46 protein-coding genes and 1 pseudogene (1 of these 47 running past the window's edge) are annotated in these 57,671 nt (G+C 73.0%); 23 read left to right on the top strand and 24 right to left on the bottom strand.

Going from position 1 to position 57,671, the window contains the following annotated elements; all coding sequences use genetic code 11:
• Window positions 1-36: the start of a hypothetical protein gene (locus AB0F11_RS25870; RefSeq protein WP_362178193.1), read on the bottom strand. Its footprint begins 747 nt before the window's first position; only the first 36 of its 783 coding nucleotides appear in the window; it begins with the start codon at window positions 34-36; its stop codon lies off the left edge, out of view.
• A gap of 199 nt (window positions 37-235) precedes the next feature.
• Between AB0F11_RS25870 and AB0F11_RS25865 the strand changes: the two genes are divergently transcribed.
• Entirely contained in the window at window positions 236-1,993 is a 1,758-nt protein-coding gene (locus tag AB0F11_RS25865; protein ID WP_362178191.1) for a DUF262 domain-containing protein, read from the top strand.
• Window positions 1,994-2,120: 127 nt separating this feature from the next.
• Here AB0F11_RS25865 and AB0F11_RS25860 read toward each other — a convergent pair whose 3' ends face one another.
• Entirely contained in the window at window positions 2,121-4,217 is a 2,097-nt protein-coding gene (locus tag AB0F11_RS25860; RefSeq protein ID WP_362178188.1) for a PIG-L family deacetylase, read from the bottom strand.
• Window positions 4,218-4,456: 239 nt separating this feature from the next.
• The gene (locus tag AB0F11_RS25855; RefSeq protein ID WP_362178185.1) at window positions 4,457-7,660 is read right to left on the bottom strand and encodes a PIG-L family deacetylase; all 3,204 of its coding nucleotides are present in this window, start codon (window positions 7,658-7,660) and stop codon (window positions 4,457-4,459) included.
• 280 nt (window positions 7,661-7,940) lie between these two features.
• Here AB0F11_RS25855 and AB0F11_RS25850 point away from each other — a divergent pair, with 280 nt between their 5' ends.
• The gene (locus tag AB0F11_RS25850) at window positions 7,941-10,928 is read left to right on the top strand and encodes a bifunctional [glutamine synthetase] adenylyltransferase/[glutamine synthetase]-adenylyl-L-tyrosine phosphorylase (RefSeq protein WP_362178182.1); all 2,988 of its coding nucleotides are present in this window, start codon (window positions 7,941-7,943) and stop codon (window positions 10,926-10,928) included.
• A 66-nt stretch (window positions 10,929-10,994) separates the two neighbouring features.
• Here the strand turns inward: AB0F11_RS25850 and AB0F11_RS25845 are convergent, their stop codons facing one another.
• Window positions 10,995-11,318, bottom strand: coding sequence for an antibiotic biosynthesis monooxygenase (locus AB0F11_RS25845; protein ID WP_362178179.1), 324 nt, complete (start codon window positions 11,316-11,318; stop codon window positions 10,995-10,997).
• A gap of 112 nt (window positions 11,319-11,430) precedes the next feature.
• On the opposite strand from AB0F11_RS25845, the gene AB0F11_RS25840 reads away from it, so the two are divergent.
• Complete coding sequence (locus tag AB0F11_RS25840; RefSeq protein WP_362178176.1) at window positions 11,431-12,429, top strand: helix-turn-helix domain-containing protein; 999 nt, start codon at window positions 11,431-11,433, stop codon at window positions 12,427-12,429.
• Window positions 12,430-12,599: 170 nt separating this feature from the next.
• On the top strand, window positions 12,600-13,238 hold the full coding sequence (locus AB0F11_RS25835) for a flavin reductase family protein (RefSeq protein ID WP_362178173.1): 639 nt from the start codon (window positions 12,600-12,602) through the stop codon (window positions 13,236-13,238).
• A 23-nt stretch (window positions 13,239-13,261) separates the two neighbouring features.
• Here the strand turns inward: AB0F11_RS25835 and AB0F11_RS25830 are convergent, their stop codons facing one another.
• The 3 genes from AB0F11_RS25830 to AB0F11_RS25820 form a co-directional block, all read right to left on the bottom strand.
• Entirely contained in the window at window positions 13,262-14,446 is a 1,185-nt protein-coding gene (locus AB0F11_RS25830; RefSeq protein ID WP_362178170.1) for a hypothetical protein, read from the bottom strand.
• 80 nt (window positions 14,447-14,526) lie between these two features.
• Window positions 14,527-15,381: a helix-turn-helix domain-containing protein gene (locus AB0F11_RS25825; RefSeq protein ID WP_362178167.1), complete on the bottom strand. Its 855-nt coding sequence runs from the start codon at window positions 15,379-15,381 to the stop codon at window positions 14,527-14,529.
• A gap of 198 nt (window positions 15,382-15,579) precedes the next feature.
• Window positions 15,580-15,969 (bottom strand): ATP-binding protein, encoded by a 390-nt coding sequence (locus AB0F11_RS25820; RefSeq protein ID WP_362178218.1) that lies wholly within the window; start codon window positions 15,967-15,969, stop codon window positions 15,580-15,582.
• A 277-nt stretch (window positions 15,970-16,246) separates the two neighbouring features.
• Between AB0F11_RS25820 and AB0F11_RS25815 the strand changes: the two are divergent.
• The 4 genes and pseudogenes from AB0F11_RS25815 (at window position 16,247) to AB0F11_RS25800 (ending at window position 18,331) form a co-directional block, all read left to right on the top strand.
• Window positions 16,247-17,001, top strand: a pseudogene (locus AB0F11_RS25815) (helix-turn-helix transcriptional regulator).
• The gene (locus tag AB0F11_RS25810) at window positions 16,998-17,201 is read left to right on the top strand and encodes a DUF397 domain-containing protein (protein ID WP_362178164.1); all 204 of its coding nucleotides are present in this window, start codon (window positions 16,998-17,000) and stop codon (window positions 17,199-17,201) included. Before AB0F11_RS25815 ends, AB0F11_RS25810 begins: the two are co-directional and overlap by 4 nt.
• A gap of 18 nt (window positions 17,202-17,219) precedes the next feature.
• Window positions 17,220-17,891: a hypothetical protein gene (locus AB0F11_RS25805; protein WP_362178162.1), complete on the top strand. Its 672-nt coding sequence runs from the start codon at window positions 17,220-17,222 to the stop codon at window positions 17,889-17,891.
• Window positions 17,892-17,899: 8 nt separating this feature from the next.
• A complete protein-coding gene (locus AB0F11_RS25800; protein ID WP_362178159.1) occupies window positions 17,900-18,331 on the top strand; it encodes a GNAT family N-acetyltransferase in 432 nt (143 codons plus the stop codon).
• A 13-nt stretch (window positions 18,332-18,344) separates the two neighbouring features.
• Here AB0F11_RS25800 and AB0F11_RS25795 read toward each other — a convergent pair whose 3' ends face one another.
• The 3 genes from AB0F11_RS25795 to AB0F11_RS25785 all read right to left on the bottom strand — a co-directional run bounded on the left by AB0F11_RS25795 (window position 18,345) and on the right by AB0F11_RS25785 (window position 22,007).
• Complete coding sequence (locus AB0F11_RS25795) at window positions 18,345-19,238, bottom strand: phosphatase PAP2 family protein (protein ID WP_362178156.1); 894 nt, start codon at window positions 19,236-19,238, stop codon at window positions 18,345-18,347.
• A gap of 68 nt (window positions 19,239-19,306) precedes the next feature.
• The gene (locus AB0F11_RS25790; protein WP_361906551.1) at window positions 19,307-20,353 is read right to left on the bottom strand and encodes a LacI family DNA-binding transcriptional regulator; all 1,047 of its coding nucleotides are present in this window, start codon (window positions 20,351-20,353) and stop codon (window positions 19,307-19,309) included.
• Window positions 20,354-20,378: 25 nt separating this feature from the next.
• Complete coding sequence (locus AB0F11_RS25785; protein ID WP_362178153.1) at window positions 20,379-22,007, bottom strand: glycoside hydrolase family 13 protein; 1,629 nt, start codon at window positions 22,005-22,007, stop codon at window positions 20,379-20,381.
• Between the two features lie 222 nt (window positions 22,008-22,229).
• Between AB0F11_RS25785 and AB0F11_RS25780 the strand changes: the two genes are divergently transcribed.
• From AB0F11_RS25780 to pulA, 7 genes are all read left to right on the top strand, one after another.
• Window positions 22,230-23,501: an extracellular solute-binding protein gene (locus tag AB0F11_RS25780; protein WP_362178150.1), complete on the top strand. Its 1,272-nt coding sequence runs from the start codon at window positions 22,230-22,232 to the stop codon at window positions 23,499-23,501.
• Between the two features lie 8 nt (window positions 23,502-23,509).
• On the top strand, window positions 23,510-24,541 hold the full coding sequence (locus AB0F11_RS25775) for a sugar ABC transporter permease (protein ID WP_362178147.1): 1,032 nt from the start codon (window positions 23,510-23,512) through the stop codon (window positions 24,539-24,541).
• Between the two features lie 2 nt (window positions 24,542-24,543).
• A complete protein-coding gene (locus AB0F11_RS25770) occupies window positions 24,544-25,395 on the top strand; it encodes a carbohydrate ABC transporter permease (RefSeq protein ID WP_362178144.1) in 852 nt (283 codons plus the stop codon).
• Window positions 25,396-25,446: 51 nt separating this feature from the next.
• Complete coding sequence (locus AB0F11_RS25765; protein WP_362178142.1) at window positions 25,447-27,060, top strand: glycoside hydrolase family 13 protein; 1,614 nt, start codon at window positions 25,447-25,449, stop codon at window positions 27,058-27,060.
• Window positions 27,057-28,079 carry a LacI family DNA-binding transcriptional regulator gene (locus tag AB0F11_RS25760; protein WP_362178139.1) on the top strand — a complete coding sequence of 341 codons (1,023 nt, stop codon included), beginning with the start codon at window positions 27,057-27,059 and terminating at the stop codon, window positions 28,077-28,079. The genes AB0F11_RS25765 and AB0F11_RS25760 overlap by 4 nt, the downstream gene beginning before the upstream one ends.
• 355 nt (window positions 28,080-28,434) lie before the next feature.
• The gene (locus AB0F11_RS25755) at window positions 28,435-30,141 is read left to right on the top strand and encodes a carbohydrate-binding module family 20 domain-containing protein (protein ID WP_362178136.1); all 1,707 of its coding nucleotides are present in this window, start codon (window positions 28,435-28,437) and stop codon (window positions 30,139-30,141) included.
• A 127-nt stretch (window positions 30,142-30,268) separates the two neighbouring features.
• Window positions 30,269-35,659, top strand: a complete 5,391-nt coding sequence (gene pulA, locus AB0F11_RS25750; RefSeq protein WP_362178133.1) for a pullulanase-type alpha-1,6-glucosidase — start codon at window positions 30,269-30,271, stop codon at window positions 35,657-35,659.
• Here pulA and AB0F11_RS25745 read toward each other — a convergent pair.
• Genes AB0F11_RS25745 through AB0F11_RS25730 form a run of 4 tightly spaced genes read right to left on the bottom strand, consistent with a single transcriptional unit; the run spans window position 35,646 to window position 39,047 of the window.
• Window positions 35,646-36,182, bottom strand: a complete 537-nt coding sequence (locus AB0F11_RS25745) for a GNAT family N-acetyltransferase (protein WP_362178130.1) — start codon at window positions 36,180-36,182, stop codon at window positions 35,646-35,648. The genes pulA and AB0F11_RS25745 overlap by 14 nt on opposite strands.
• A gap of 21 nt (window positions 36,183-36,203) precedes the next feature.
• The gene (locus tag AB0F11_RS25740) at window positions 36,204-36,992 is read right to left on the bottom strand and encodes a TetR family transcriptional regulator (RefSeq protein ID WP_362178127.1); all 789 of its coding nucleotides are present in this window, start codon (window positions 36,990-36,992) and stop codon (window positions 36,204-36,206) included.
• A gap of 40 nt (window positions 36,993-37,032) precedes the next feature.
• On the bottom strand, window positions 37,033-38,106 hold the full coding sequence (locus tag AB0F11_RS25735; protein WP_362178124.1) for a PDR/VanB family oxidoreductase: 1,074 nt from the start codon (window positions 38,104-38,106) through the stop codon (window positions 37,033-37,035).
• The gene (locus AB0F11_RS25730; protein WP_362178121.1) at window positions 38,103-39,047 is read right to left on the bottom strand and encodes a metal-dependent hydrolase; all 945 of its coding nucleotides are present in this window, start codon (window positions 39,045-39,047) and stop codon (window positions 38,103-38,105) included. The genes AB0F11_RS25735 and AB0F11_RS25730 overlap by 4 nt, the downstream gene beginning before the upstream one ends.
• Before the next feature lie 126 nt (window positions 39,048-39,173).
• Between AB0F11_RS25730 and AB0F11_RS25725 the strand changes: the two genes are divergently transcribed.
• The 3 genes from AB0F11_RS25725 (at window position 39,174) to AB0F11_RS25715 (ending at window position 41,823) form a co-directional block, all read left to right on the top strand.
• Window positions 39,174-40,340: a serine hydrolase domain-containing protein gene (locus AB0F11_RS25725; RefSeq protein WP_362178118.1), complete on the top strand. Its 1,167-nt coding sequence runs from the start codon at window positions 39,174-39,176 to the stop codon at window positions 40,338-40,340.
• Window positions 40,341-40,483: 143 nt separating this feature from the next.
• The gene (locus AB0F11_RS25720) at window positions 40,484-41,371 is read left to right on the top strand and encodes an NmrA/HSCARG family protein (protein WP_362178116.1); all 888 of its coding nucleotides are present in this window, start codon (window positions 40,484-40,486) and stop codon (window positions 41,369-41,371) included.
• 11 nt (window positions 41,372-41,382) lie between these two features.
• On the top strand, window positions 41,383-41,823 hold the full coding sequence (locus AB0F11_RS25715; protein WP_362178113.1) for a MarR family transcriptional regulator: 441 nt from the start codon (window positions 41,383-41,385) through the stop codon (window positions 41,821-41,823).
• Here the strand turns inward: AB0F11_RS25715 and AB0F11_RS25710 are convergent.
• The 3 genes from AB0F11_RS25710 to AB0F11_RS25700 form a co-directional block, all read right to left on the bottom strand.
• Complete coding sequence (locus AB0F11_RS25710) at window positions 41,783-43,723, bottom strand: hypothetical protein (protein ID WP_362178215.1); 1,941 nt, start codon at window positions 43,721-43,723, stop codon at window positions 41,783-41,785. The two genes, AB0F11_RS25715 and AB0F11_RS25710, sit on opposite strands and share 41 nt — an antisense overlap.
• A 160-nt stretch (window positions 43,724-43,883) precedes the next feature.
• Window positions 43,884-44,684 (bottom strand): tyrosine-protein phosphatase, encoded by an 801-nt coding sequence (locus AB0F11_RS25705; RefSeq protein ID WP_362178110.1) that lies wholly within the window; start codon window positions 44,682-44,684, stop codon window positions 43,884-43,886.
• 32 nt (window positions 44,685-44,716) lie between these two features.
• On the bottom strand, window positions 44,717-45,319 hold the full coding sequence (locus AB0F11_RS25700; RefSeq protein ID WP_362178108.1) for a rhomboid-like protein: 603 nt from the start codon (window positions 45,317-45,319) through the stop codon (window positions 44,717-44,719).
• A 69-nt stretch (window positions 45,320-45,388) separates the two neighbouring features.
• Between AB0F11_RS25700 and AB0F11_RS25695 the strand changes: the two genes are divergently transcribed.
• A complete protein-coding gene (locus AB0F11_RS25695) occupies window positions 45,389-46,156 on the top strand; it encodes a hypothetical protein (protein ID WP_362178105.1) in 768 nt (255 codons plus the stop codon).
• Between the two features lie 85 nt (window positions 46,157-46,241).
• The gene (locus AB0F11_RS25690) at window positions 46,242-47,747 is read left to right on the top strand and encodes a PepSY domain-containing protein (RefSeq protein WP_362178102.1); all 1,506 of its coding nucleotides are present in this window, start codon (window positions 46,242-46,244) and stop codon (window positions 47,745-47,747) included.
• 209 nt (window positions 47,748-47,956) lie between these two features.
• On the opposite strand, the gene AB0F11_RS25685 is transcribed toward AB0F11_RS25690, so the two are convergent.
• Both AB0F11_RS25685 and glnII read right to left on the bottom strand, forming a co-directional pair.
• Entirely contained in the window at window positions 47,957-48,535 is a 579-nt protein-coding gene (locus AB0F11_RS25685) for a winged helix-turn-helix domain-containing protein (RefSeq protein WP_362178099.1), read from the bottom strand.
• Between the two features lie 374 nt (window positions 48,536-48,909).
• The gene (glnII, locus tag AB0F11_RS25680) at window positions 48,910-49,929 is read right to left on the bottom strand and encodes a glutamine synthetase (RefSeq protein ID WP_362178096.1); all 1,020 of its coding nucleotides are present in this window, start codon (window positions 49,927-49,929) and stop codon (window positions 48,910-48,912) included.
• 218 nt (window positions 49,930-50,147) lie between these two features.
• On the opposite strand from glnII, the gene AB0F11_RS25675 reads away from it, so the two are divergent.
• Window positions 50,148-51,089, top strand: a complete 942-nt coding sequence (locus AB0F11_RS25675) for a Gfo/Idh/MocA family oxidoreductase (RefSeq protein WP_362178212.1) — start codon at window positions 50,148-50,150, stop codon at window positions 51,087-51,089.
• A 34-nt stretch (window positions 51,090-51,123) separates the two neighbouring features.
• Here AB0F11_RS25675 and AB0F11_RS25670 read toward each other — a convergent pair whose 3' ends face one another.
• From AB0F11_RS25670 to AB0F11_RS25655, 4 genes are all read right to left on the bottom strand, one after another.
• Complete coding sequence (locus AB0F11_RS25670; RefSeq protein ID WP_362178095.1) at window positions 51,124-52,110, bottom strand: hypothetical protein; 987 nt, start codon at window positions 52,108-52,110, stop codon at window positions 51,124-51,126.
• Window positions 52,111-52,225: 115 nt separating this feature from the next.
• Complete coding sequence (locus tag AB0F11_RS25665) at window positions 52,226-52,762, bottom strand: hypothetical protein (RefSeq protein WP_362178093.1); 537 nt, start codon at window positions 52,760-52,762, stop codon at window positions 52,226-52,228.
• A gap of 45 nt (window positions 52,763-52,807) precedes the next feature.
• A complete protein-coding gene (locus AB0F11_RS25660) occupies window positions 52,808-54,415 on the bottom strand; it encodes a PLP-dependent aminotransferase family protein (RefSeq protein WP_362178091.1) in 1,608 nt (535 codons plus the stop codon).
• A gap of 65 nt (window positions 54,416-54,480) precedes the next feature.
• Window positions 54,481-54,852, bottom strand: coding sequence for an ArsC/Spx/MgsR family protein (locus AB0F11_RS25655; RefSeq protein WP_362178089.1), 372 nt, complete (start codon window positions 54,850-54,852; stop codon window positions 54,481-54,483).
• Between the two features lie 106 nt (window positions 54,853-54,958).
• Here AB0F11_RS25655 and AB0F11_RS25650 point away from each other — a divergent pair, with 106 nt between their 5' ends.
• Window positions 54,959-55,216, top strand: coding sequence for a hypothetical protein (locus AB0F11_RS25650; RefSeq protein WP_362178086.1), 258 nt, complete (start codon window positions 54,959-54,961; stop codon window positions 55,214-55,216).
• Window positions 55,217-55,296: 80 nt separating this feature from the next.
• Here AB0F11_RS25650 and AB0F11_RS25645 read toward each other — a convergent pair whose 3' ends face one another.
• Window positions 55,297-56,418, bottom strand: a complete 1,122-nt coding sequence (locus tag AB0F11_RS25645) for a PP2C family protein-serine/threonine phosphatase (protein ID WP_362178083.1) — start codon at window positions 56,416-56,418, stop codon at window positions 55,297-55,299.
• A gap of 141 nt (window positions 56,419-56,559) precedes the next feature.
• Here AB0F11_RS25645 and AB0F11_RS25640 point away from each other — a divergent pair, with 141 nt between their 5' ends.
• Complete coding sequence (locus tag AB0F11_RS25640; protein WP_362178209.1) at window positions 56,560-57,225, top strand: VIT family protein; 666 nt, start codon at window positions 56,560-56,562, stop codon at window positions 57,223-57,225.
• Window positions 57,226-57,671 lie beyond the last annotated feature (446 nt).

Below are 57,671 nucleotides of genomic sequence, written 5' to 3'. Positions count from 1 at the left end.
GTGATGTGCGGCGGTGTTCTCGTTCGAGTAAGTCATGTCCCCCTGCTCGGCTTTCGGCACCCGAGCGCGGTGCTCGGCCCCCGAAATGTACCAGTCGACTTCCGGCCCTCCCGGGGTCCGGTGCCGCCGGGTGGCATCAGCGGGGTCGCACCTCGTCGTTCGTCCGCTTTCCCCCGCGTGTCTCGCGCCGCCAGGGGTACGCTCGTGCTTCCCGAGTCGACTGGAGGTTCTCTACGTGGCCATCATCAAGCAGGCCCAGCGGCAAACTCTCGGCCAGCTGATCGGTGCCAATAATCCGGTGGTCACCGTCCCCGACGACAGTCAACGGCAGTACGCCTGGACGAAAAAGGAGGTGGACGTCTACTGGGCCGACATCGAGAAGTTCATGGAGGCCCGCCAGAGCGGCAGCGAGTCGGCCTCCGAGTACTTCATCGGGCCCGTCGTCACCATCACCGCCGAAACCAAGCAGGGGCGTTCGCTGCTCGACGGACAGCAGCGGCTGACGACGTCCACCCTGCTGATCGCGGCCATCAGGGACGTCCTGTGGGGCATGAAGTCGCCGGAGGGCGTGTCCAGCGCCAACAACATCCAGCGCGACTACATCGCGAGGAAGTCGGGACGCAAGGAGCCGATGGAGTACTTCCTGGTGCTTTCGCTCTTCGACCGTGATTTCTTCCGTGATTACATCCAGGACTGGAGCGAGATCACCGGCGAGTGCCCGAGGATCGAGGAGCCGAGTCGTCCTTCGCATCGCCTCATCCTGGATGCCTACAACAACTTCCGCACCAAGATCGGAACGCGCCTCCAGGTATATGTCGACGACGAATCCAGATTGGACTACCTCGACTCGCTCCGCGAATGCCTGATCAACGGGTTGGTTTTCGTCGAGATCCAGACCCCCTCGTCGAGCGATGCGAACGAGGTGTTCGAGACGATCAATTCTCGAGGCAAGGACCTATCCACCGTGGACCTGGTGCGAAACTTCCTCATGGAGAAGAGTAGGAGCGAGTTCGAGAAATCGCGCGTCAATGATGCGTGGAGGTCCCTCCTGGACGGATTCGATCGGCGTGAGGAAATCGAGAAGTTCCTGCGCCACTTCTGGGTATCCACCCATGGGGACGTGAAGTCGCACAGCCTGTACGCGACGATACGCAAGGACCTGAGTGCGCATTTCGACAAGCGCCCTCAGGAATACACGGTCGGAGCCTTCGCGGCTGAACTCGAAGGGGCCGCCGGAAGGTACGCAGAACTGATCACCGGCAACACCGGTTACAGTGAATTCGATGCAACTTTGGGTGAGATCAAGGCGATGGGTGCCGATGCACTTTATCCTCTCCTCCTCTCTGCATCGGGCCGCTACCCTTATTCCGCCCTGCAGGACCTCGTGGAGGCCTGTGTCAGTTACTACGTCCGCTGGACGGTGGTGGGGAGGCGTGAATCCACCCTGCTCGAAGAGAACATATTCAGCGTGGCGAAGGAAATATCCAAAGGTGTCAAGCTCGACGCCGTGATGCAGAAGATCATCGGGTGGATTCCGGACGACGAGACGTTCGGTGCGGACTTCCTGGGTGCCTCGATCCCCAAGCAGTCCCAGGCGCGCTACCTGCTCGCGAAGGTCGAGCATCACCTGCGCTTCAAGAACGACGTCCACGAAGAGGTCGTGCTCGGAGACGGCAAGGTGCACGTCGACAACATCTACCCCCAGAAGCCCGAAGGCGAACTGAGACTGGAGGACCACGAGGACTGGGTCAGCCGCCTCGGGAACCTGACTCTCCTCGCCGGCAAGAGGAACCAGGCGGTCGCCAACCTCAGCTACCCGGAGAAGGCCCACCTCTACAGCAGTTCCGCGCTCCTCATCTCCACGCGGACCGGCATCGACCGCCTCTGGGATGGTGAGGGCTGGCGGTGGCGCGTGGACGGGATCATGGCCCGGCAGGCCAAGTTGGCGGAGTATGCCCTCGAGGTGTGGCCGAACGGGAGCCGCTGGGCCTGATGCCCTTGGGATGCCCCGGTGGTCTGGCGGGGGTTCGCGGCGCTCGGCCGCGAACCCCACGGTCCGAGCGCGCGGGCCCATGGCCATCTGCGCCCGCGCCGCCGCACTGCCGCCGCGCCAGCGCCCCCTAGATCCCCGGAACCACCGCGCGGCGCCAGGTGGTTCGGGGGGGTTGGGTGGGGTCTGGGGTGGTTGGGGGGGTGGTGGTGATGTGGAGTTCTGCGTCCAGGCCCAGGACGGCCGTCGTGGTGGCGCCTGCCTGTTCCAGGATGCCGGCCGGGGCGCCTGCGTAGAGCATCTTCGATTCCGTCCAGGCCGGGGGGCCGCCCAGGTTCGTCGTGCCGACCGCGCCCGTGTCCGCGCGGCCCGACAGGAGGCGGCCCGCGACGCCGACCGCGCCGTAGCCGGCCCGGCCGCCCGCCTCGGAGATGCTGGAGAGTTGGGGTTTGCCGCCGGGGCCTGCCGTGACCAGGGCCGTGCGGACCACGCCCGAGTCGGGGCGGCGGAAGTACAGGCGGATGCCCGCGCCCTCCGGGACCGCGGTGAGCGGGACCGTCGTCGCGGGCAGGCCCGTCGGGAAGGGGCCCTCCAGCGGGGCGCCCGGGGCGGGCTGGATCCAGGCCACGGCCGTCTTGCTGGTGGTGGCGTACACGTGGCGCCGCCCGGCGGCGTCGGTGGCCGTCACCGGGTCGCTCTGCAGGTCCTCGCCGCCCAGCCGCTGCCAGGGGCCGAAGGTGCCGTCGGGCTGCTGGAGGCGGGCGCGCAGGGTGCGGTGGGAGTCGCGTACGTACACCGTCAGGAGCCCGTTGGGTGAGATTGCTGCCGACGGGGTGCTGATCGCGGAGGTGCCGTCCTCGTCGGCCGTCTCCGGGGTGCCGAGCACCTGCCACGGCCCGAACGGGCCGTCGGGGGCGGCCTGGACGGCGTACACCGCCTCGCGCCGGTAGTCGGCGGGCCCGGGGCCGAGCGTGGTGCGGGTGGCCAGGACCGCGATGCGGCCGTCCGGGAAGCGGGCGGTGCTCGCGCCCGGGTCGATGCCGGTGCCGGGCAGCAGGGCGGGGCCGGTCCAGCGGTCCGGGTGGCCCTGGCGGGTCCAGACGGCCATCTGCCCGTCGAGGGCGGCGAAGGCCCACAGCCGGCCGGGCGTGCCGGAGGTCAGCCAGGAGGCGGAGTCGCCGCGGGCGTAGCGCAGGGACTGGGCCCAGTTGCGGCCGGTGGGGCTGCCGGCCACCTTGCGGTCGCCGCAGCCGGAGGGGCTGCCGCAGTAGTTCTCGTGGTCGAGCCAGGCGTACGTCTTGAGGTAGCCGATCTTCGTCTCGGCGGTCTGCGGGTCCAGGGCGTGGGGGAGGGTGCCGTTGTGGTAGCCGAGGTAGTTCTGCACCGCGAACCGCGGCCGGTCGGCGACCCGCTCGGCGTACGCGGCGGTGGCGGCCTGCACGAAGCGGGCGCCGTACATGTGGTCCTGGTGGTCGGTGTACTTGCCGGTGTCCTGGTAGCGGCCCGGGGTCGGGTCCTGCATGCGTATCGTCGTCGGCCGGTACCGGGCCAGGATCCCGGCTATCGCCTGTATGACCTGGTCCTTGGTGTACGTGGGCGGCTGCTTGACCGGGCTGCCGGAGGACAGCTGGGCGCCGAGCGCGGGTATCTTCCCGTTCCACAGGCCGCGCAGGCTGTCCGGGTTCTCCGCGGTCGGGTTGCGGGCCTCGCGCAGCTGGAGCCAGACCAGGTGGACCTCGGGCCGGGCGACCAGCACGTCGAGCTCGGCGGACCCGCCGCCGTCGGTGGGTATGACGGAGCGCTTCCACGGGCTGGTGCGGTCGCCGGTGGCCATCTGGGCGTACGCGGAGCGGATGCCGTTCTGCCGGGCCTCCGCGTAGTGGGCGCGGTCGGCAGGCTGCTCCGGATCGCGGGCGCCGGCGCCGTTGGCCTCGTTGCGGCCGTCGGCCTCGCCGGAGGTGAGGTAGACGGTGGTGAGCGAGGTGCCGGCCGAGAGGGTGCGGCTGAGGTCGGGGTTCATGAAGAACAGGTCGTCGTCGGGGTGGGCGACGACCTGGACGACGGTTCCGGAGGTGACGCTCGCCGGGATGGCCGCGGCCGGGTTCCTGTCCTGGGTGGCCTCGGCCGACGTCTGCTCGCCGGTGGCGACGGCGAGCACGCCGGTGGCTCCGACGGTGAGTACGGGCAGCAGGGCCGCGAGGAGGAAGCGGCGGCGGGCAATCGGCATCGGGTCACGCCTTGGGGTCGTTCCGGGCGGAAAAACCGCTGAGCAGTCAGTGAGAGGCCAAATCGGGGGACTTGGTTCACCGATTTCCTCGATGACTCGTGCTTTCCGAAAGAGACCGGATGTGATTGTGCCGTGTGGGGCTGCGATCGACGGATGCGGGTCGGCATGTGGACGCCCGGCATGTGGACGCCCGGCACGTGGGCGCCCGGCACGTGGACGCCCCCCCGCCGGGCCTCCGCCTACCGTCCCGCGTTGCGCGGGCCCACCGGCTGCCACGGCGCCAGGTACGCGTCCCCCTCGTCCGTCGACGAGGTCACGTACAGCCGCGCGTCGAGCCCCACCACCGCCAGGCTGACCGTGTTCCGGCCGGTCATCGTCGCCGACGGCGCCCCGACGAACATCAGCCCCGACCGCTCCCACGCCCGGCCCTGCCCCAGGTCCGAGCCCAGCTGCCCGCCGGCCGAGCGGCCCGCCAGTACGTGCCCGCTCGCCGCGACCGCGCCGAAGCCCTGGAGCCCGCCCAGGTCGGTCAGGTTGTTCACCTTCGGCCCGCCGTCGCCGCCGGTCACCAGGGCCGTACGGACGTTGCCCGAGCCCGGCTTGCGGAACCACAGCCGCACCCCGCCCTCGCGGCCCTCCGCGGTGATCGGCAGCGTCGTGTCCGGCAGGCCGGTCGGCGCGGCCGGGCCCAGCGGGGCTCCGGGCTTCGGCTGCGCCCAGGCCGTGACCGACTTCGTCGTCGCCGCGAACACCATGCGCCGTCCGGCCCCGTCGGTGGCGGTCGCCGGGGTGCCGTGCAGGTCGCTGCCGCCGTACCGCTCCCACGGGCCCCAACTGCCGTCGGCGCCCGTGCCCGTGCCCGTGCCCGCGCCCTGGACCCGCCCGCGCAGCGTGCCCGCGCCGTCGCGCACGTACGCCGCGAGCCGGCCGGTGCCGTCGGCCGAGACCGCGGGGGCGCTGATGTCGGAGGTCCAGGTGTCGTCCGCCGTCTCCGGCGTGCCCAGGGACTGCCAGTCCCCGAACTCCTTCGCGCCCGGCGCCTTCTGGACCGCGTACACGACCTCGCGCCGGTATTCCGCGGGCCGCGCCCCGAAGGACGTGCGGGTGCCGAAGGCGGCGATCCGGCCGTCGGGGAGGGCGACGGTGGAGATGCCGGGGTCCATGCCGGTGCCGGGGAGCAGATCGGGGCCGCTCCACGGGCCGATCGGGCCTGCGCGGTGCCACAGGGCGACCTGGCCGTCGAGCACCTTGAAGGCCCACAGGCCGTGGTCCTTGTCGGAGGCCAGCCAGGAGGTACCGGTCCCGCGGGCGTAGTTGATGGAGGAGGTCCAGTTGTTGCCGGCCGGGTGGTCGGCGACCTTCAGGTCGCCGCAGCCGGCGCCGCTGCCGCAGTGGTTCTGCTTGTCGCGCCAGGCGTAGATCTCCATGATGTCCAGCTTCCGCTTGGCCTCGTCGGGGTCCAGGGCGCTGGGCAGGGAGCCGTTGAAGTAGCCGACGTAGTTCTGCACGGCGAAGTGCGGGCGGTCCTTGACGTCCTTGGCGTACGCGGCGAGGGCGGCCTGCACGAAGCGGGCGCCGTAGAAGTGGTCCTGGTGGTCGGTGTACCGCTTGGTGTCGGTGAAGCGGCCGGGGGTCGGGTCCTGCGCGCGGACGGTGGTGGGCCGGTACTGCTCCAGGACGCCGACGAGGGTCCGGACGACCTGGTCCTTGGAGTACGAGAACCGCTGCTTGACCGGGCTGCCGGAGGCGAGCGCCGACTCCAGCCGGGCCGTCCGCTCGTTCCACAGGCCGCGCAGGCTGTCGGGCACGTCGTCGTAGACGTTGCCCGCCTCGCGCAGCTGGAGCCAGACGAGGTTGACCTCGGGCTTGGCGGCGAGGACGTCGACCTCGGCCTGGCCGCCGCCCTGGGTGGGGACCGTGGTGCGCTTCCAGGCGCTGGTGCGGTCGCCCGTGGCCATGGCGGCGTAGGCGGCGCGGATGCCGTTCTGGCGGGCCTCGGCGTAGGCGGGCTTGTTGGCCGGGGTGGAGGCCTGCTTGGCCTCGCCCGCGTTGATGCCGTCGGCTTCGCCGGAGGTGAGGTACACGGTGGTGACGGGGTGGCCGGCGGCTATGGAGTACCGCAGGTCCGGGTTCATGAAGTACAGGTCGTCGTCCGGGTGGGCGACGATCTGCAGCACGCGTCCGGGGTCGGGCGCCTCGGCCGGACCGGCGGGACCGGCCGCCGCCGGTTTGGCGGGGGGCTCGGGGCGGGCGGAGAGGCCGCCGAGCACCTCGTTGCCCCGGAGGACGAGCATGCTGCCGGCGGCCACCGCCGCGACGAACCCCACGGCCTTGACGAGCCGCCGCCCGACCCGGCCGCCGGATGCCCGGCGCCCGCCGGAGGCCCGGCGCGCGGCGCGCGGGGCCGCCCCGGCGCCGTCGCCGGCTCCGGCAGCGGTGGTTTCGGGTGCGGTGGCGTTGCCGACGGCCGCCCGACCGCGCGTGCCGCGCCGCCGGCCCGGGGCCGTCTCGACGCCGTCGCCACGGCCCCGCCGCGCGGCGCGGCGGCCGGTGGCGGCCTCCTCGGCCGCGGCTCCGGTTTCGCCCGTACGGCCACGGCGAGCGGTGCGGCGGCCGGCTGCGGACTCCGCTTCGGCCGTACGGGAGTTGGTGCCGACCGGGGGCCGGGCGGCCGGTGCCTCGGTCCGGCCGGTCCGGTCCGCTGCGGCGGTGTCGGTCGTACCCGTACGGGCGCGGCGGGCCGCGGCGCGGCCGGAGCCCGGCCGGTCGGCCGGGGCGGCTGCCGGGTCGGCCGCGCCGGGGTGGCCGGTGTTGCCGTAGCCCTGGTCGTACGGCGCGTCGACGGGAGCGCCGGCCCGGCGCTCCTCCTCGTACGCGGCACCGGCAGGTCCGTGGGCCTCGGACGGGTGGCCCTGCCAGGCGGGTTCGGGCGGGGCGGTGGCGAAGTCGTGGGCGGGGTGCAGGGACTCCGGGTGGCCGTGGGCCGGGTACCGGTGGTCCGGCCACGCGCCGGCGCCCGCGGCCTCCCCACCCGCAGACGGGGTCGGCTGCTGCGTGTGGGGCGGTATGCCCGCGATGCCGAGGACGGGGTGCCCGTACGCCGGCGGGCCGCCCGGACCGGGCGCGGCAACGCCCGGCAGCCCGGGGTACGGGTACGGGTGCGCGGCCTGGGGCGCGTACCCCGGGTCGGGGTGGCCGATCGGGGACGGGGCCGGCTGCTGTGCGTGCGGCGGCATGCCCCCGACCGCCGGCGACATGACCGGACCGGGGTGCCCCGTCGGCGCCGGGTACGCGTGCGCGTCCGGGGGCAAGTCCGGGTACGGGTAGGGGTCCGGGCCCGGTTGCGGGGCCTGGGGCGCGTACCCGGCGTCGGGGTGCCCGTACCACCCCGCGGCCTGCGGATCGGCATGCCAGGGCCCCGTGCCGGGGTGTCCGTCGGGCATGTGGGTCCTCGTGGCCGGGTCAGCAGGCAGGGCGGGCAGGGCGGGCAGGCAGGCGCGGCCCCCGGTGTCGGAGGGCGGCCGAAGGGGGTCAGGCTTCAGGCAAGCAAGTAGATAATCCGACAATCCGCCTCATGGTACGTGCAGGGACACACCGTGAGTCGAACGCCTGCTCCGGCTAGGCTCGACACCAGCAACGGCATCAACAGCGGCATCAACAGCGGCAACGACAGCGGCAACGACAGCGGCAACAGCGCAGACGTACGTACGCAGGAGGCGGCGGGTGACCACCCCGGGACGCAGGAGCAGTACCTTCATGAGGCTGCTGCGCAGCGGCTTCACCGACCCCTCGGCCGCCGCCCGGCTGCTCGACTCCGCTGCGCTGGCCGGCGTCCGCACCGACCCCGTCCTCCTCGACGCCCTCGGCGCCACCGCCGACCCCGACCTGGCCCTGCGCGGCTTGGTCCGCCTCGCCGAGGCCCAGTCGGCCGAGGAGCGCCCCGTCCTCCTCGACACCCTCGTCAGCGCCAAACCCCTGCGCGACCGCCTCCTCGGCGTGCTCGGCGCCTCCGAGGCCCTCGCCGACCACCTCGCCCGCCACCCCCGCGACTGGCACGCCCTCGTCACCTACGAGGCCGCCGACCTGCACCCCGGCCTCGCCGAGTTCGAGCAGGGCCTCGCCCAGGCCCACGACCCCGTCGCGCTGCGCGTGGCGTACCGCCGCTGCCTGCTCTCCATCGCCGCCCGCGACGTCTGCGGCACCATCGACGTCGCTCAGACCGCCGCCGAGCTCGCCGACCTCGCCACCGCCACCCTGCGCGCCGCCCTGCGCATCGCGGGCTCCGCCGCCCCCGAGGACGCGGCGCAGTGCCGCCTCGCCGTCATCGCCATGGGCAAGTGCGGCGGCAACGAACTGAATTACGTCTCCGACGTCGACGTCATCTTCGTCGGGGACGCCGCCAACGGCGCCGACGAGTCCAAGGCCCTGCAGGCCGCCACCCGCCTCGCCAGCCACCTCATGCGGATCTGCTCCGAGACCACTGTCGAGGGCACCATCTGGCCCGTCGACGCCAACCTCCGCCCCGAGGGCCGCAACGGCCCCTTGGTCCGCACCCTCGCCTCCCATCTCGCGTACTACCAACGCTGGGCCAAGACCTGGGAGTTCCAGGCCCTGCTCAAGGCCCGCGCTGTGGCCGGCGATCCGGAGCTCGGCGCCCAGTACATCGACGCCATAACTCCGCTCGTCTGGCAGGCCGCCGAGCGCGAGAACTTCGTCGCCGACGTCCAGCAGATGCGCCGCCGCGTCGTCGACAACATCCCCGCCTCCCAGGTCGACCGCGAGCTGAAGCTCGGCCCCGGCGGCCTGCGCGACGTCGAGTTCGCCGTGCAGCTGCTCCAGCTCGTCCACGGCCGCAGCGACCCCGCCCTGCACTCCGGCACCACCCTCGACGCCCTGCACGCCCTCGCCGCCGGCGGCTACGTCGGGCGCGCCGACGCCGCCCAGCTGAACGACGCGTACCGCTTCCTGCGCGCCATGGAGCACCGCATCCAGCTCTACCGGCTCCGGCGCACCCACCTCGTCCCCGAGGACGAGGCCGACCTGCGCCGCCTCGGCCGCTCCCTCGGCCTGCGCACCGAGCCCGTCGCCGAGCTCAACAAGGCCTGGCGCCGCCACGCCACCGTGGTCCGCCGCCTCCACGAGAAGCTCTTCTACCGGCCGCTCCTCGACGCCGTCGCCCAGCTCGCCCCCGGCGAGACCCGGCTCTCGCCGCAGGCCGCCGGCCAGCGCCTCGAAGCCCTCGGGTACGCCGACCCGGCCTCCGCCCTGCGCCACCTGGAGGCCCTCGCCTCCGGCGTCACCCGCAAGGCCGCCATCCAGCGCACCCTCCTGCCCGTGATGCTGGGCTGGTTCGCCGACTCCGCCGACCCGGACGCCGGCCTGCTGAACTTCCGCAAGGTCTCCGACGCCCTCGGCAAGACCCCGTGGTACCTGCGACTCCTGCGCGACGAGGGCGCCGCCGCCGAGAACCTGGCCCGCGTCCTGTCCGCCGGCCGCCTCGCCCCCGACCTGCTGATGCGCGCCCCCGAGGCCGTCGCCCTCCTCGGCGACCCCGAGGGCCTGCAGTCCCGTACGCACGAGGCCCTCGAACAGGAGGTGCTGGCCGCCGTCGGCCGCGCCGACAGCGCCGAGGCCGCGGTCGCCGCCGCCCGCGGGGTCCGCCGGCGCGAGCTCTTCCGCACCGCCGCCGCCGACATCATCGCCTCGTACGGTACGGAGGACAGCCCCGCCGAGGAGGACCGCGGCGCCCTCGTCGACCGCGTCGGCAACGCCGTCTCCGACCTGACCGCCGCCACCGTCGCCGGCGCCCTGCGCGCCGCCGTCGGCGCCGAGTGGGGCGAGACCCTGCCCACCCGCTTCGCGATCATCGGCGTCGGCCGCTTCGGCGGGCACGAGCTCGGCTACGGCTCCGACGCCGACGTCCTGTTCGTCCACGAGCCCCGCGAGGGCGTCGACGAGCAGGAGGCCGCGAAGGCCGCCCAGGCCGTCATCGCCGAGATGCGCCGCCTGCTCCAGCTCCCCACCGCCGACCCGCCGCTGCTCATCGACGCCGACCTGCGCCCCGAGGGCCGCTCAGGCCCCCTGGTGCGCACCCTCTCCTCCTACGCCGCCTACTACCGCCGCTGGTCCCTGACCTGGGAGAGCCAGGCCCTGCTGCGCGCCGAGCCCGTCGCCGGCGACCCGGACCTCGGCCGCCGCTTCATCGAGCTGGTCGACCCCCTGCGCTACCCGTCCGAGGGCCTCGGCGACGACGCGGTCCGCGAGATCCGCCGCCTGAAGGCGCGCATGGAGTCGGAGCGGCTGCCGCGCGGCGCCGACCCGACCCTGCACACCAAGCTGGGCCGCGGCGGACTCAGCGACGTCGAGTGGACCGTCCAGCTGATCCAGATGCGCCACGCCTGGGCCGAGCCGGGCCTGCGCACCACCCGCACCCGCGAGGCCCTGGCCGCCGCCCACGCCGCCGGTCTGATCCCCACCGAGGAGGCCCAGATCCTCGACGAGGCCTGGGTCCTGGCGACCCGGGTCCGCAACGCGGTCATGCTGGTCCGCGGCCGGGCCGGCGACACCTTCCCCTCGGAGGCCCGCGAACTGGGCGCCGTGGGCCGCTACCTCGGCTACGCGGAGGGCACGGTCGGCGAACTCCTGGACGACTACCGCCGCACCACCCGCCGCGCCCGAGCCGTCGTCGACGACCTCTTCTACGCCGGCTAGCGCTCTGACCGGGAAGGTTCGCCGGGCTCCTCGTGTGCTGGTCGGCCGTGCTTTGCGGTCAGAGCGCTAGGGGAGCTTGGCCGCCAGGATGTCGACCGGGAGGATCTCGGGGGACTCGGCGAGGAGCTTCGGGGCGTTCTCCATGAGGGCCGCGGCGATCCGGCCCTGGAGGTGGGCGGTGCGGGCCTCGTCGCCGCCGAAGGCGTCGAAGATGCCGAAGGTGGTCGGGCCGAGGCGCAGGGCGAACCAGACGGTGGTCCCGGTCTCCTGCTGGGCCAGGGTGAGGGCGCCGGTGAGGAGCTCCTCGACGTCTCCGGCGTGCTCCGGCTTGGCCTCGATGCGGGCGAGCAGGCCGACGCGGGTGGTCTGGGGGACGAAAGCGCTGGTCATGTGAGGTTCTCCTTCTGCGGTGAGATACCGCGCTGGGTGATGTCCTCACCGTATGGGCGCCTCCGTGGCCGCCGTCAGAGGCGGATCCGCCGGATGTTTTACCGTTTCCGACATGCGGATATCGGTGCTGGTGATGGATGGACTCTTCGACTCCGGGCTGGCGGCGGTCCTCGACGTCCTCCAGATGGCCAACGAGCTGCGGGAAGAGCTGCCCCATCCCCCGCCGCGCTGGGAAGCGACCCGGGTCAGCGGGCGCGGGGCGGTGCGTACCGCCTCCGGGCATGTGATCGAAGCCGTCGCCGTCGAGGACGCCCCGCGGCCCGACCTCCTCCTCGTACCGGGCGCCGGACCCAAGCAGCCCGAGCCGCTGCTGGACTGGGTGGCCGCACCGGAACGCCAGCCGGAACGGGAGGCCTTGCGCCAGGCCCGCGCCGACGGCGTGCCGCTGGCCGCGGCCTGCACGAGCACGTTCCTGCTCGCCGAGGCCGGGGTCCTGGACGGTCTCCGCGCCACCACCAGCTGGTGGCTGGCGCCGGCCTTCCGGCAGGCCTACCCCGAAGTGGCCCTGGACGAGAGCAACATGCTGGCCCACGCCGAGGGGGTCACCACCGCCGGAGCGGCCATGGCACACCTCGACCTCGCACTCGCCCTCGTACGGGAGGCGAGCCCCGTCCTCGCGGAACTCACGGCCCGCTACCTGGTGGTCGACGACCGTCCCACGCAGGCCGGTTACGCGATCCCGAGCCACCTCGCCCGCACGGACCCCACGGTCGGCGCCTTCGAGCGCTGGGTGCGGGAGCACATCGACCGGCCGCTGCGGATGGCCGATGCGGTCCGGGCGGTCGGCGTGAGCGAGCGGACCCTCCAGCGGGCCGTGGACAAGGTGCTGGGCGTCTCACCCCTGCGGTTCGCCCAGACCATCCGCCTGGAACAGGCCGCCCACCTGCTGCGCACCACCGACCTCCCCACCGAGGCCGTCGCCTCCCGCGTCGGCTACGAGAACGCCTCCACCCTCAGCAGCCTCCTGCGCGAACGCCTCGGCACCACGCCGGGCCGGCTCCGCAGCCAGTCGGCCCGACCGGTGGAGCCGCCCAGTGACGTTTCCCGGTGAATCGCGCTGCACCGTGCGGATGAGTGCGGACGATCGTCCCCCCCCCCGTCCGAAGCGCGACGTCGTATTACCGCCAGCGTTGGCGTCCCGCTCACGAGAGAGTCGGCGGCGGTCCGTGTTCTTCCTGATCGCGGACCTGTCCGTCCGGCACTCCGCGAAAGGCACCGCGCATGCACGTCGTCCCCGGCCTCAAGGTCTTGTACTTCGGAACTCCGGTGGTGCTGATCAGCTCACTGAACGAGGACGGCAGGGCGAACCTCGCGCCGATGTCCTCGGCATGGTGGCTCGGCCAGTCCTGCATGCTCGGTCTCGGCAACAACGCCCAGACCACCGCGAACCTGCTCCGGGAAGGCGAGTGCGTGCTCAACCTGCCCTCGTCCGCGATGGTCGACACCGTCGACCGGATCGCGCTCACCACCGGAAAGCCGGCCATGCCGCCCTACAAGGCGAAGCAGGGCTACCGGTACGAGCCGGACAAGTTCGCGACCGCGCAGCTGACCGAGCAGGCATCGGACCTGGTCCGGGCCCCCAGGGTTGCGGAATGCCCGGTCCAGCTGGAATGCAGGGTCGTCTCGGCCCATCCCTTCGGCGGTCCCGAACCGCACGCCACCGCCTTCGAGGTCGAGGTCCTCCGCGCTCATGTCGAGGAAGACCTGGTCATCCCGGGGACGCACCACGTGGACCCGCTCGGCTGGGACCCGCTGATCATGAAGTTCTGCGAGTTCTTCGGCGGGGGACGCAACGTGCACCCGTCGAGACTCGCCGAGGGCTGGAACATGCCTCACCAGCTCCCGTCGGCGAACGTCTGAGCAGGCCTCCGGCGGCCCCGCCGTCAGGTGCGGGAGACCGTGCCGCAGCCTTCGTCGTCCTGGCGGCTGATGTCCTTGCTGCGGTCGTACGGGTCCGTCGTCGGGCCGCTCGGGGCTTCTCCCGCGGGCCGGGCGTCGCTGGGGAAGGACGGGTGCAGGAATCCGTCGTGGACGCCGCACGCCGAGTTGCCTATGTCGTTCGGGTAGTCGACCACCGCCAGGGTGCCCGCGGTCACCGCGTACCGCTGCGGGTCGTCCAGGGCCACGGTGAGCTGGCGGCGGACCACGGTGCGGGCGACCTCGTCCGACCCCGCCTTCGCCCGCACCAGCGGGTACACGAAGGTGTAGTCGGCCTTGACCAGCACCTCACCGGGCCGCTGCCCGGCCTCGAAGGTCATCCGTCCGCGCGTCTTGACGACGCTGCCCGCCAGCCGGACCTCCGCCGGGTTGAAGCGGGTGAACATCCATACGGGGTCCTGGTCCTTGCCGGGCGCCTCCAGGCCCTTCACCAGCATCCCGTACACGCTCTCCTGGCGCGGTTCCAGCAGCTTCACCGCCGCGTCGGGCCGGCCGCCGCCCAGCGTGGCGGGGTCCAGGTTGGACAGCACCAGCAGCTGCTTGGTCCGCTTCAGCCCCTCCGCGACCTGCTCGGCCGTGAGCCCGCCGACGGCCTTCGCCTCGGGCAGCTCGATGGCGGCCTCGCCTTCCGCCCACTGGACGGCGGGGGAGCCCCGGAACGGCTCCTTCAGCGTGGGACGGTCGGGGTACTGCCCGGTCGGCGGCGCTGTCGGGCGTACCGACTCCGCCGCCAGCGGCTGCCGGCTCTTCGCGTCCTGGTCGGCCTTGCCCGTCAGCCGGTCGATGAGCAGCGACGGCCGCAGGACCACGAGGGCCAGTCCGGCGATCAGCACGACGGCGAGGGCCGGCTTGAGCCGACCGCGCCTTCTGCGGCCCTGCATGTCCTGCCAGGCCGGACCGGTCCGCCACCCGGGCGGCTCGTTCCGCTCGGGCTGGGCCTTCCGCCGGAACCACTTCCCGCGCCCGGCGGCCGCGGCCCGCTCGGCATCCTCCTGCCGCAGCCGCTCGGTCACCATCCGCGCCCGCGCGGACGGCTCCTTGGGCCCTTGCCCGGGCTCCTCCTCGGCCCGCCGCACGAACTCGGCCCACTCCTCGTCGCTGACGGACGGCCGCTCGCCACTCGCTCCCACTGCTACTGCCTGCCCTCAACCCTTGTCTGTCATGATCATGCGCCCAGAGCATCTCACGCCGCCTGCGTCGACTGATCGGCTCAGGCGACTGCGGGGGTGGAGCAGGCTGCGCAGTTGCCCGGCGTGGGGGAGCGGAAGGCCACGCGGTCGCAGGTCTGGCAGGTCTGGATCGGGTGGACCTCGCGCTCCCGGCGGTACGGGCCCGGGGGCGTCGGGCGGTCCGGCAGGCGGGGCGGGATCAGCTCGCGCAGGCGGTGCGCCAGCAGGGCGTACGGGGAGTGGATCGGGGCCAGGGGCAGGCCGCCGGTCAGGGTCGCGCTCACCGCGCTCGGCCGCAGCCCGCGCTCCAGCCAGGCCGCCACGGCCGGGGCCAGGCGGGCCACGTCGCGCTCCGAGAGCACCAGGCGGGGATCCCGCAGCCGCAGCCGGGCCAGCAGGGTTGCCGCCTCGGCGTGTACCTGGGGGGAGGCGGCCGCTGTCGGCTCCGGTAGCGGTCCCGGATCCGGCTCGGCGGGCGGTGGCTGTTGCTCGGGGCGGCTGCGCTTCGGGGCCGGGGGCTCCGGCGGCGGCTCGTCGCCGTCTGCCTCCGCCTTCAGGGCGGGCGGGTTGTTGTACGACACCGTGCACGTCACGACGCGGCCCGACGGCAGCCGCTCCTGGAAGCGGGCCAGGTAGCCGTGTTCCTCCAGCTCGCGCAGGGCGGCGGCGATCCGGACCTCGCCCTCCGGGAAGCGTTCGGCCAGGGCCTTGATGGTCACCTTGGCGCCGGCCGGGAGCGACTGGATGTGCGTGGCCAGCCCGATCGCCGTGATGCTCAACTCGCGGTGCTGGGCGAGGTGGTTGCCGATCTTGACGTACCGCGAACGGTGATCGCGGTTGATGTGCCGGATGCCGGACGAGACGCGCATGGGCGCGCTAAGCTGCTGGTCAGCCATGGGGAAGTGGGGTTTCTTCCGTGTGGTCAGGCCCTCGTTCGGGATGCCAGTCCCGGCCGAGGGCCGATTGCGTTTTTGGGGTTGTTGAGGTGAGGGTGCCGCCTGAATCGGCATTCACGCCAGTCCTGTTGGGCGCTTTCACCCGACCGAGTGAGAGGGGGAGGGGGGAGGTTGGGAAAGGTCATTTCCCCCGGTTGTTTACTCCTTGGCGTCGTGCGCTACCGGTTCCCGCTCCACCGGGACGTGAAAACCTCGATCCGGTGAAAGGGGAATCGGCAGATCCATTTCCGCCCACACCGTTTTGAGGGGAACCGGGCCGTGATCCATACCCCAGCGGGCGGAGAGGGCGGACACCAGGAGCAGCCCCCGTCCCGACTCGGCGTCCAGGCCGGGCGCTTGGGCCTCCGGCACCGCCTCGGCGCGGGTGTCCGACACCTCGATACGGAGCGTAGGACCGGGCCGGATGCCCAGCCGGAGCCGGAAGCCGCGGCCCGGCACCCTCCCGTGCGTCACCGCGTTCGCGGCGAGCTCGGCCACGACCTGCGCGGCGTCCTCGAACGGAAGTCGGTGTTCCGTGAGTTGGGACACCGTGAGGGCGCGTGCGGCCCGAGCGCCGCGCGGGGTCGCGGGGAGGGTGGCGACGAGGGAGATTTCCTGATTCACGTGACTCAGCGTGGCCGCCCGTGCGTAACCTGAACAGATCTGAGGCCGCTGTGTACAGCGGCTGTCCAGGACTGTCCAGTCCTGTCCCACCGGTCCTTGGGAGGTGGCCGTGAGTGCAGATGATGCGGACGAGTCGAGCTGGGAACTCGATCCGGAGGAGGAAACTGGGGCGGTAATCGCTGCTGTGGGGCGTCAGTTAAAGATGTGGCGGGAGGCAGCAGGCCTTGACCGTGCACAGTTCGGTAAGCGGATGGGGTACGGCTCGAACCTGATCTACAAGATCGAACGGGGTGCCCGTATTCCCCGCCCCGAGTTTTTGGACAAGGCGGACGAGGTGTTGGGGGCGGGTGGGAAAATTGCCGCAATGAAAGCGGACATCGATAGGCTCGCTATCCCAAGAATGTCCGAGATCTGGCCAAGTTGGAGTCCCAGTCGTTTGAGATCGGCTGGTACGACAACATTGTGGTGCCCGGCCTACTCCAGATCGAGGAGTACGCACGCGCCCTCTACGCACTGCGTAGGCCCGCGTACTCAGAGGATCAGCTTGCACGACTGGTCGCAGCGCGGTTGGCGCGTCAGGGTGTCGTTCACCAGCATGCGGCACCGCTTCTGACAAGCGTCCTGGAAGAGGCGGTGCTTCGGCGACCAGTCGGGGGCAAGATGGTGTTGCGCCGCCAGCTCGAACATCTGCTGGAGGTTGGCAGCTTGCGGCATGTCGAGATCCAGGTGATGCCTACTGCCGTCGAGGAGCACGCCGGCCTCGCCGGGTCGCTCACGGTCATGCGGCTTAAGGACGGAACCACGGTGGGACACAACGAAGTTCAGCTGGTCAGCCGCTTGATCACCGAGCCCAAGGAGGTCCAGATTCTGGACATGCGCTATGGCATGATCCGAGCACAGGCTCTGACGCCTCGCGAATCACTGACATTCATCGAGAAGGTACTGGGGGAGACATGAGCATCAAGCCGTCAGCCGACGCCCTCTCTGCGCTGGCGTGGGTCAAGAGCAGCTACAGCACCAACGATGGGCCTAACTGCGTCGAGGTCGCCCACCTGCCCGGCACGGTCCTGGTCCGGGACTCGAAGATCGCCGACGGGGACCGGCTGGCGCTGAGCCCCGCCGCCTGGGCCGGTTTCGTGGCCCACGCGGCCGCCTAGGGCTCCATGCCTGGATGGATGGACTTGGCGTACACCACGGCCGGCGGTGTCGTCGGCGCGGCGGTGACCAACTACCTCTCCAAGAACCAGGAACGCCGGCAGCTGCGAGCAGCGGTCATGCAACAGCTCCTCCGCGTCGCAGCGGTGCGCGACAGGGTGTGCGACATCGTGCCGAGCGGGCGGAGGAGTCCGTCGCCGCACTTGGTCGGGGCTCGGCCGCTCGCCACGGCACGTTTCGGCGTCACGGCGGTCCTGGAGGACGGCAGTGACGCCGAGCATGCCCAGCGGGAGGCGATCTCGGACCTTGTGGTGGCTGCGCTCTCGGCCGGCATACCCCGCAGGGTCCTGGACTTTGCCGGAGGCAGCGAGGAGCGGGCCCTGCAGTGCGAGGTCATCAGGGTCGTCGATCTCCGCCTGGGCGGTGTCCTGGGTGAGTCGCTCGAAGAACTCACGACGCAGTGCGAGGAATATCGGCAGGCGACGGCGCAACACCTGCTCCGGGCGCTGTGGCACCCGTGGCGGACGCGGTTGCGGATGCGCAAACACCTTCGCGTGTTGCGTCAGGACGCCGCCGCACTCCATCGCAGACAAGAAGCGGCGATGTCCGTCCTGGCCCAGCCGGAGCACATCGATGCCCTCACCGGGCGACCGGGGGATATCGGCTCGACCGGGGCGCCGGGCGCTGGTTGACTGCCGGGATGAGCGCTGCACTGCCCGAGGGCTACGAGATCTCCGCCGACCCCGCCCGGCTCGACGTCGCACGGATCCACCGGTGGCTGTCCGAGGACGCGTACTGGGCCCTCGGGCGCAGTCGGCAGAAGCAGGAGGAGGCGATCGGCGGGTCGCTGAACTTCGGGGTGTACGAGCAGGTGTCGGGGGCGCAGGTGGCCTATGCCCGGGTCGTCACCGACCGGGCCACCTTCGCGTGGCTCTGCGACGTCTACGTGGATCCCGGGGTCCGCGGCAAGGGGCTGGGCGGGGCGCTCGTCGCCGCGGTGAAGGAGCACCTGGAGCCGTACGGGCTGCGCCGGATCCTGCTCGCCACCGCCGACGCCCACGAGGTCTACGCCCGGGCGGGCTTCGAGCCGCTGGCCACGCCGGGGAAGTGGATGGCCTTCGGGCAGCAGTGAAAACGAACGAACGCTACGCGCGCGTGCGGAAGCGGTTCAGCATGGCCGCGGTCGCGGGGTGGGGGCCCGTGGCCAGCGGGTGGCGCGGGAGCCGGTGCGGCAGGGAGCCGTACCAGGCGCGGCTGACGCTGTATCCGAAGGCCAGGCAGAGCATGCCGCCGGCGGCGTCCAGCCAGAAGTGGTTGGCGGTGGAGACGATGACGACCAGCGTGGCCGTCGGGTAGAGCAGGCCCAGGATCCGCGCCCACGGGGCCCGCGCCACCGCGTACATGGTCAGCCCGCACCAGAGCGACCACCCTATGTGCATCGAGGGCATGGCGGCGTACTGGTTCGACATGTGCTTGAGGTTGCCCGAGGCCATCGAGCCCCAGGTGTGGTGGACGAGCACGGTGTCGACGAAGCCGCCGCCGTTCATCAGCCGCGGCGGGGCCAGCGGGAAGAGGTAGTAGCCGACCAGCGCCACGCCCGTGGTGGCGAAGAGGACGAGTCGGGCGGCGGCGTACCGCCCCGGATGGAAGCGGTAGATCCAGGCCAGCACGCCGAGGGTGACCACGAAGTGGAGCGTGGCGTAGTAGTAGTTCATACCGACGATCAGCCACGTCACCGAGTTCACGGCGTGGTTGACGGTCTTCTCGACGGCGATGCCCAGGCTGTGCTCCAGCCCCCACAGCCAGTCGGCGTTCGCGAGCGCCGCGGCCTTCTGCTCGGGCACGGCGTTGCGGATGAGCGAGTACGTCCAGTAGCTGACGCCGATGAGCAGGACCTCGAACCAGATCCGCGGCCGGCGCGGGGCCCGCAGACGGGTGAGCAGCGCGGCCCGGGCCTCCGGACGGGGCTCGCCGTCGATCACAACGGGTGACGAGACGTCCGTCCGGGTTTCCAGTGTCTTCACGCTCGCTTCACCCATGGGAAAAGAGTCTGCCAGATGGCTCCCTGCCTTCGATCATCCCTCGGGACGGTCTTGGCCGCAGCCGCTCAGCCTTGCGGACGAGCCGGTCCCCGACGCTGCCCGGGGCCGGACGCGGTGGACCCGCGGACGACCAGCTCGGGCAGGAAGACGAACTCGCTGTGCGGGGCCGGGGTGCCGCCGATCTCCTCCAGCAGCGTACGGACCGCGGCCTGCCCCATGGCCTGCACGGGCTGGCGGATCGTGGTCAGCGGCGGGTCGGTGAACGCTATCAGCGGGGAGTCGTCGAAGCCCACCACCGAGACGTCCTGCGGCACCCGCAGCCCCCGCTGGCGGGCCGCCCGGATCGCGCCGAGCGCCATCATGTCGCTGGCGCACACGATCGCCGTGCAGCCGCGCTCGATCAGGGCTGCACCGGCCGCCTGCCCGCCCTCGAGCGTGTAAAGGGAGTGCTGGACGAGTTCCTCGACCGCGGCCTCGTCGAGGCCGAGCCGCTCCTTCATCCCGAGCCGGAAGCCCTCGATCTTGCGCAGCACCGGCACGAACCGCTTCGGGCCGACGGCGAGCCCGATGCGGGTGTGGCCGAGGGCGGCGAGGTGGGTCACGGCGAGCTGCATGGCCGCCCGGTCGTCGGGGGAGACGAACGGGGCCTGCACCTTGTCGGAGAAGCCGTTGATGAGGACGTACGGGACGCCCTGCGCCCGCAGTTGGTCATAGCGGCCCATGTCGGCCGTGGTGTCCGCGTGCAGGCCGGAGACGAAGATGATCCCGGAGACCCCGCGGTCGACGAGCATCTCGGTCAGCTCGTCCTCGGTGGACCCGCCGGGGGTCTGGGTGGCCAGCACCGGCGTGTACCCCTGGCGCGTCAGCGCCTGGCCGATGACCTGGGCGAGCGCCGGGAAGATGGGATTGTCCAGTTCGGGGGTTATCAGCCCGACCAGGCCCGCGCTGCGCTGGCGCAGCTTCACGGGCCGCTCGTAGCCGAGGACGTCGAGCGCGGCCAGCACGGATTCGCGGGTGCCTGCGGCCACACCGGGCTTGCCGTTGAGCACGCGGCTGACTGTGGCTTCGCTGACCCCCGCCTGGGCTGCGATGTCGGCAAGCCGTGCGGTCACGGGATTGGACTGTACCGGTCGCACGCTACAAAGCCCACCACGTGCACGAATCCGGGGGCAGACGGACCGTCCTGCCGTCCGTCTCGACCGGCGCGCTGGACAGCACCGGCCGCCCCGGCGAGGCCAGCTCCAGGGCCTGCGGCCGGCTGTTGAGGGTGCACGCGAAACCGGGCCGGGTGAACAGCAGCACCCCCTCGGGGGCCGGCAGCCAGGCCAGCGGGCCCGCGTCCGGCGAGCCCAGCCCCGGCAGCGCCCGGCGCAGCTCCAGGGCGGCCCGGTACAGCTCCAGCGTGGAGTGCGGGTCGCCGGTCTGGGCGGCCACGCTCAGCGGCGCCCAGTCCCGGGGCTGCGGCAGCCAGCTCCCGGCCGGGCCGAACCCGTACGGCGGCTCCTCGCCGGACCACGGCAGCGGGATCCGGCAGCCGTCGCGCAGCCCGTCCTGCCCGGCGGTGCGGCGGAAGGCGGGATCCCGGCGGACCTCGTCCGGGAGGTCGCAGACCTCGGGCAGCCCGAGCTCCTCGCCCTGGTAGAGGTACGCCGACCCCGGCAGCGCCAGCATCAGCAGCGCGGCCGCCCGCCCCCGGGCCAGGCCCTGCGCTCCGCCCCCGTACCGGCTGACGTGCCGCACGACGTCGTGGTTGGACAGCACCCAGGTGGTGGGGGCGCCGACGGCGGTGGTCGCGGCGAGCGACTCGTCGATCACGGTGCGCATCTCGGCCGCGTCCCAGGGGCAGTTCAGGAACCGGAAGTTGAACGCCTGGTGCATCTCGTCGGGGCGGACGTACAGGGCGAGCCGCTCGGAGGTCGGCGCCCAGGCCTCCGCGACGCCGATGCGCGCACCGGCGTACGAGTCCAGGAGCCGCCGCCAGGAGCGGTGGATGGCGTGGACGCCGTCCTGGTCGAAGAAGGGCAGGGGCTCGGTGCCGATCAGGGTGGCCTGGGCGCCGCGGCCGATGTCGGGCAGGCCGGGGGCCTTCACCATGCCGTGGGCGACGTCGATGCGGAAGCCGTCGACGCCGAGGTCGAGCCAGAAGCGCAGGACGGAGGAGAACTCCTCGGCGACCTCGGGGTGCTCCCAGTCCAGGTCGGGCTGCTGGGGGGCGAACAGGTGCAGGTACCACTCGCCGTCGGGGGCCTGCGTCCAGGCGGGCCCGCCGAAGACGGACTCCCAGTCGTTGGGCGGCAGCGCACCGCCGGGGCCGCGGCCGGGCCGGAAGTGGTAGCGGGCCCGGGCGGCGCTCCCCGGGCCGGCGGCGAGGGCCTCGCGGAACCAGGGGTGCCGGTCGGAGGTGTGGTTGGGGACGACGTCGACGATGATCCGCAGGCCCAGCGCGTGGGCGGCCCGCACCAGGTCGTCGGCGTCGGAGAGGTCCCCGAAGAGGGGGTCGACGGCCCGGTAGTCCGCGACGTCGTAGCCGCCGTCGGCCTGGGGGGAGACGTAGAAGGGGGTCAGCCACACGGCGTCGACCCCGAGCCGGGCCAGGTGCGGCAGTCGGGAGCGGACCCCGCGCAGGTCGCCGATGCCGTCCCCGTCGCTGTCCGCGAAGGAGCGGACGTACACCTGGTAGATGACTGCATCGCGCCACCAGCCGCCGCTTTCGGCGGTCTTGCTGGAAGCGCTTGCAAGCCGGGATGCGGTCAGCTCATGGGTCATAACGGGCTCAACGCCTGCATACGGCCCGTGGTTGCGGGCCTGACGCCCCGAAGGAAGTTCGAACGACCAGCAAGCTGCGGCAACCGTCAGGACACACGGATGTAACGATCACCCGACCTTGCAGAAAATTGCCGCAAGCTCTTTCGGTCGGCTTTCAGTCTTGTTACGTTCCCTGCAACTCGGGACCGCGAGGGCGCGGCCGGGATCATCGAAGGAGTTCATATGCGGCGTGGCATAGCGGCCACCGCGCTGGTCGCGACCCTGGCGCTCGCGGCGACGGCTTGCGGCGGTGACACCAAGGACGACGGCGAGACCAAGGCCGGCGGGGAGCTCTCCGGCACGGTCACGTGGTGGGACACCTCCAACGATGCCGAGAAGGCCAGCTTCCAGAAGATCGCGGAGGCCTTCACCGCGAAGCACCCGAAGGTGACCGTCAAGTACGTCAACGTCCCGTACGGCGACGCGCAGAACAAGGTCAAGAACGCCTTCAGCAGCGGTGCCGAAGCCCCCGACGTGATCCGCGCCGACGTCGGCTGGGTCGCCGACTTCGCCTCGCTCGGCTACCTGGACCAGGTCCCGGCCGAGACCGCGAAGAAGGTCGACGCCGAGTTCCTGCCGCAGGCCGCGGCCAGCGGCAAGTACGAGGGCAAGACCTACGCCGTCCCGCAGGTCATCGACACCCTCGGCCTCTTCTACAACAAGAAGATGCTCGCCGACGCCGGCGTCCAGCCCCCCACCAGCCTGGAGGAGCTGAAGGCGGCCAGCGCCAAGATCAAGGAGAAGACCGGCAAGACCGGCCTGTACCTCCGCGGCGACGACTCCTACTGGTTCCTGCCGATGATCTACGGCGAGGGCGGCGACCTCGTCGACGCCAAGAACAAGACCGTCACGGTCGACGGCCCGGCCGGCGTGAAGGCCTTCAAGGCCGCCCGCGACCTGGTCACCTCCGGTGCAGCCATCACCAACTCCACCGACGGCTACCAGAACATGCAGACCGCCTTCAAGACCGGCCAGGTCGCCATGATGATCAACGGCCCCTGGGCGATCAAGGACACCTACGCCGGCGAGCAGTTCACGGACAAGGCCAACCTGGGCATCGCCCCGGTCCCGGCCGGCTCGGTCAAGGCGGGCGGCCCGCAGGGCGGCCACGACCTCGCCGTCTACGCCGGTTCGAAGAACCGCGCCGCCGCGCACGCCTTCGTCGAGTACCTGACCTCGCAGGAGGTCCAGGTCCAGTCCGCCAAGGAGCTCAGCCTGCTCCCGACCCGGACCGCCGCCTACGAGCAGGCCGACGTCAAGTCCAACGAGATGGTCCAGTTCTTCAAGCCGGCCGTCGACAAGGCCGTCCAGCGCGCCTGGATCCCGGAGAACGGCGCCCTCTTCGAGCCGCTGAAGCTCGAGTACGCCAAGGCCGTCACCGGGGCCTCGAGCCCCGAGGACGCGGCCAAGGCCGCCGGCACCGAGTTCCGCAAGATCCTCAAGGGCTGGAAGTAACGAAAACCATGGCTGCTCACACCAGCCAGTCGGTGGCGAAGGCCGCGGGCGACGACACGGACGTCGCCCGCGGCCGGAGCCGCAGGACTGACAGCGGGAAGCGCGTCGGCAACCGCGGCGGGCTCAAGCGGGCATTCGCCACGCACTGGTACGCCTGGGCCATGGTCGCCCCGGTCGTCCTCGTCCTCGGCATCATCATCGGCTGGCCGCTCTTCCGCGGCATCTACCTGTCGCTGACCGACGCCAACGAGCGCAACGTGGCCCGTACGATCGGCGCCAACCACATCGACGCCACGTACGAGTTCGTCGGACTCGACAACTACGCGGCGGTGCTCAGCGACCCGGTGTTCCTGCAGCGGCTGGTGTGGACGGTGGTATGGACCATCGCGTGCGTGTCCATCACCTTCACGCTCGGCCTGGTCCTGGCCAACATGCTCAACCGGGAGTTCAAGGGCCGTGCCGCCTACCGGATGGCGCTCATCCTGCCCTGGGCCGTCCCCGGCTTCGTCTCCGTCTTCGCCTGGCGGTTCCTGTTCAACCGCGACAACGGCATCCTGAACAAGGTCCTCGAAGGCGGCGGCATCTCGGCCATCCCGTGGCTCGACGACCCGACCTGGGCCAAGCTCTCCGTCATCACGGTCAACGTCTGGCTCGGTGTCCCCTTCATGATGGTCGCCCTCCTCGGCGGCCTGCAGTCCATCCCCGGCGAGCTCTACGAGGCCGCCGAGATGGACGGCGCCACCACCTGGCAGCGCTTCAAGCACATCACCCTGCCCGGGCTGCGCTCCGTCAGCATGACGGTGATCCTGCTCTCCACCATCTGGACCTTCAACATGTTCCCGGTGATCTTCCTGCTGACGCGGGGCGGACCGGGCGACTCCACCGAGATCCTGGTGACCCAGGCCTTCCGCGAGGCCTTCGTGGCGAGCCCGCGCGACTTCGCCGGCTCCGCCACCTGGGGCGTGCTCATCCTCGCCCTGCTCATGATCTTCGCGCTGGTCTACCGGCGCTCGCTGCGCAAGCAGGGAGAGGTGTGGTGACCATGGCAACCTCCGCGAACACCCGCGGGCGCGGCAAGCGCTCGCCGCTCGCCTCCGTCGGCCTGCACGCGACGCTGCTCGTCGCCTCCGTGGTCGCCGTCTTCCCGGTGCTGTGGGTCCTGCTGACCTCGCTCAAGCCCGCCGACCACGCGATCAGCACCGACTTCATCAAGGACCCGACCCTCGAGAACTACCGCTACCTGGTGGACAAGACCTCCTTCTTCACCTGGTTCGGCAACTCCGTCCTGGTCGCCGGCATCACCACCGTCCTCGGCGTCTTCATCGCCGCGACCACCGGGTACGCCGTCAGCCGGTTCCGCTTCCCCGGGATGAAGCCCCTCATGTGGACCCTGCTCATCACGCAGATGTTCCCCATGGCCATCCTGATCGTCCCGCTCTACAACCTCATGGGACAGCTCGGGCTCCTCAACCAGCCCGTCGGCCTGATCATCACGTACCTCACCATCGCGGTGCCGTTCTGCGCCTGGATGATGAAGGGCTTCTTCGACACCATCCCGGCCGAGATCGACGAATCCGGCCGCGTCGACGGGCTCACGCCCTTCGGCACCTTCTGGCGGCTCATCCTGCCGCTGGCCAAGCCCGGTCTCGCCGTGACCGGCTTCTACTCCTTCATCACCGCCTGGGGCGAGGTCGCGTACGCCTCCGCGTTCATGGTCGGCGACGAGAACCTCACCCTCGCCGGCGGCCTGCAGACCTTCGTCACCCAGTACACCGCCAACTGGGGCCCGATGACGGCCGCCTCGGTCCTCATCGCCATCCCCGCTGCGATCTTCTTCGTCTTCGCCCAGCGTCACCTCGTCGCCGGGATGACGGCGGGCGCCACCAAGGGCTGACCACCCGCGCCCGCCCCCGCACACCCCCGGCCCGATCTCTCCAAGGACGTCATGACCCAGCACCTCGCCGAAACGCTCCCCACCACGACCGGCACCCTGCCCGGCTGGTGGAGAGAAGCGGTGATCTACCAGGTCTATCCGCGCAGCTTCGCCGACTCCAACGGGGACGGCATGGGGGACCTCGAAGGCATCCGCAGCAGACTGCCCTATCTGAAGGAGCTGGGCGTCGACGCCGTCTGGCTCAGCCCCTTCTACGCCTCCCCGCAGGCCGACGCCGGCTACGACGTCGCCGACTACCGGGCCATCGACCCCATGTTCGGCACCCTGCACGACGCCGACGCCGTGATCCGCGAGGCCCACAGGCTGGGCCTGCGCATCATCGTCGACCTCGTCCCCAACCACTGCTCCGACCAGCACGAATGGTTCAAGCAGGCGCTGCGGGAAGGGCCCGGGACGCCGCTGCGCGAGCGCTTCCACTTCCGGCCCGGCCGGGGCGCGGACGGCTCCGAGCCGCCGAACGACTGGGAGTCCATCTTCGGCGGGCCGGCGTGGACCCGCGTGGCCGACGGGGAGTGGTACCTGCACCTCTTCGCCCCCGAGCAGCCCGACTTCAACTGGGAGCACCCCGCCGTCCAGGACGAGTTCCGCTCCGTCCTGCGGTTCTGGCTCGACCTCGGCGTCGACGGCTTCCGCATCGACGTCGCCCACGGCCTGGTCAAGGCCGCGGGCCTGCCCGACCTCGGCCGCGGCGAACAGCTCAAGCTGCTCGGCAACCAGATCCTGCCCTTCTTCGACCAGGACGGCGTCCACGAGATCTACCGCTCCTGGCGCAAGGTCCTCGACGAGTACGCCGGAGACCGCATAGGCGTCGCCGAGGCCTGGACCCCCAACGCCGACCGCACCGCCCTCTACGTACGCCACGACGAGCTCCACCAGGCGTTCAACTTCCACTACCTGACCACCGGCTGGGACGCGGCCGCCCTGCGCGCCACCATCGACGACTCGCTCGACGCGATGCGCCCGGTCGGCGCCCCCAGCACCTGGGTGCTGTCCAACCACGACGTCGTCCGGCACGCCACCCGCTTCGCCGACGGCGACCCCGCGGCCGGCCTGCGCCGTGCCCGCGCCGCCGCGCTGCTCATGCTGGCGCTGCCCGGGTCCGCCTACGTCTACCAGGGCGAGGAGCTCGGCCTGCCCGAGGTCGTCGACCTGCCCGACGAGGTTCGCCAGGACCCCTCCTTCTTCAAGCAGAACGGCCAGGACGGACTGCGCGACGGCTGCCGCGTCCCGCTCCCGTGGTCCGGCACCGAGGCCCCGTACGGCTTCGGCGACGGCGGCAGCTGGCTCCCGCAGCCCGCCGAGTGGGCCGGCCTGAGCGTCGCCGCCCAGACCGGCGACCCGGGCTCCACGCTGGAGCTGTACCGCAGCGCCCTGCGGATCCGCCGCGAGCGGGCCGACCTCGGCGCCGGCGACGCCGTGGAGTGGCTGCCCTCCCCGGACGGCGTCCTCGCCTTCCGCCGCGGCTCCTTCGTCTGCACCGTCAACACCACCGCCGAGGCGGTGGCGATGGCCGCGCCCGGCACCGTACTGCTGGCCAGCGGGGAGCTGGAGCCCGGCGAGCCGGGCACGCTGCCCGCCGACACAGCGGTGTGGTGGCAGGGGTGACCTCCGGGGAGGCCCCCCTCCGGCTGACGGACATCGCCGCGCAGGCCCAGGTCAGCGAGGCGACCGTCAGCCGGGTCCTCAACGGGAAGGCCGGCGTCGCGGCCGGCACCCGGCACAGGGTGCTGGCCGCGATGGACCTGCTGGGCTACGAGCGGCCCGTACGGCTGCGGCGGCGCAGCAACGGGCTGGTCGGGCTGCTCATACCCGAGCTGACCAACCCGATCTTCCCGGCGTTCGCGCAGGTCATCGAGCAGGCGCTGGCGGGCCACGGGTACACGCCGGTGCTGTGCACGCAGACGCCGGGCGGCGCGACGGAGGACGAGCTCGTCGAGCAGCTGGAGGCGCGCGGCGTCACCGGGATCGTGTTCCTGTCCGGGCTGCACGCCGACGCGCACGCCGACCCCGCCCGCTACCAGCGGCTCGCCTCGCGCGGCGTGCCGTTCGTGATGATCAACGGGTTCAACGAGCAGGTGACCGCGCCGTTCATCTCCCCGGACGACCGGGCCGCCGCCGAGATGGCGGTGCGGCACCTGGAGGCCCTGGGGCACCGGCGGATCGGCCTGGCGATCGGGCCGACGCGGTACGTGCCCTCGGCGCGCAAGGAGCAGGGGTTCGTCGGGGTCGTGCCGGGGGCCGAGGCCGAGGGGCTGATCCAGCGGACGCTGTTCACCGTGGAGGGCGGGCACGCGGCGGGGGGTGCGCTGCTGGACCGGGGCTGCACCGGGATCGTGTGCGGCAGCGATCCGATGGCGCTCGGGGTGATACGGGCCGTGCGGGAGCGGGGGTTGCGGGTGCCGGAGGACGTGTCGGTGGTGGGGTTCGACGACTCGCCGCTGATCGCGTTCACCGATCCGCCGCTGACCACGGTGCGGCAGCCAGTGCGGGCCATGGCCAATGCGGCCGTGGGGGCCCTGCTGGAGGCGGTGGCCGGGACCCCCGTCCAGCGCACGGAGTACGTCTTCCAGCCGGAACTGGTGGTCCGCGGCTCCACCGCCCAGGCCCCCGGGGCGCGTCCCTGACGGGGGCCCGGGTGGCCGGGCCTCCACGCCCCTGCCGCGCGGAGCCTGGCCCCACCCCGCCCCTTCCCGAAACCGGGGGCTCCGCCCCCGGACCCCGTTCCGTGCGCTCCGCGCCCGGTGCGCTCAAACGCCGCGCGGGCTGGATTTTGCCGCTGCGCGGCACCATCCAGCCCCGCCGGCGTTTGAGGCGATCTTTGAGCCCCGGGATACTCCGCGCAGCGGCGTCCGCACCCCCGGCACGGACGCGGCGGCGCGAAACAATTCTGCAATCTCTTGCGCAAAGCCTTGCAACAAGGCGGGGGGCCTTCTACGGTCGCGTGCAATCCCCACCTGTCCCCGCCAGGAGGCACCCCCCATGTCTGCCAGAGCCGCCAGACCCCGCAGGGCCGCCGCCGCGGCCCTCCTCGCCGCCGCCGCGGTCGCCACCGCCCCGGCCCCCCACGCCGCCGCCGCGACACCCGGCGACAAGGACGTCACCGCCGTGCTCTTCGAGTGGCGGTTCGACTCCGTGGCCAAGGCCTGCACCGACACCCTCGGCCCTGCCGGGTACGGCTACGTTCAGGTGTCCCCGCCCCAGGAGCACATCCAGGGCCCCCAGTGGTGGACCTCGTACCAGCCCGTCAGCTACAAGATCGCCTCCCGGCTCGGCGACCGGACCGCCTTCAAGGCCATGGTCGACACCTGCCACGCCGCCGGCGTGAAGGTCGTCGCCGACTCCGTCATCAACCACATGGCCGCGGGCGACGGCATCGGGACCGGCGGGTCCTCGTACACGAAGTACAACTACCCCGGCGTCTACTCCGGCGCCGACATGGACGACTGCCGGGCGACCATCTCCAACTACCAGGACCGGGCCAACGTCCAGAACTGCGAGCTCGTCCAGCTCGCCGACCTGGACACCGGCGAGGACTACGTCCGCGGGCGGATCGCCGCCTACCTCAACGACCTGCTCTCGCTCGGCGTCGACGGGTTCCGGATCGACGCCGCCAAGCACATGCCGGCCGCCGACCTGGCCAACATCAAGTCGCGGCTCACCAACCAGAACGCCTACTGGAAGCAGGAGGCCATCTTCGGCGCCGGCGAGGCCGTCTCGCCCTCCGAGTACCTCGGCAACGGCGACGTGCAGGAGTTCCGCTACGCCCGCGACCTCAAGCGGGTCTTCGAGAGCGAGAACCTCGCCTACCTGAAGAACTTCGGGGAGGGCTGGGGCTACATGCCCTCGGGCCAGTCCGCCGTCTTCGTGGACAACCACGACACCGAGCGCGTCGGCGACACCCTCAACTACAAGAGCGGCTCCGCCTACACCCTCGCCAACGTGTTCATGCTGGCCTGGCCCTACGGCTCCCCGGACGTGCACTCCGGGTACGAGTGGAGCGACAAGGACGCCGGCCCGCCGAACGGCGGAGCGGTGAACGGCTGCTACAGCGACGGGTGGAAGTGCCAGCACGCCTGGCGGGAGATCGCCTCCATGGTCGCCTTCCGCAACACCGCCCGCGGGCAGGCCGTCACCGACTGGTGGGACAACGGCGCCGACCAGATCGCCTTCGGGCGGGGCAGCAAGGCGTACGTCGCGATCAACCACGAGGGCTCCGCGCTGACCCGGACCTTCCAGACCTCCCTGCCCTCCGGTGACTACTGCGACGTCCAGAGCGGCCGCACCGTCACCGTCGGCGGCGACGGCCGCTTCACCGCCACCCTCGGCGCCGGTACCGCCCTCGCCCTGCACACCGGCGCCCGCACCTGCACCGGCGGCGGCAGCGGAACCCCGGCGGCCGGGGCCTCGTTCGCGGTCAACGCCACCACCACCCCCGGCCAGAACATCTACGTCACCGGCGACCGCGCCGAGCTCGGCAGCTGGAACACCGCCGCCGCCCTCAAGCTCGACCCCGCCGCCTACCCGGTGTGGAAGCTCGACGTGACCCTCCCGGCCGGTACGGCGTTCGCGTACAAGTACCTCCGCAAGGACGCCGCCGGGAACGTCACCTGGGAGAGCGGCGCCAACCGCACCGCCACCGTCCCCGCGAGCGGCAAGGTCACGCTGAACGACACCTGGCGCAACTGACCCGCCGCCCCCCCATAGACCAGGGCCGCCCGGCATCCGTAAGAACCCCGCCACCGCCGGGCGGCCCTCCTCATGCCCATGCGATCCGCAGCGCCCGTGCAGTGACCGTGACCAAGGAGACGACGCCTTGATACGCCCCGCCGCAGGAGTCCTCGCCGCCGCTCTGGCCGTGACGCTCCTGCCCGCCCTACCCGCCGCGGCAGCCGGAGCCGCGAAGGCCCCGCCGGCCCCGCCCTCCGACGCGAAACTGGCCGCCGAGCCGGCCCGCCACGACCTGACCCGGGAGCAGTTCTACTTCGTCCTCCCGGACCGGTTCGCGAACGGCGACCCGCGCAACGACACCGGCGGGCTGACCGGCACCCGGCTGGAGACCGGCCTGGACCCGACGGACAAGGGCTTCTATCAGGGCGGCGACCTCAAGGGCCTCACCGACCGGCTCGACTACATCAAGGGGCTCGGCACCACCGCCATCTGGATGGCGCCGATCTTCAAGAACCAGCCGGTACAGGGCAAGGGGGACGACGTCTCCGCGGGCTACCACGGCTACTGGATCACCGACTTCACCCAGGTCGACCCGCACTTCGGCACCAACGCCGACCTCACGAAGCTGATCGACTCGGCGCACGCCAAGGGGATGAAGGTCTTCTTCGACGTCATCACCAACCACACCGCCGATGTGGTCGACTACCGCGAGCAGTCGTACGGGTACCTGTCGAAGGGTGCCTTCCCCTACCTGACCAAGGACGGGGTGCCCTTCGACGACGCCGACTACGCGGACGGGAAGCACAAGTTCCCCGCGGCGGACGCCTCGTCCTTCCCGCGGACCCCCTTCGTCCCCGAGGCCAAGAAGAACCTCAAGGTCCCCGCCTGGCTCAACGACCCCACGATGTACCACAACCGGGGCGACTCCACCTTCGCCGGCGAATCCTCCGACCAGGGCGACTTCTTCGGCCTCGACGACCTGTGGACCGAGCGCCCCGAGGTCGTCAGCGGCATGGAGAAGATCTACGAGAAGTGGGTCGGGGACTTCGCCGTCGACGGCTTCCGCATCGACACCGTCAAGCACGTCGACACCGCGTTCTGGACCCAGTGGGCCACCGCCCTCGACACCTACGCCGCCCGGCACGGCCGGAAGAACTTCTTCATGTTCGGCGAGGTCTACTCCGCCGACACCGCCGTCACCTCCCCGTACGTGACCCGCGGCCGCCTCGACGCCACCCTCGACTTCCCGCTGCAGGACGCGATCCGCGCGTACGCCTCCCAGGGCGCCGGCGCCGGCCGGCTCGCGGGAGTCCTCGCCGACGACTACCGGTACACCACCGACAAGGCCAACGCCTACGAGCAGGTCACCTTCCTCGGCAACCACGACATGGGCCGCTTCGGCGGCTTCCTGCGGCAGGACCGGCCGGACGCGCCCGAGCAGGAGCTCCTGGACCGCTACCGGCTCGCCAACGAGCTGATGTTCCTCAGCCGCGGCAACCCGGTCGTCTACTCCGGCGACGAGCAGGGCTTCACCGGGGCCGGCGGCGACAAGGACGCCCGCCAGCCGCTCTTCGCGTCGAAGACCGCCGACTACCTGGACGACGACCAGCTGGGCACCGACCGCACCCACGCGAGCGACGCCTACGACCCCGGCCACCCGCTCTACCGGCAGATCGCCGCACTGTCCCGGCTGACCCGCGAGCACCCGGCGCTGCGCGACGGCGTCCAGAGCGAGCGCCTGTCCGACGGCTCCGTCTACGCCTTCGCCCGCACGGACGTGAAGGCCGAGGGCAAGGGCAAGGCCCGCACCGAGTACCTCGTCGCCGCGAACAACGGCACCGCCCCGCGAACCGTGGAGCTCGACGCCCCGGCCGGCGTCCAGTACCGCACCCTGTACGGCGGCACCGCGCTGCTCCGGGCCTCCGCCGCCGGGAAGCTGACCGTCACCGTCCCGGCCCTCGGCACGGCGGTCCTGCAGGCCACCACCCCGCTCGCGGCCCCCGCGGCCAAGCCCGCCCTGACCCTGAAAGCCCCGGCCCCCGGCGCCGCCGGCACCGTGGAGCTCTCCGCCGAGGTCACAGGCGGCGGCCTGAACCGGGTCGTCTTCGCCGCCCAGGCGGGCACCGGCCCCTGGCAGGTCCTGGGCTCCGCCGACCACGCCCCCTACAAGGTCACCCAGTACCTCGACCCGTCGGCCGTACCGGCCGGGACCCCGCTGCGCTACAAGGCCGTCGTCGTCGACTCCGCGGGCCGCACCGCGAGCGCCCGCGCCGAGTCCACCGCCGGTCGCGTGCCGCCCGTGGAGGTCCCCACCGCCACCCAGCGCGACTACGCGGTCGTCCACTACCACCGCCCCGACGGCGACTACACCGACTGGCGGCTCTACGCCTGGGGCGACCTCGCCGACGGCGAGGCCACACCCTGGCCCGCCGGCCACGGCTTCACCGGCCGCGACGCGTACGGCGCCTTCGCCTACGTCCGCCTAAAGCCCGGAGCCTCCTCGATCGGCTACCTCGTCATCGACAAGGACGGCACCAAGGACGTCACCGCCGACCGCACCCTCGACGTGACCCGGACCGGGGAGATCTGGCTCGAGCAGGGCCAGGAGGCCGTCCGCACCGACCGGCCCGCCTACCCGCCGCAGGACCAGGCCAAGGCCGTCCTCCACCTGCAGCGCCCCGACGGCGCGTACGACGGCTGGGGCCTGCACGTGTGGACCGGCGCGGCGAACCCGACCGACTGGTCCAAGCCGCTGATGCCCGCCCGCTTCGACTCCTACGGCGCCGTATACGAGGTCCCCCTCGCCGCCGGGGCCGGCTCGCTCTCGTACATCCTCCACAAGGGCGACGACAAGGACCTGCCCGCCGACCAGTCCCTCGACCTGAAGGCCACCGGCCACGAGGTGTGGATGCTGGCCGGCCGGGCCCCGTACCTGCTCCCGCAGCCCGCCGGCTCGGCCGCCGCCCTCGACCTCGGCAAGGCCCAGGCCGTCTGGATCGACCGCGACACCCTCGCCTGGAACGCCCCGGCCGCAGCCGCCTCCGTCCAGCTCCTCGCCTCCGCCGAGGGCACGGTCAAGGCCGAGAACGGCACCCTGACCGGCGCCGCCACGGCACGGTGGCTGCGCCTGGCCAAGACGCAGCTGACCGACGCCCAGAAGCAGAAGTTCCCGCACCTGGCCTCCTACGCCGCCTACACCGTCGACCCGCGCGACCGCGGCCGCGTCGCCGAGGCCCTGCGCGGCCAGCTCGTCGCGAGCTCCCGCGCCGCAAACGGGGCCGTCCTCGCCGCCACCGGCGTCCAGCTCGCCGGCGTGCTCGACGACCTGTACGCCGGGGCCGCCGCGGGCACGCCGCTGGGCCCCGTCTTCAAGGACGGCCGCCCCACCCTGTCCGTCTGGGCGCCGACGGCCCGCCGCGTCGACCTCGAACTGGACGGCCGCACCGTGGCGATGCGCCGCGACGACGCCACCGGCGTCTGGTCCGTGCGCGGCGAGCGCTCCTGGAGCGGAAAGCCGTACCGCTACGCGGTGACCGTCTGGGCGCCGTCCACCCGGCAACTGGTCCGCAACCTCGTCACCGACCCCTACTCCACCGCCCTGACCGCCGACTCCGCGGCCAGCCTCGTCGTCGACCTCGCCGACCCCAAGCTGGCCCCGCCCGGCTGGCGGCAGCTGCGCAAGCCCGCGGCCGTCCCCTTCGCCTCGGCGCAGATCCAGGAGCTCCACGTCCGCGACTTCTCCGTCGCGGACCCCACCAGCAAGCACCCGGGCCAGTACCTGGCCTTCACCGACACCGACTCCCAGGGCGTCCGGCACCTGCGCGACCTGGCCGCCGCGGGCACCTCGTACGTGCACCTCCTGCCGGCCTTCGACTTCGGCACCGTCCCCGAGAAGCCCGCGGACCGCACCGAACCCGCCTGCGACCTGAAGGTGTACGCCCCCGACTCGGAGGCGCAGCAGGCGTGCGTGGCCGCGGCCGCCGCCAAGGACTCCTACAACTGGGGCTACGACCCGCTGCACTACACCGTCCCCGAGGGCAGCTACGCGAGCGACCCGAACGGCACCGCCCGGACGGTGGAGTTCCGCAGGATGGTCCAGGCCCTCAACGGGGCGGGGCTGCGCACCGTGATGGACGTCGTCTACAACCACACCGTGGCCTCGGGCCAGGCCGACGGCTCCGTCCTCGACCGGATCGTGCCCGGCTACTACCAGCGCCTGCTGCCCGACGGCAGCACCGCCACCTCCACCTGCTGCGCCAACACCGCGCCCGAGAACGCGATGATGGGCCGCCTCGTCGTGGACTCCGTCGTCACCTGGGCCAAGGAGTACAAGGTCGACGGCTTCCGCTTCGACCTGATGGGCCACCACCCCAAGGCGAACATCCTCGCCGTCCGCAAGGCCCTGGACGCCCTCACCGTCGAGAAGGACGGCGTGGACGGCAAGAAGATCATCCTGTACGGGGAGGGCTGGAACTTCGGGGAGGTCGCGAACGACGCCCGCTTCGTCCAGGCCACGCAGCAGAACATGGCCGGCACCGGCATCGCCACCTTCTCCGACCGGGCCCGCGACGCGGTCCGCGGCGGCGGCCCCTTCGACGAGGACCCCCGCGTCCAGGGCTTCGCCTCCGGGCTGTTCACCGCCCCCAACGGCTCGTCCGCGAACGGCAGCGCCGAGCAGCAGCGGGCCCGCCTGCTGCACGACCAGGACCTGATCAAGGTCGGCCTGTCCGGCAACCTCGCCTCGTACGCCTTCACCGACAGCGCCGGCCGCCGGGTCAAGGGCTCCGAGGTCGACTACAACGGCGCCCCGGCCGGCTACGCGGCCGCCCCCGGCGACGCCCTGGCCTACGCCGACGCCCACGACAACGAAACCCTCGCCGACGCCCTGGCCTACAAGCTCGCGCCGGGGACCGGCACCGCCGACCGGGCCCGTATGCAGGTCCTGGCGATGGCCGTGCCCGCGCTGTCCCAGGGCCCGGCCCTGTCCCAGGCGGGCACCGACCTGCTCCGCTCCAAGTCGCTCGACCGCAACTCGTACGACAGCGGCGACTGGTTCAACGCCATCCACTGGGACTGCCGGGACGGCAACGGCTTCGGCCGCGGCCTGCCGCCGGCCGGCGACAACCGCTCCAAGTGGGTCTACGCCAAGCCCCTGCTGACCGGGCCGGCCCCGGCCTGCGCCGACATCACGGGTGCCTCGGCCGCCTACCGCGACCTGCTGCGGATCCGGACCACGGAGCCGGCCTTCCGGCTCGCCACCCCCGAGGCGGTCCAGGCCGCGCTGGCCTTCCCGCTGTCGGGGAAGGACGAGACCCCGGGCGTGATCACCATGACCCTCGGCGACCTGGTGGTCGTCTTCAACGCCACCCCCGAGGCCCGGACCCAGTCCCTGCCCGCCCTCGCCGGTACCGCCTACACCCTGCACCCGGTGCAGGCGGCCGGCTCCGACCCCGTGGCCCGGCAGGCCGCGTACGACGTGACGACAGGAGCCTTCACGACCCCGGCCCGCACGGTCGCGGTCTTCACACGACGCTGAGCCGGTCGAGCCGCTTCTCCAGCAGGATCACCCCGTAGACGCGGCCGTCCTTGCCCTCCTTGTGGGGGAACTCCCCGACCACCCGGTAGCCCGCACCCTGGTAGTACGCGATCAGCCGGGGGTTGGTGGAGACGCAGTCCAGCCGCGCCCGCGGCAGCCCGGAACCGGCGATCCGCCGCTCGGCGTGTTCGAGCATCCGCCGGCCGGTCCCCGCGGGCGCGGTCTTGCGTTCCACCATCAGCCGGTGCACGTAGCCGGCGACCGGGGGCTGCACGCCCCAGGCCTCCTCGTCCGACCACCACAGCTCGTAGGCCCCGATGATCCGCCCCTCGGCATCGCCGGCCAGCCACACCTCGCCGTCGCGCATCTTCGCCACGAAGTGCGCGACGTCCTTGTCCCCGGGCTTCCACTGCTCGATCCCGTGCTTCTGCATCCACCGGGCGGCCCGGTCGTACAGGGCCACCAGGGCGGCGGCGTCCTTCTCCACGGCTCGCCGGAACAGGATCCCCTCGTCATTGTTCACGCGCGTATTATCACGCGATGATCATCTCGGGCCGGGCAGCGCCGCCTCGGTGGGGCTCGTGTCCGCGCCGGCGGGGTCCGCGGCCTCGGGGTCCGCGTCCGCGGGCTGCGGGTCCGCTTCGCCCGGGACCAGGCCGACCAGCCGGCCCACCAGCTCGCCGAACGGCCCGTCGGCCGGTTCGTCCGCGAGGATCCGCACCAGGATCCCGGCCATCTCCGCGTCGTACGCCGCACTCACGGCGGCCAGCGCCGCGAAGTCGTGCACCAGCTGCAACTCCAGCTCGGCCCGCGGGATCTCCCGCCCGTCCAGCCAGATCAGCGCCGTGGACTCGGCCAGCGACACCCACGAGCGCACCACCAGCCGCAGCCGCGCAGGCGGCCTCTCGATGCCGAGGTGGCGCAGGATCTCCTCGTACGCAGCCTGCCGGACCTCGTCGATCATCTGGTTGGTCCGGGTCGAGCCGACGGCCGGCCCGCCCCGCATCAGCGCCGAGAAACCGGGCCCGTGGTCGTCGACGAACGCGAAGAACCGGCCCATCACCCGCAGCAGCCGGCCCCCGAGCGGACCCTCCTGCGGCTCCACGAACCGCTGCGCCAACTCGTCGGCCGCCCGCCGCAGCGCGGCCTCGTACAGGCTCAACTTGCCGGGAAAGTAGTGGTAGACGAGCGGCCTGGATATGCCCGCGGCCGCCGCGATCTCGTCGATCGACACATCCTCGGGCGACCTGTTGCTGAACAGCTCCAGGGCCACCCCGATCAGCTGCTGCCGCCGCTCCTCGACACCCATCCTGCGTCGCACCCCGGTTGTCATGCGGAACACCCTACTGGCCGGGCAGCGGCAAGTGCGCCGGTCAGAGGTCCAGGACCAGCCGGTCACCCCTGGCCCGCGAGACGCACAGGAGCATGGACTCCTCGCGCTCCCGGTCCGTGAGGAGCCCGTCCCGGTGGTCCACCTCGCCCGCCAGCACCCGGTGTTGGCAGGTGCCGCAGAAGCCCCGCTCACAGGAGTACGGGGTGTCCGGCAGCTCCCGGCGGACGGCGGCCAGGGCCGATTCGCCGGGCCCGACCTCGACGGCGCGGCCCGAGCGGTGGAGTTCGACCGTGAAGGGCCGGTCCGCTCCTGTGACGGCAGGGGAGGAGGCCGGAGCGAACCGCTCCAGGCGCACCGCCCCCGGGTCCGGGGCGGCGGCCAGCACCGCGTCCATCAGCGGCTCGGGGCCGCAGGCGTAGACGAGGGTGCCCGGGCCGGCGCCCGACAGCAGCCCGGCCAGGTCGGGCAGCCCCGCCTCGTCCTCGGGGACGAGGGTGACGCGGTCGCCGTAGCCGGCCAGTTCGGGCCGGAACGGCATCGAGGCCAGGGAACGGCCCCCGTACAGGAGCGTCCACTGCGCGTGTGCGGCGGTGGCGGCGCGCAGCATCGGCAGGAGCGGGGTGATGCCGATGCCGCCTGCGACGAAGAGGTACGAGGCGGCCGGCTCCAGCGCGAAGCGGTTGCGCGGCGGGCGCAGTTCCAGCTCCGCGCCCTCCACCAGCCGCTCGTGCACCTCACGGGAGCCGCCGCGGCCGTCCTCGACGAGGCGGACCGCGATCGTGTACCGGCCCGCGTCCGCCGGGTCCCCGCACAGCGAGTACTGCCGTACCAGCCCGGACGGCAGCCGGACGTCCACGTGCGCGCCCGGAGTCCAGGCGGGCAGCTCGGGGGATTCCACGGCCAGCTGCACCACGCCGAGGGCCGGCTCCGTGCGGGAGACGATCAGCGTGCGCAGCCAGCGGCGCGGCGAGTACCCGGAGACGGGGGTCTCCAGTGCCGGGAGCGGCCACAGGGGAGAGCGGGAGATCCGCTTGCGCAGGGCGCGGCGGGTCGCCCATGCGGCGCCGGCCAGCACGGCTGCCGCGGCGGTCCTCGTCGTTGCGGCGCGGTTCACGGGCGGGCACCGCCGTTCGCGCCGGGGGAGGAGGCCAGGTAGGCGGCGGCCTGGGCGGTGGAGCCCTCCTGGGACGGGTGGTACGTAGGGGAGAGGTAGGTCGGGATCGACTTGAGCATGGCACCCGTGGAGGGCAGGACGCCCTGCTGCCCGGCGCGGAAGAGCTGGCCGAGCGAGGCCCTGCCGTCCTGCAGGTGCGGGTCGTTCTCCATGAAGAAGCGGGCGCCGCGCTGCCACAGGAACACGAGCGCCGCGAAGGCGGTGGCCCAGGTCCGGGCGCGGCGGCGGTAGCTGCCGTCCACGTGCATGAACAGGTCGAAGGCCACCGCGCGGTGCTCGACCTCCTCCGCGCCGTGCCAGCGCAGCAGGTCGAGCATCACGGGGTCCGCGCCGCGCCGGTCCAGCTCCTCGGCGTTGAGGACCCAGTTGCCCAGGAAGGCGGTGTAGTGCTCGATCGCCGCGATCATGGCGACGCGCTCCATGAGCCACCAGTGGCGGGCCCTGCCGGGCGGGAGGGTCCGGTCGCCGAGCAGCTTCTCGAAGAGCCAGTCCACCTGGGCGGTGTAGGGGGTCGGGTCCAGGCCGAGGCGCTTGAGGTGCGGGAGGACGTCGTCGTGGGCGGTGGCGTGCATGGCCTCCTGGCCGATGAACCCGATGACGTCCGCACGCAGCCGCTCGTCCTCGATGTACGGGAGCACCTGCTTGTAGACGTGCACGAACCAGCGCTCGCCGGCGGGCAGGAGCAGGTGCAGCACGTTGATGGTGTGCGTGGCGAAGGGGTCGCCGGGCAGCCAGTGGAGCGGGGTGTCCTCCCAGCCGAAGGACACGTTCCGCGCCTTGAGCTCTGTGTGTTCCGACGCCACGGGGGCCGGGGCGTGGGCGTGGGCGCGGGCGTGGGCGCGGGCGTGGGCACGGGCGGCGGCGGGCGGCCTATTAGACATGGCGTCAATGTACTGAGACGTGCCCGGGGAGGAAAACCCCTCTGCCGGGACTTCCTGAGCTGCCCGCGAGCGTTGATCGAACCGAGCGGCCCGGGTTCATCGGGCCTTCCACCAGGGGGAGTTCGGATGGCAGACGTACAGGCGCGGGTCGAGGGCATCCTGCGGGCCGCGGTCGATGCCGGGCGGGAATCCGCGGTGCAGGTGGCGGCGTACCTGCGCGGCGAGCTGATCGTGGACGCGTACGCGGGTACGTACGAGGGCGCGGTGGGCGGGGGAGCGGTGGGTGAGGGCGCGGTGGGTGAGGACGCCGCGGGCGAGGGCGGTGGCCGCCTGGTGGACTCGGACTCCCTCTTCCACAGCTACTCCACCGGCAAGGGCGTCACCGCGACCCTGGTCCACGTCCTGGCCGAGCGCGGGCTGCTCGATCTCGACGCCCCGATCGCCGACCGCTGGCCCGAGTTCGCCGTCCACGGCAAGGGCGGTGCCACCCTCCGCCACGCGCTGACCCACCGGATCGGCATCCCGCAGCTGCCGTCCGGCCTCACCCCGCAGGAGCTGTGCGACTGGGACCGGATGTGCGCGGTGGTCGCCGGCCAGGTGCCCCGGTGGGAGCCGGGCACCGCCACCGGCTACCACGGCTGGAGCTACGCCTGGATCGTCGGCGAGACCGTGCGCCGCGCCACCGGGCTCACCGTCTCCGAGGCCCTGCGCCGCCACGTCGCCGAGCCGCTCGGCGTCGCCGACTCGCTCCTGTTCGGCGTGCCCGCCGGCCAGGTGTACCGCGTGGTGCCGCTGCTGGCGGGCAGTTGGGACGCGATGCTGGCCGGGCTGCCCGCGGACGCGCCGCTCCTGACGGCGGTGCCGAACCGCTCGGTGTGGCCCGCCGCCGAGCTCGCGAACCGGCCCGCGTACCTGGCGGCGGACGTCCCGGCCGGCGGGACCATGACCGCGCGGGCCGCCGCCCGGATGTACGCCGCGCTGCTCGGCGAGGTGGACGGGGTCCGGCTCCTGCCGGCCGAGCGCCTGCCGCTGCTGTACGCCTTGCAGACGGCGGAGTGGGACCGGGTCCTGGGTGCCCCGGTTCCGAAGGGCCTGGGGTACTTCCTCGGCCTGCCCGAGTCGGACCGCGAGCCCACCGCCTTCGGCCATCAGGGCAGCGGCGGCAGCCTCGCCTTCGCCGACCCGCGCCGCGGCCTGGCCTTCGCCTTCACCCGCAGCCGTCTCACCCTCGGCGGCGCCGACGGCACCTCGATGCGCGTGGCGGCCGCCATCCGGGAGGCCGTGGGCGGCTGAGCGGGGGCGGCCCCTTGGTGGTGTGACGCAAGTCACATTTCGAAATGCCTGCGCGGCGCAGGGGAATCCCCTAGTCTTCTGTGTGACGAAGCAATTGCGTCACGCAGGAGACTGCGTTGACCAGGGATTCTCCAGGGGGAACCATGCTCACCATCGCCGTCACCGGAGCCACCGGCGCCCAGGGCGGGGCCACCACTCGCGCCCTGATCGCCGCCGGACACCGGGTCCGCGCCCTGACCCGGCAGCCGGACGCGCCTGCCGCCGACGCCCTGCGCCGCCTCGGGGCCGAGGTGTGCCGCGCCGACTTCGACGACCGGGGCTCGCTCGACGCCGCGCTCGCCGGGGCGGATTCGCTCTTCGCGGTCACCACCCCGTTCGGGACCGATACCGCCACCGAGGTCCGGCAGGGTGTGTCCCTCGTCGATGCAGCGGCCGGTGCAGGCGTCGGGCACATCGTGTTCACCTCCGCCGCGCATGCCGACCGCGCGACGGGCGTCCCGCACTACGACAGCAAGTACGCCATCGAGCAGCACCTGCAGGCGTCCGGCGTGCCCTGGACCGTGATCGCCCCGGCGGCGTTCATGGACAACTACACCAGCGGCTGGACCCTCGACGGGCTGCGCGAGGGGGCGTTCGCCTGGCCCATGCCCGCGCACGTTCCGCTCACCCTCATACCCGCCTGCGACATCGGCGCGTTCGCCGCGCTGGCCCTGCAGCGCCGCGACGAGTTCGTCGGCCGCCGCATCGACATCGCCTCCGACGAGCTCACCGCCGCCGGCATGGCGGAGGTCCTCGCGGCCGCCGCCGGGCGTCCGATCGTCCACCGCGAAGTGCCCCTGGCCCACGTCCGGGACTTCTCCGACGATCTCGCCGCCATGTTCGAGTACTTCACCACCCGCGGCCTCACCGTCGACACCGCCGCGCTGCGCCGCGACTTCCCCGAGGTCGGCTGGCACACCTTCGCCGACTGGGCCGTCGGCCAGGACTGGGCCGCCCTCCTGGCCGCCGCACCCGCCCCCGCCCACCACTGAGGAGCACGTCCGTGAAACCCATCGGCTACTGGCTCAACCGCACCGACCAGGCCCTCACCCGCTCCATGGACGAGATGCTTGGACAGTTCGGCCTCACGCGCCTCGCCTGGCAGGTCCTCAATGTCGTCCGGGACGCATCCGGTACCGCCGCCGACAGTGATGTCCGGGCCGTACTGGCCGCCCATGCCGACGTTGCCGTGCTCGATGCCGCCATCCGCAGCGTCCTGGCCGACGGCTGGGCGGAGCGGCCTGCGCCGGGCCGACTCGCCCTCACCTCCGGCGGGAGCCGACGGCTGGGCGAAGTCGCCGAGCGCGTCGATGCGTTCCGCGAGCAGTGCACGGCCGGGATCTCCCAGGAGGAGTACCGGACGGCCGTGCTCGTGCTGGAACGCATGACGCGGAACCTGGAGGCTAGCCCCGGCCCAATACCCCGGCCTTCGTCCCGTCCGTGAGCTTGCCCGACAGCTCGACCTGGGCTCCCGCCGGCGCCTTCACCGCCAGCCGGTTGCCCGTCGCGGCCCCGCTCACGCCGCCGCCCGACACCGACAGCGACGCGAACTGCGCACTGCCCGACGCCAGGACGTACCACTGGCCCGCCTTCGACTTCCACAGCACACCCGCCAGGACCCGCGGCTCCCGTGGCCCGCAGGCCGGCGAGCCCTCCGCCTGGGCCGCCTGCGCCGCCACCGGGGTGCCGGGCGCCAGGAACTGGGCCTGCACCCGGTCCTGCACGCCCGCCCAGGTCTCGGCACGGCTGCACAGCCAGGTCGCCGTGCCGTCGCCCTCGGGCAGGGTCTGCTTGGCGTAGGTCCAGGCGTTGACGCTGCGGACGCCGTGGGAGCGGACCGAGGCCAGCAGGCACGCGGTGCGTGACCAGTCGCCCAGCTCGGCGCCCTCCGTCACGTCGCGCTCCGAGCCCGGGGCGCCCGAGGTCAGTCGGGCCGCGGTCAGCTCGCCGAGGTCCGTGACCAGGCGGGTGGTTCCGTCGCCGGTCAGCGCCAGCGCGTTCCAGCTGGTGCAGCTCCCGCCGGGCGCGGGGCTGAGCACCGGCGGGGTGAGCCCGTCCGGGCCCAGCTTCAGGGTGGTCGGGGCCTCGCCGGGCTTGAGCAGGTCCCGGGTCGCGGCGCCGGTCACCCACGGGGCGGTCAGGTAGCGGACGTTGCCGTCGACGCGGCTGAGCACCAGCGCGGTGGCGGACTCTGCCGAGGCGCCGTCGGTGCGGGCGAAGTCGAGGGCGGCGACCGAGGTGCCGTCGCGGGGTTCGGCGTACCGCACGATGCGCAGGCCGTCGTACAGCAGGACCACGACCGCCTGGTCGACGGTGCCGGCGAACAGCAGCTGTGGCGGGCCCATCGGCGGCCCCGGCGGGGTACCGGGGGTGGCGGAGGCGACGACGGACTTGCCGGGCCGGGCCCACACGGCAAGCGCCCGCCGCAGCAGGGCGGTGTCGTCGACGCGGTCGCCGCGGGCGGGCCAGGTGGAGAAGCCCGTACGGGAGGAGGTGCGCCACAGCGTGGGCTGGACCCGGATCAGCTTGCCGGGGTCCAGGGCCTGCTCCGATGCGGCGTTGCGCGCGTACGGCGGGGCCGCGGCGCCGTCCCCGCCCCAGCCGCCGCCCGGCAGTGCGAGCAGCGCCCCGCACACGGCGAGCGCCGCGCCGGCGGCCAGGGCGGCCCGCGCGAAACGGCGGCGGCGCAGCAGGTCGGTGGGCCGGGCCTGAAGGACGCAGGGGTCGAACTCGGGGGAGGTGAACAGGGCGTCGTGCACGGGATCGCCGGATTCCGCGACGGCTGCGGCCGGGTTGGCGACCCCGGCCTCGGTGAGCACCCGCAGGACCTCCGGCTCCGGCAGGCGTTCCAGGGCCCGCAGCACGCAGGCCGCCCGGCCGGGCCCGTCGAGCGTGGCCAGCCACTGGTCCAGGGCCAGTTCCTCGGCTCCGCCCGAGCGCGGGAACAGCCGCAGCCCCCACACCTGCGGCAGCAGCGCGGGCAGCTGGGCCCGCTTCGGCCGGGCCCGCAAGCTCAGCGGGACCCCGGCCTCCAGGGCCGAGCGCAGCACGCGCAGCCGGACGTAGGCGTACCCGGCGTCGCCGCCGGTCGCCCCGCGCTGGCCGGGCAGGCTCCCCTGCGCGGCCCCGCCACCGGACCGCCGGCCGCGCGGCAGGGCCCGCTGAACCATCGCATGGGCAGTGAGCACCCGCCGGTGGCGGCCCAGGGAGGGCGGCAGCACCAGGTAGGCGAGCCGCACCAGCCGCGGGTAGTGCTCGACGATGGCGGCCTCGGCCTGCTCGACGTCGGGCGGCACGGAAGACGGGAGGCGGGTGGCGGTGTCCGGCGCAGTCACGTTCAGCAGAACGAGCGAATCGCCGGACGGTCACCGCCCGCGGCGCACACCTTCGGGTCGTCCCGCCCGGCAGGGCCCAGGGCGGGACGGGGTGCGGGGCCTTGACCGGGGCCCCGCCGGAGCCGCTGCGGCCCAGGTCAGGGCGTCATGCCCGGATGCCGTCGGGCGGTCACGCCGTGAGGCGGGCGCGCAGGGCGTCGACCGTCTCGTCGGAGACGCCGAGCCCCTCGCGGACGTACTTCTCCATCGAGCCGTAGCGGGTGCGGACCTCGTCGAGCGCGGCCTCCAGGTACACGGGGAAGACCCCGATCAGCCCGAGCGCGATGTCCGGGTTCCCGCCGGCCATCGTGAAGCCCTCGATCATCCGTGCGAAGGCCTGCTTCACCGCCGGGTTCACCGACAGGTATTCGGCCATCAGGGTGTCCTCGTCCGCGCCGAGCAGCGCCAGGACGACGGTGGCGCCCCACCCGGTGCGGTCCTTGCCGGCCGTGCAGTGGAAGAGCAGCGGGCCCGCCTCGGGATCGGCGAGCTCGGTGAGCAGCAGGCGGTACCCGGCCTGCGCGGAGGCGGTGTTCACGAGCGACCGGTAGGTGTCGGCGAACAGGGCCTGGACCTTGCCGCCGCCGAGGTGCTCCTCCGCCACGGCCGGGTCGGACAGCAGGTCCTTGAGCTGGGTGGCGGCCGGGATCTGCCCGGCGTTCAGCTTGTCGGCGAGCACGTCGCTGATCAGCAGGCGCACATCGGCGGGTATCCGGTCCGGGTGGGCGGCGCGCTCGGCGGCGGTGCGGAAGTCGATGACCGTGCGCAGGCCGAGCGCGGCCACCACCGGGTCGGTGTCGACGTCGAGGCGGTCGAGCTGGCCGGAGCGCAGGACCAGGCCGTGGCGGACGGTCCGGCCGCCGGCGAGCGGGGTGCCGCCCAGGTCGCGGAGGTTGGCGACGGTGGTGGAGGGGGTGGCGGTGGCGGTCATCGTGGCGGCTCCAGCAGGGGAAGAGTGCAGGGTCATCCGATTTTCGGACGATTTGGGCGGGATAGGTAATCGAAGACCAGTGAGAGCCCGACCCCCACGCCGAGGGCCGCAAGGTGTCCGGCGTCCGTGAACGTGCGCCCCCGCCGCAGCAGCGGCTGCGCGGCGACGGCCAGCAGCCCCGCCCGGGCGGCCGTGCGTACCGGCCCGCGGGGCAGCGCCGAGGTCAGCGCCCCGAGCACCGCGTTGAACCCGTAGCTCGTCCCCACGTCCAGGGCCCGCCGGGTCTCGCGGCCGGCCCTGCCGTGCAGCACCCCGTACACGAGGAGCGTCGCCGTGACGTGCCCGAACAGGAACACCGCGGCCGTCCACCAGGCGCCGTGGGCGTACTCCGCGTACCCGAGCACCGCGACCAGCAGCAGCGCGTACGGCAGCGGCATGGGCTCCTCGACGACGAAGGCGCTGCTCAGCAGCGTCTCCCAGCGCCCGGCGGCCAGATTGTCGACGTTCGTCGAGCAGCCGCGCAGCACCCGGTCCCGCCGGTCCGCGCCCAGTCCCTCCAGGGCGTACGCCCCGAGCTGGACCCCTCCCGCGTACACCGCGCCGGATATCGGCGGCGGCCATGGCAATGGCTTCACCCGACCATGATCGGATACGGCCCTGCGGCGGACGGAGCCGGGTCCGTCCTGTGCGAGCATGTTCCGGCCATGTCAGGAAACCCCGCGCCGCTGCGCGCCACACGGGCCGCGATGTTCGCGGCGGTGTGCACGGCATTGGGTGCCGCGGGGCATTCGCACATGTCCGGTGCAGATATTCCTGCGATGGGCCTTTTGGGTGCCTTTGCCGTGACCGGCGGGCTCGCCTGGCTCGGCGCCGGCCGCCGCAGGGGTCCCGTGGGGATCAGCGCGGCCCTCCTCGCCGTGCAGGGCGTGCTGCACCTCCTCTTCTCCGGCAGCCAGGCCGGCCGCCGGGCCGGACGGGAGGCCGCCGGTCACGCCGTACGGCACCTGCCCGAGCCGATGCCCGGCCACCACCACGTCCAGGGCATGCCCATGCCCGCCGCCCTGCCGGAGACGGCGTCCGCGCCGATGCAGGGCATGGGCGGCATGGACGGCATGAGTGATCTGGGCGGCATGGCCGCGATGGCCGGACACGGCGGGCTCGGCATGCTCGCCGCCCACGTGCTCGCCGCGCTCTTCTGCGCCGCCTGGCTCGCCCGGGGCGAGGCCGCCGTCTTCCGGCTCGCCGCCGCCGCCGGCGCCACCACCCTGCTGGCGGCCCGGCCGCTCGCCCGCGCGCTCGCCCTGCTGTGGGCCCGCGCGGCCGACGTTGCGCAGCCTCCGGCGCACCGGCCCGCGTACCCGCGGCCGCGCCGGCTGCGCGGGGCCGTGCACGCCCACGCCCTGGTGCGCCGCGGGCCGCCGCTCCCGCCGGACACCCGCTCCACGGCCCCCGGCCGTCCTGCCTGCGCCTGACCGAACGGCGCACCTCCCGTGTCGCGGTGAGGAGGCGAGACCTGGGGCCGGTTCACCCCAGTCTTCGCCAACCCTTAGGACCACCATGTCTCTTGACGAGGCCCAGGGCGCCCCCACGCGGGACGCCGACATACCCGTGGCGGCCGAAGCCGCCACTGCATCCGCATCCGCATCCGCATCCGTGTCCGTGTCCGCGCCTGCGTCCGTGCCTGCCCGGTCCGGTGGCTGGGCGGCGCTGCGGCCGCTGGTGCTGCGCATGCACTTCTACGCGGGCGTCCTGATAGCCCCCCTGCTCTTCCTGGCCGCGGCCACCGGCCTGCTCTACGCCGGCTCCTGGCAGGCCGAGAAGATCATCTACGCCGACGAGCTGACCGTCTCCCAGGTCGGGGACCACGAGCTCACGCTCGCCGACCAGGTCGCGGCGGCCCGACGCGCCGAGCCCTCCGGCAAGGTCGTCGGCGTGTGGCCCGCCCCCGACGCGGAGGCGACCACCCGCGTGATCATGGAGGTTCCGGGCCTCGAAGAGGGCAAGAACCGCACCGTGTTCGTGGACCCGTACACGGCCGAGGTCAACGGCACCCTGACCACCTCCGGCGACGCGCTGCCGCTGCGCGCCTGGCTCAGCGAGTTCCACTCCAACCTCCAGCTGGGCGAGTTCGGCCGGAACTACAGCGAACTCGCCGCGAGCTGGCTGTGGGTGGTCGCCCTCGGCGGCCTCGCCCTGTGGATCGGCCGGCGCCGCTCCCGCAAGGCGCAGCTGGTCCTGCCCGACCGCAAGGCCACGGGCCGCCGCAAGACGCTCTCCTGGCACGGTGCGGTCGGCCTGTGGGCCGTCACCGGTCTCGTCGCGCTCTCCGCCACCGGTCTGACCTGGTCGAAGTACGCCGGTGAGAACATCGGGCAGCTCCAGGACCGCCTGGGCGGCGCCACCCCGTCGGTCTCCGCGAAGCTCGCCGCCGGCTCGGACGCGGCGGGCGGCGGTAACGAGCACGCCGGGCACGTGATGACCGAGGGCATGGAGATGCCGCCGGCGCCGCCCACCGCCGACATCGGCATCGACGCCGCCGTGGCCGCCGCGCACCGCGCCGGCATCACCGACACCCTGCAGGTCACGCTGCCGGCCAAGGGGAAGGGCTACGTCATCAAGGAGAAGGACCGGCAGTTCCCGGTCCACCTCGACTCCGTCGCCGTCGACCCCGCCGACGGCCGGGTCATCGACGTGCTGCGGTTCTCCGACTACCCCGTCCTCGCCAAGCTGACCCGCTTCGGCATCGACCTGCACATGGGGTTGACCTTTGGGCTTGTCAACCAGATCGCCCTGGCCGGGCTGGCCGTGGCGCTGATGTTCCTGGTGTTCTGGGGCTACCGGATGTGGTGGCTGCGACGGCCCACCAAGTCGCGGAGGGTCTCGGTCGGGCGGGCGCAGCCGCGGGGTGCCTGGCGCAAGGTGCCGGTGGGGGTGCTGCTTCCGCTTGCCGGCGTGACGGTGGTGGTGGGGTGGTTCGTGCCGCTGCTCGGCCTCAGCCTTCTGGTCTTCCTCGTGGTGGATGTGGCGCTCGGCGCGGTTGCGGGGCGGCGGGCCGCCGCGTAGCCGTCTCGTCTCCGGAGCGGCCGGTGGGCCCGTACTCCTGTGTGGAGTACGGGCCCACCGTTGTTTTGCGGGGTTCTGTTGGCCCTGCGGGGCTGTTCCCCACCCCGCCCTTTCACCGTTTCCCGGGCTCCGCCCAGACCCGTTGCGCTCAAACGCCGCGCGGGCTGGAGGTGCTCCGCGCGGGCTGGTGGAGCTCCGCGCGGGCTGGTTCAGGGGGCGTACTTGTAGCCCACTCGGCGGACCGTTTGGATTGCGCCTCGGTGGGCCGTGCCCAGTTTGCGGCGGAGGCGGGCCACGTGGACGTCCACGGTCCGGCCGTCGCCGACGTGGCCGTAGCCCCATACCGTGGTGACCAGTTGGTCCCGGCTGTGCACCCGGTGCGGGTGGGCCACCAGGTGGGCCAGCAGCTCGAACTCCAGGTACGTCAGGTCCAGTACCTGGCCGTCGACCTCGGCGGTGCGCTGCGCGGCGTCGATGCGGACCAGCGCGTCACCGGTGGTGGTGGACGGGGATGCGGGCGGGGTGGGAACGGACTGGGGGGCGAAGGCGATCGGCTGCTGGTCGGCGGGGACGAGGACCAGGTAGCCGACCATCGGCGGCTGGCCCGGGAGCGCCGGCAGGGAGTGCTGCGGCGCGGGCAGCCATGTGGCGCCGGGCGGCAGCAGGTCGGCAACCCGGGCGACCTCGTCCGGGGCCACGGCGCGCAACCGGTGTCGCGGACTGGAGGGGAAGGGCAGGGGTGCGGTCGCAGCGGAGGCGGCGGACGTCAGGGAACGGGTCTGAGACATGAGTGGTCAGCTCTTTCACGCGGAGTGGTCGGCAGGAGACGTGCGTACGTCGTCGATGCACCGCGCAGACCGAAGGCCTCGGGAAGGTCGGGTCGAGTCCCGGGGAGGCTTTAGAGGGCCGGCGCGTTCGTCGCGCGGCAACACACCCGGTCGAAGTCGTGATCCTGACGGGACGGCCAGAACGGCTCGAGGTCGCTGCGACCGGTCGAGGTGTGCGAATGGCTGGCCATGGGCCCATTGAAGCAGACGCGTGCCGCCCCGGGCAGACCCCGTCTCATCTGGTGGATCGGAATCTCATATCCAGGGGCCGGGGTACGGCAACGCCCGCCGGACCAAGGGGGTTCGGCGGGCGTTGGCGGGTGTCGGAGGCCGGGTCAGACCAGGCCGTCCTTCTCCAGGCCGGTGCAGCAGGTGTCCGTGATCAGGCGGGTCACCACGTACGGGTCCACGTTGGCGTTCGGGCGGCGGTCCTCGATGTAGCCCTTGCCGTCCTTCTCCACCTGCCACGGGATGCGGACCGAGGCGCCGCGGTCGGAGACGCCGTAGCTGAACTCGTTCCACGGGGCGGTCTCGTGCAGACCCGTCAGACGCTCGTCGATGCCCGCGCCGTAGTTCTTGACGTGGTCCAGGGGCTTGCTGCCCTCGCCCAGCGCCTCGCACGCGGAGATGATCGCGCGGTAGTCCTCGCGCATCGCCTTCGTGGAGAAGTTGGTGTGCGCGCCCGCGCCGTTCCAGTCGCCCTTCACCGGCTTCGGGTTCAGCGTCGCGGAGACGTTGAAGTCCTCGGCGGTGCGGTACAGCAGCCAGCGCGCGACCCACAGCTGGTCCGCGACCTCCAGCGGGCCGAGCGGGCCCACCTGGAACTCCCACTGGCCGGGCATGACCTCGGCGTTGATGCCGGAGATGTCCAGGCCCGCGGCCAGGCAGTGGTCGAGGTGCTTCTCGACGATCTCGCGGCCGAAGATCTCGTCCGAGCCGACACCGCAGTAGTAGCCGCCCTGCGCCGCCGGGAAGCCGCCGACCGGGAAGCCCAGCGGGCGCTGGCCGTCGAAGAAGGTGTACTCCTGCTCGATGCCGAAGATCGGCTCCTGTCCGGCGAACTTCTCGGCGACCGGCCGCAGCAGCGCGCGGGTGTTCGACTCGTGCGGGGTCATGTCGATGTTCAGCACCTCGCACAGCACCAGGACGTCGTTCCCGCCGCGGATCGGGTCCGGGCAGGAGAACACCGGCTGCAGGACGCGGTCGGAGGCGTGTCCCTCGGCCTGGTTGGTGCTCGAACCGTCGAAGCCCCAGATCGGCAGCTCGGCGCCGTCCGCGAGGATCTTCGTCTTGGAGCGCAGCTTGGCCGTCGGCGCGGTGCCGTCGATCCAGATGTACTCAGCCTTGTAGCTCACGGGCCCCATCCTTCGGTGCGTCGCGCCGCGCCGCGCAGGCTCTGCGGATGCTGCGGTGGGCGGTGCTGCGGTGTAGTCCGCAGCGTGCCCCGTGGCGATTTCTCATCCGTTGCCCGTGTGTGAACCCCGTGTTACCGGGGTTTACTCCGCAGCTCGGGTGGCTTGTGCGGGTCGGTGTCAGCACACCCGTCCGAGTGGGGCAGACTGACATGGTGAGCATTTCGTACGATTTGAGTCCCGTCGGCGATGACGCGGAACTCACCCCTCCGCCCGCCCGTCCCCGCGTCGGCCTGCTGGGCACCGGCCCCTGGGCCCGCCGTACGCACGCGCCCGCCCTGGCCGCCCACGCCGGATCCGAGTTCGCCGGGGTCTGGGGCCGCCGCCCCGAGGCCGCGGCCGGGCTGGCGGAGGAGTACGGCGTGAAGGTGTACGACGATCCCGACGCGCTGTTCGCCGACTGCGACGTGGCCGCCTTCGCCCTCCCGCCCGACGTGCAGGCCCCGCTGGCCGTCCGCGCCGCCGCCGCGGGCTGCGGGCTCCTGCTCGACAAGCCCGTCGCGACCACCGTCGAGGACGCCCGCGCCGTCGCCGACGCCGCCGAACGCCACGGCGTCGCCTCCGTCGTCTTCCTCACCCTCCGCTTCGCCGACCCGGCCGCGGCCTGGGTCGAGGAGCAGGCCGGCCGCTCCGGCTGGTTCAGCGCGAGCGCCCACTGGCTCGGCGCCGTCTTCCCGCCCGACGGCGCGCCCAGCGCGTACGCCGACTCGCCCTGGCGCAAGGCCAAGGGCGGCCTCTGGGACGTCGGTCCGCACGCCCTGTCCGTCCTGATCCCGGTCCTCGGCGAGGTCACCTCCGTCACCGCCGCCCGGGGGCCGTCCGACATGGTCCAGCTGGCCCTGCGCCACACCTCGGGCGCGGCCAGCACCGCCGTGCTCAGCCTGGGCGCGCCCGTCGCGGCGGCCGGGGTGGGCCTTGAGGTGCGCGGGGCCGAGGGCGTCTTCTCGCTGCCCAACTGGACCGACGTACCGGGTGCGTACGGGCGCGCGCTGGACGCGCTGCTCACCGCCGCCCGCACCGGGGTGCCGGACGCCCGCGACGCGCGGTTCGCGGCGCGGCTGACGGAGATCCTGGCGCAGGCGGAGGCGCAGCTGCCGGCCTGAGCGGGCCGGGGAGTGGCGGGGGTGTGGCGGGGCGTCAGGCCAGGACGACGACCTGGTGCATGCCCTTGATCGCGTGCGGGAGCCCGGTGACGTCGTCCGGGACGAAGCAGAGCAGGACGTACGTGCCCGGCGGCAGGTTCCGCGTCTCCAGCAGCACGGAGCGGCCCGGGGAGACGATGCCGAGGCCGACGGGCCGTCCGGCGTAGGGCAGCGGGCCGGGCGCAACGCGGTCGAAGACGGCCTGGAGCTGCGCGTCCGTGGTGCCGGGCGCGACGGGCTGGAGCGCCATCTCGTGCAGCTCGTCCGAGGCGTTGTGCACCAGGATGCTGTCCCCGGCCCGGTCCAGGCCGTGGACCTCGAAGCGGGGGCCGTCCGCGGTGTCCCGTTCGAGCACGAGGCTGCCGGCGACGCCCGCCGGGCTGCTCGGACTGCTCGGGCCGATCAGGCTCTCGGCCGTCCCGTACGTCCGGCCGCCGTGGAGCCGGAGCGTGCGGGTGACCGGGTGCGCCGGGTCCGCGAGGAAGGCGCTGAAGTCCAGCAGGACGACCTCGCCCGCGCTGACCGGGGTCGTGAAGGTCTCCGCCACCGCCGGGGTGACCTGGGCCCCGCCGAACAGCTCCGCCCGGTCGCGTACCGCGGCGATGCCCTCGGCCGTGGGGACGGGCTGGTGGCTGACGGCCTTGGCGAGGTCGGCCAGCACCTGGTCCGCGCTCACGCCCGGGTGCGGCCGGAAGGCCTGCAGGAGGTGCCCGTTCGGGTCGTCGGTCGTGACCCGGAAGGACACCAGGCCCGCCTGCGCGGTCAGCGGCGCCTCGATGCCGGACGCGGTGACCTTCACGTCGACCGGGACCGGCGCCCGGCGGCCGAGGTCCGCCCCACCAGTGGCGGTGGCGGTGGCGCTGTCGGCTGCCGTGCCGGCCGTGGTGCCGGCGGCGGCCGGACCGCCAAGGGAAACGGTGAGAACGAGCGCGGCCAATGTGGCCGCCGCGCGCGGCCCGTGCTTGAGCAGTGCGGTACGCATGGGTCTCCTGTTCGTGGAACGGGCCCCCCGAACCAGGCCAGCGCCTTCGAAAGCCCGGGCGGCGACAGCCACGCACACTACGGTCCCGATCGAAACCGCCTGCCGGAAAACTGACTTATTTCAGAACGGCGTTGGCGACGATGATGACCAGGCCGATGGTGGCGTCCGCGAGGCCGATGAGCAGGGCCGAGCCGATCCGGTAGCGGACGCGGAGCGCCACGTAGGAGCCCAAGGCGAACAACAGCGCGGTGTTCAGGCCGAGCCCGACGGCCGTCACCCCGGTGGAGTCCCAGCCCGCGAACCCGGCCAGGACCAGCAGCAGCACGGTGGGCGCGGTGGCGGCGACGATCGGCCACTCGGTCCACAGGGCCCGCACCAGCAGCCGCCACCGGTGGGCGGCGGAGTCGGTCCGGTGTTCGGCCATGTGGTGCGCGTACCCGTGCGCGAGCCCCCCCGCCACGGCGGTGACGAGGATCCAGAGGGCGTCCTGGAAGGGCAGGTACGGCCCGCCCTCCCGGTCGAGCGCGGCGAGCAGCGCAGACGCGAGCACGGTCCCGTACACCCCGCCGAACATCCAGTCGGACCCGCGGCGGGCCGGGGGGACGCCCGGACGGGGGCCCGTCGGAGGCTGCGGGTTCAGCGGTGTGCGCACGATGCTCCTTTGGTCCGGTATCTGCCTTTTACTCGGTTTCACACCCTACGAGGTGGGAGGGTGAGGACGGGATGAGGACGGGATGCGGAGCGCCTGCGCGGGCGCCTGTGAGGGCGTACACGAGGAAGCCGGCGGGGCGGTGTCGGCGCCGCCGACGGCGGCGACCGCCGTCGCCAGGGCTTGTGCCGCCCGGGTGAAGGCCGCTTCCGGGGCTGCTGCGTAGCCGACGACCAGGCCCTCGCGGGCCGGGGCGGCCTGGTCCGGGGCTGCGGTCCTGGCTGCCGGGTGGCGGTACGAGGAGAGGCCGTCCAGGGAGATGCCCGCCGCGTGCGCCGCGGCCAGTGCGGCCCGCTCCGTACCGGGCGGGAGTCCCACCACCGCGTGCAGGCCCGCCGAGATGCCCGTCACCCGCAGGTGCGGGGCGCGCGCCGCCAGGACGGCGGCCAGCAGGTCGCGGCGGCCGCGGTAGCGGGCGCGCATGCGGCGGACGTGGCGGTCGTACGCGCCGCACTCGACGAAGTCGGCCAGCGCCAGCTGGTCCAGGGCGCTCGCCCAGGACTCCCGCAGCCCCTTCGCCGCGAGCACCGGCTCGACCAGGTCGTCCGGCAGCACCAGCCAGCCGAGGCGGACCGCGGGGGACAGGGATTTGCTGAGCGAGCCCGCGTAGACGACCCGGGCGGGATCCAGGCCCTGGACGGCGCCGATCGGCTTGCGGTCGTACCGGAACTCCCCGTCGTAGTCGTCCTCCACGATCAGCCCGCCCGTCGTACGGGCCCACTCCACGGCGGCGGCCCGCCGCCCCGGCAGCAGGCTGACACCGGTCGGGAACTGGTGCGCCGGGGTGAGCAGCAGCGTGCGCGCCCGCGCCGGGACGAGGTCGGTACGGGCCCCGCCCCCGTCGACCGGGACCGGATGGGGCCGCACCCCGGCGGCGTCCAGGACGCCGTGGTGGAAGGGGAGTCCGTACTCCTCCACCGCCCAGTCGCGGGGCCGGACGGAGGCGAGCAGGCGCAGCCCGTTCGCGAAGCCGGAGCAGACCACGATGTTCTCCGGGCCGGTCCGCACGCCCCGCGCCCGGGCCAGGTACGCGGCCAGCGCCCGCCGCAGCTCGGGCCGGCCCCGCGGATCCCCGGGGCCGAAGGCCTCGGTCGGGGCCTGCGCGAGGGCCCGCCGGGCGCTGGTGGACCACGGACCCCGCGGGAAGGAGGCCGGGTCGGGCTTGCCCTGCAGCATGTCGTGGCGGGGTTCCGCGGGGACGGGCCAGGTCCGGGTCGCCGGCGGCGCGGCCGCGCCGGCCGCGGTCGAGGCGGTGGCCGAGGTGTGCAAGGCGGCCGAGGTGGCCGAGGTGGCCGCCCCCTCGGCGACCCGGGTGCCGGAGCCCTGCCGGGCGGTGAGCCAGCCCTCCGCCACCAGCTCGGCGTACGCGTCGGCGACGGCGTTGCGGGCCAGCCCGAGGTCGGCGGCCAGGGCCCGGTAGGGCGGCAGCCGGGTCCCGCCGGCGAGCCGCCCGCTGCGCACGGCTTCGCGCAGCGCCTTGGCGAGGGCGGTGCGGCGGGAGCCGTGCGCGGGGAGGTCGAGGTGCAGGTCGGCGCCGCCACCCGGGCCGGCGGCCCCGTCGGTGGCGCCGGTGTCGGCGGTGTCGTCGGAGGTCATGGCGGGGAGCGTACGGCGCGGCCCCGCACCCCGGGCGCGGCGTGTCGGCGCAGGCCGGCCGGAGGTCAGCCGCGGCGGGAGAGGGCCTCGCGGACGGCCTCCTCCGAGCGCCCGACCACGGCCGTGCCGTCCTCCGCGGTGATGATGGGCCGCTGGATGAGCTTCGGGTGCGCCGCCAGGTGGGCGATCCAGCGGGCCCGCGCCTCCTCGGTCTCCTCGCGCGGCAGCTCCCGTACGCCGGTCTCCTTCGCGAGGGGGTCGGAGGTGCGCGTGATGTCCCAGGGCTCCAGGCCGAGCCGGCCCAGCACCTCGCGGATCTCGTCCTCGGAGGGCACGTCCTCCAGGTAGCGGCGCACCGTGTAGTCGGCGCCCTCGGCGTCGAGCAGGGTCAGTGCGCTGCGGCACTTCGAGCAGGCGGGGTTGATCCAGATCTCCATGGCTCCCAGCCTAGTCAGAGCCGCTCCGGCCAGGGCCTTTGTCAGTGGCCCGCCGTAAAATCGAGGGAGTACGACAGGAAGCCAACTACCGTTTGGGAGGCTGTAGATGGCCACTGCCACGATGCTTCGGCCCGTCAAGAAGAAGCCGCTGCCCGCGGGTCTGCCCCGGGAGTGGTACGAGAGCCACAACCGCCGGCTGAAGGCGATGCGGCTGGCGATATCCCTGCTCGACTCGGGGACGTACGACGCACGGCGGGCCACCAACCGGAAGATCCGGACCATGGCCGTCCGGACCGGCATCCACCGGCCGTCGAACACCACGTGCAAGCTGGTGCGCGCGTTCATCGTGAGCAACGCGGGCTGAGCGCTGGGGGCGGGGTGTTCCGGCGCTCGGCCGGGGCGCCCCGCCCGTTTCGTGCTACCCGCTTCCGCTCCCCGTCCTCCTCACGACACCTGCGTCCCGTCCTCTGCGCAGAGCACCAGCAGGGCCACGTCGTCGCGCGGGCCGCCCGAGGTGAAGGTGACGAGGTCCTGCCACACGGCGCCGACCAGGCCGGCCGGGTCCGCCGAGGCGGGAGTGTCCACGACCGGGATGCGGGTGGCCAGGGGGTAGAAGTGGCCGGCCGCGTCGCGGGCCTCGGTGACCCCGTCCGTGACGGCGAGCAGCCGGTCGCCCGGCCGCAGCGGAAGGCCCGTGACGGCGGCGGCGGTGTCCCCGGTGAGCCCGAGCCCGAGCGGCGGACCGGGCTCCACCGCCACCTCGGACACCGACCGGCCGCGCAGCAGGAGCGCCGGCGGATGCCCGCACGAGACGATCCGTACGAGTTCCAGCCCGGGCGGGAACTCCAGCAGCAGGGCCGTGGCGAACAGCTCCGGGCGCGCGCAGGAGGCACCACCCGAATCCGCCGCGTCGGCGGTGTCCGCCAGCAGCCGGCGGTCGAGCCGGGCGGCGACACCCGTCAGCTCCGGATCGTCCAGCACCCCTTCGCGGAACGCGCCGAGCAGCGCCGCCACCGTGCCGACCGCGGCCAGGCCGTGCCCCTGCACGTCCCCGACCAGGGCCCGCACCCCGTACGGCCCGGCCCGTACGTCGTACAGGTCCCCGCCGACCAGCGTGCCGCGCTGCGCCGCCCGGTACAGCCCGGCGCAGCGCACCCGGCCGACCCGGTCCGGCACCGGCGGCAGCACCGCCAGCTGCGCCGCCTCCGCCACGGTCCGTACGCTGACCAGCTGGGCGTCGCGGCGCCGCCGGACCCAGGCGATCACCACGCTGAGCACCCCGATCGCGGCCACCGTGGCCAGGTCCGCGCCGTGCGGGTGCGCCACCCCTGTCCACGGCCCGCCGAGCAGGGCCAGCACCAGCCCGGCGAAGACGGCGGTGCCCGCGGCCCCGTACGCGAAGGCCGCCACCGGCGGCACCCCGGCGAGGAAGTAGCCCAGCTCGACGCCCGGGGTGATCCGCTGCGCGAGCACCAGCACCACCAAGGCCACCGCGGGCGCGATGCGGGCCCAGCGCGGCGGTGGCTCCCCGCGCAGCCAGCCCGGCTCCTGGCGTCGGCGTCTCACTCCTCCACCCTGGTACGGGGCCCCGGGCCGCGCACCCCGGACCGGATCCGCCGGGTGGCCCGCCGGCGCCCGTACGCCGACAGTGGTCCCGTGACGGATGCGACGGCCCCGCGGGGCGGGCAGGGCGACCTGAGCGGGGCGATGAGCACCCGGCTGAACTGGCTGCGGGCGGGGGTGCTCGGGGCGAACGACGGGATCATCTCCACCGCCGGGCTGGTGGTCGGCGTCGCCGGGGCGACGACCTCGCGCCCGGCGATCCTGGCGGCGGGGGTGGCCGGGCTGCTGGCCGGGGCCTTGTCGATGGCGGCGGGGGAGTACGTGTCGGTCAGCTCCCAGCGGGACTCCGAGCGGGCCGCGCTGGACGTGGAGCGGCGGGAGCTGGCCGAGGCGCCGGAGGCGGAGCTCGAGGAGCTGACCGAGCTGCTGGCGGCCCGCGGGCTGAGCCGGGAGCTGGCGCGGGAGGCGGCGGTGCAGCTGACGGCGCGGGACGCGCTGCGGGCCCATGCCCGGGTGGAGCTCGGCATCAACCCCGACGAGCTGGCCAACCCCTGGCACGCGGCGTTCGCCAGCCTGGTCGCGTTCACGGTGGGGGCCGTGCTGCCGCTGCTGGCGATCGTCCTGCCGGGGCCCTCCGGGCGGGTGCCGATCACGGTGGCGGCCGTGGTGGCCGCGCTCGTCCTGTGCGGGGTGGTCAGCGCCCGCCTGGGCGGTGCCCCTGCCGGCCGGGCGGTCCTGCGCAACGTGACCGGCGGCGCCCTGGCAATGGCGGTCACCTACGCGGTGGGCACCTGGCTCGGCACCGCCTGAGCCACCGCCTCCGCACCTCCGAACCCGGGGCAGCCCCGCCCGGCTCCCGAAGCCCCCGGCAAACTCACCCCCGCCCCGCTTCCGAAGCCGAGGGCCGGCACCTTCAGCCCCGTCCCGCCTCCGAAGCCGAGGGCCGGCACCTTCAGCCTCGTCCTGCTTTCGAAGCCGAGGGCCGGCACCTTCAGCCCCGTCCTGCTTTCGAAGCCGAGGGCCGCACCTTCAGCCTCGCCGGCGTTTGAGGCGCGGGGTCTGGGGCGGAGCCCCAGGGGCCCGACCGGCTCCGCCGACGCCTGTGGCCGGGGCCGGCCATTCCGTGCTCGTCCCGCTGTCGAAGCGGGGGTCGGCAAACCCAGCCCCGCCGGCGTTTGAGGCGCGGGTCCGGGCAGAGCCCGGTGCCCGGCGGAGCCGGGTTCCTCGGGGCGCCGCCCCACGCCCTGCGGCGCCAG

The sequence above is a fragment of the Streptomyces sp. NPDC032472 genome, assembly GCF_040636955.1.
Classification (GTDB): Bacteria; Actinomycetota; Actinomycetes; order Streptomycetales; family Streptomycetaceae; genus Streptomyces.
The sequence above is the reverse complement of the archived record's forward strand: the minus strand, read 5'-3'. Positions and strand labels throughout refer to the sequence as shown.

Coding starts and splice junctions, on each gene's coding strand:
- AB0F11_RS25845 (WP_362178179.1), bottom strand. CDS start 11,318: ATGACCAGCGCTTTCGTCCCCCAGACCACCCGCGTCGGCCTGCTCGCC.
- AB0F11_RS25795 (WP_362178156.1), bottom strand. CDS start 19,238: ATGGGTGAAGCGAGCGTGAAGACACTGGAAACCCGGACGGACGTCTCG.
- AB0F11_RS25805 (WP_362178162.1), top strand. CDS start 17,220: ATGGACTTGGCGTACACCACGGCCGGCGGTGTCGTCGGCGCGGCGGTG.
- AB0F11_RS25775 (WP_362178147.1), top strand. CDS start 23,510: ATGGCTGCTCACACCAGCCAGTCGGTGGCGAAGGCCGCGGGCGACGAC.
- AB0F11_RS25755 (WP_362178136.1), top strand. CDS start 28,435: ATGTCTGCCAGAGCCGCCAGACCCCGCAGGGCCGCCGCCGCGGCCCTC.
- AB0F11_RS25740 (WP_362178127.1), bottom strand. CDS start 36,992: ATGACAACCGGGGTGCGACGCAGGATGGGTGTCGAGGAGCGGCGGCAG.
- AB0F11_RS25765 (WP_362178142.1), top strand. CDS start 25,447: ATGACCCAGCACCTCGCCGAAACGCTCCCCACCACGACCGGCACCCTG.
- AB0F11_RS25655 (WP_362178089.1), bottom strand. CDS start 54,852: ATGGAGATCTGGATCAACCCCGCCTGCTCGAAGTGCCGCAGCGCACTG.
- AB0F11_RS25800 (WP_362178159.1), top strand. CDS start 17,900: ATGAGCGCTGCACTGCCCGAGGGCTACGAGATCTCCGCCGACCCCGCC.
- AB0F11_RS25825 (WP_362178167.1), bottom strand. CDS start 15,381: ATGGCTGACCAGCAGCTTAGCGCGCCCATGCGCGTCTCGTCCGGCATC.
- AB0F11_RS25660 (WP_362178091.1), bottom strand. CDS start 54,415: ATGACCTCCGACGACACCGCCGACACCGGCGCCACCGACGGGGCCGCC.
- AB0F11_RS25725 (WP_362178118.1), top strand. CDS start 39,174: ATGGCAGACGTACAGGCGCGGGTCGAGGGCATCCTGCGGGCCGCGGTC.
- AB0F11_RS25690 (WP_362178102.1), top strand. CDS start 46,242: ATGTCTCTTGACGAGGCCCAGGGCGCCCCCACGCGGGACGCCGACATA.
- AB0F11_RS25840 (WP_362178176.1), top strand. CDS start 11,431: ATGCGGATATCGGTGCTGGTGATGGATGGACTCTTCGACTCCGGGCTG.
- AB0F11_RS25695 (WP_362178105.1), top strand. CDS start 45,389: ATGTCAGGAAACCCCGCGCCGCTGCGCGCCACACGGGCCGCGATGTTC.
- AB0F11_RS25730 (WP_362178121.1), bottom strand. CDS start 39,047: ATGTCTAATAGGCCGCCCGCCGCCGCCCGTGCCCACGCCCGCGCCCAC.
- AB0F11_RS25855 (WP_362178185.1), bottom strand. CDS start 7,660: ATGCCCGACGGACACCCCGGCACGGGGCCCTGGCATGCCGATCCGCAG.
- AB0F11_RS25810 (WP_362178164.1), top strand. CDS start 16,998: ATGAGCATCAAGCCGTCAGCCGACGCCCTCTCTGCGCTGGCGTGGGTC.
- AB0F11_RS25650 (WP_362178086.1), top strand. CDS start 54,959: ATGGCCACTGCCACGATGCTTCGGCCCGTCAAGAAGAAGCCGCTGCCC.
- AB0F11_RS25720 (WP_362178116.1), top strand. CDS start 40,484: ATGCTCACCATCGCCGTCACCGGAGCCACCGGCGCCCAGGGCGGGGCC.
- AB0F11_RS25705 (WP_362178110.1), bottom strand. CDS start 44,684: ATGACCGCCACCGCCACCCCCTCCACCACCGTCGCCAACCTCCGCGAC.
- AB0F11_RS25860 (WP_362178188.1), bottom strand. CDS start 4,217: ATGCCGATTGCCCGCCGCCGCTTCCTCCTCGCGGCCCTGCTGCCCGTA.
- AB0F11_RS25640 (WP_362178209.1), top strand. CDS start 56,560: ATGAGCACCCGGCTGAACTGGCTGCGGGCGGGGGTGCTCGGGGCGAAC.
- AB0F11_RS25785 (WP_362178153.1), bottom strand. CDS start 22,007: ATGACCCATGAGCTGACCGCATCCCGGCTTGCAAGCGCTTCCAGCAAG.
- AB0F11_RS25780 (WP_362178150.1), top strand. CDS start 22,230: ATGCGGCGTGGCATAGCGGCCACCGCGCTGGTCGCGACCCTGGCGCTC.
- AB0F11_RS25835 (WP_362178173.1), top strand. CDS start 12,600: ATGCACGTCGTCCCCGGCCTCAAGGTCTTGTACTTCGGAACTCCGGTG.
- AB0F11_RS25770 (WP_362178144.1), top strand. CDS start 24,544: ATGGCAACCTCCGCGAACACCCGCGGGCGCGGCAAGCGCTCGCCGCTC.
- AB0F11_RS25670 (WP_362178095.1), bottom strand. CDS start 52,110: ATGCGTACCGCACTGCTCAAGCACGGGCCGCGCGCGGCGGCCACATTG.
- AB0F11_RS25685 (WP_362178099.1), bottom strand. CDS start 48,535: ATGTCTCAGACCCGTTCCCTGACGTCCGCCGCCTCCGCTGCGACCGCA.